Source organism: Methylophaga sp. UBA3603, assembly GCF_002375335.1.
Taxonomy (GTDB): domain Bacteria; phylum Pseudomonadota; class Gammaproteobacteria; order Nitrosococcales; family Methylophagaceae; genus Methylophaga.
Window position 1 is genome coordinate 172,545 of record NZ_DFMC01000006.1, and the last position, 57,671, is coordinate 230,215.

At 44.9% G+C, this 57,671-nt stretch carries 51 protein-coding genes and 1 tRNA gene (1 of these 52 only partly in view); 27 read left to right on the forward strand and 25 right to left on the reverse strand.

The window, feature by feature from the left end; all coding sequences use genetic code 11:
• Positions 1–68 precede the first annotated feature (68 nt).
• Positions 69–335, forward strand: coding sequence for a GNAT family N-acetyltransferase (locus B4F66_RS14380; RefSeq protein WP_366652699.1), 267 nt, complete (start codon positions 69–71; stop codon positions 333–335).
• A 178-nt stretch (positions 336–513) separates the two neighbouring features.
• On the opposite strand, the gene B4F66_RS03265 is transcribed toward B4F66_RS14380, so the two are convergent.
• Positions 514–1,494, reverse strand: coding sequence for an LLM class flavin-dependent oxidoreductase (locus B4F66_RS03265; RefSeq protein ID WP_292356908.1), 981 nt, complete (start codon positions 1,492–1,494; stop codon positions 514–516).
• Positions 1,495–1,987: 493 nt separating this feature from the next.
• On the opposite strand from B4F66_RS03265, the gene B4F66_RS03270 reads away from it, so the two are divergent.
• On the forward strand, positions 1,988–3,727 hold the full coding sequence (locus tag B4F66_RS03270; RefSeq protein ID WP_292356906.1) for a protein adenylyltransferase SelO: 1,740 nt from the start codon (positions 1,988–1,990) through the stop codon (positions 3,725–3,727).
• 1,561 nt (positions 3,728–5,288) lie between these two features.
• Here B4F66_RS03270 and B4F66_RS03275 read toward each other — a convergent pair.
• Positions 5,289–5,379: transfer RNA gene (locus B4F66_RS03275), tRNA-Ser, on the reverse strand.
• A gap of 154 nt (positions 5,380–5,533) precedes the next feature.
• Here B4F66_RS03275 and B4F66_RS03280 point away from each other — a divergent pair.
• The 5 genes from B4F66_RS03280 (at position 5,534) to B4F66_RS03300 (ending at position 8,784) form a co-directional block, all read left to right on the forward strand.
• Positions 5,534–6,205 carry a Bax inhibitor-1/YccA family protein gene (locus B4F66_RS03280; protein WP_292356904.1) on the forward strand — a complete coding sequence of 224 codons (672 nt, stop codon included), beginning with the start codon at positions 5,534–5,536 and terminating at the stop codon, positions 6,203–6,205.
• A 69-nt stretch (positions 6,206–6,274) separates the two neighbouring features.
• The gene (locus B4F66_RS03285; protein WP_292356902.1) at positions 6,275–6,487 is read left to right on the forward strand and encodes a YgaP-like transmembrane domain; all 213 of its coding nucleotides are present in this window, start codon (positions 6,275–6,277) and stop codon (positions 6,485–6,487) included.
• Between the two features lie 15 nt (positions 6,488–6,502).
• Positions 6,503–7,510 carry a GTP 3',8-cyclase MoaA gene (gene moaA / locus B4F66_RS03290; RefSeq protein ID WP_292356900.1) on the forward strand — a complete coding sequence of 336 codons (1,008 nt, stop codon included), beginning with the start codon at positions 6,503–6,505 and terminating at the stop codon, positions 7,508–7,510.
• Positions 7,503–8,333: a formate dehydrogenase accessory sulfurtransferase FdhD gene (locus tag B4F66_RS03295; RefSeq protein WP_292356898.1), complete on the forward strand. Its 831-nt coding sequence runs from the start codon at positions 7,503–7,505 to the stop codon at positions 8,331–8,333. Before moaA ends, B4F66_RS03295 begins: the two co-directional genes overlap by 8 nt.
• 1 nt (position 8,334) lies before the next feature.
• Entirely contained in the window at positions 8,335–8,784 is a 450-nt protein-coding gene (locus B4F66_RS03300) for a GNAT family N-acetyltransferase (protein WP_292356896.1), read from the forward strand.
• Positions 8,785–8,801: 17 nt separating this feature from the next.
• Here B4F66_RS03300 and B4F66_RS03305 read toward each other — a convergent pair whose 3' ends face one another.
• The 4 genes from B4F66_RS03305 to exaC all read right to left on the reverse strand — a co-directional run bounded on the left by B4F66_RS03305 (position 8,802) and on the right by exaC (position 13,234).
• Positions 8,802–9,218, reverse strand: a complete 417-nt coding sequence (locus B4F66_RS03305) for a MazG nucleotide pyrophosphohydrolase domain-containing protein (RefSeq protein ID WP_292356894.1) — start codon at positions 9,216–9,218, stop codon at positions 8,802–8,804.
• Positions 9,218–9,622: an Hsp15 family ribosome-associated heat shock protein gene (gene hslR / locus B4F66_RS03310; RefSeq protein WP_292356892.1), complete on the reverse strand. Its 405-nt coding sequence runs from the start codon at positions 9,620–9,622 to the stop codon at positions 9,218–9,220. Before hslR ends, B4F66_RS03305 begins: the two co-directional genes overlap by 1 nt.
• Positions 9,622–11,583, reverse strand: coding sequence for an acetate--CoA ligase (acs, locus tag B4F66_RS03315; RefSeq protein WP_292356890.1), 1,962 nt, complete (start codon positions 11,581–11,583; stop codon positions 9,622–9,624). Before acs ends, hslR begins: the two co-directional genes overlap by 1 nt.
• 130 nt (positions 11,584–11,713) lie before the next feature.
• The gene (gene exaC, locus B4F66_RS03320; protein WP_292356888.1) at positions 11,714–13,234 is read right to left on the reverse strand and encodes an acetaldehyde dehydrogenase ExaC; all 1,521 of its coding nucleotides are present in this window, start codon (positions 13,232–13,234) and stop codon (positions 11,714–11,716) included.
• A gap of 267 nt (positions 13,235–13,501) precedes the next feature.
• On the opposite strand from exaC, the gene B4F66_RS03325 reads away from it, so the two are divergent.
• From B4F66_RS03325 to B4F66_RS03335, 3 genes are all read left to right on the forward strand, one after another.
• Positions 13,502–14,428, forward strand: a complete 927-nt coding sequence (locus B4F66_RS03325; RefSeq protein WP_292356886.1) for an AraC family transcriptional regulator — start codon at positions 13,502–13,504, stop codon at positions 14,426–14,428.
• A 325-nt stretch (positions 14,429–14,753) separates the two neighbouring features.
• Positions 14,754–16,445, forward strand: coding sequence for an autotransporter assembly complex protein TamA (locus tag B4F66_RS03330; protein WP_292356884.1), 1,692 nt, complete (start codon positions 14,754–14,756; stop codon positions 16,443–16,445).
• A complete protein-coding gene (locus B4F66_RS03335; RefSeq protein ID WP_292356882.1) occupies positions 16,442–20,497 on the forward strand; it encodes a translocation/assembly module TamB domain-containing protein in 4,056 nt (1,351 codons plus the stop codon). The genes B4F66_RS03330 and B4F66_RS03335 overlap by 4 nt, the downstream gene beginning before the upstream one ends.
• An 81-nt stretch (positions 20,498–20,578) precedes the next feature.
• On the opposite strand, the gene dksA is transcribed toward B4F66_RS03335, so the two are convergent.
• Positions 20,579–21,001: an RNA polymerase-binding protein DksA gene (gene dksA / locus B4F66_RS03340; protein WP_292356879.1), complete on the reverse strand. Its 423-nt coding sequence runs from the start codon at positions 20,999–21,001 to the stop codon at positions 20,579–20,581.
• Between the two features lie 111 nt (positions 21,002–21,112).
• Between dksA and B4F66_RS03345 the strand changes: the two genes are divergently transcribed.
• Together B4F66_RS03345 and B4F66_RS03350 are read left to right on the forward strand one after the other, a co-directional pair.
• Positions 21,113–21,880: an HAD family hydrolase gene (locus B4F66_RS03345; protein ID WP_292356877.1), complete on the forward strand. Its 768-nt coding sequence runs from the start codon at positions 21,113–21,115 to the stop codon at positions 21,878–21,880.
• Entirely contained in the window at positions 21,864–23,051 is a 1,188-nt protein-coding gene (locus B4F66_RS03350; protein ID WP_292356875.1) for a pyridoxal phosphate-dependent aminotransferase, read from the forward strand. Before B4F66_RS03345 ends, B4F66_RS03350 begins: the two co-directional genes overlap by 17 nt.
• A gap of 218 nt (positions 23,052–23,269) precedes the next feature.
• Here B4F66_RS03350 and B4F66_RS03355 read toward each other — a convergent pair whose 3' ends face one another.
• The 3 genes from B4F66_RS03355 to B4F66_RS03365 form a co-directional block, all read right to left on the reverse strand.
• The gene (locus tag B4F66_RS03355) at positions 23,270–23,695 is read right to left on the reverse strand and encodes a CBS domain-containing protein (protein ID WP_292356873.1); all 426 of its coding nucleotides are present in this window, start codon (positions 23,693–23,695) and stop codon (positions 23,270–23,272) included.
• 185 nt (positions 23,696–23,880) lie between these two features.
• On the reverse strand, positions 23,881–26,037 hold the full coding sequence (gene mdoH / locus B4F66_RS03360; RefSeq protein WP_292356871.1) for a glucans biosynthesis glucosyltransferase MdoH: 2,157 nt from the start codon (positions 26,035–26,037) through the stop codon (positions 23,881–23,883).
• On the reverse strand, positions 26,034–27,617 hold the full coding sequence (locus tag B4F66_RS03365) for a glucan biosynthesis protein G (RefSeq protein WP_292356869.1): 1,584 nt from the start codon (positions 27,615–27,617) through the stop codon (positions 26,034–26,036). The genes mdoH and B4F66_RS03365 overlap by 4 nt, the downstream gene beginning before the upstream one ends.
• 197 nt (positions 27,618–27,814) lie before the next feature.
• On the opposite strand from B4F66_RS03365, the gene B4F66_RS03370 reads away from it, so the two are divergent.
• Both B4F66_RS03370 and B4F66_RS03375 read left to right on the forward strand, forming a co-directional pair.
• Complete coding sequence (locus B4F66_RS03370; RefSeq protein ID WP_292356867.1) at positions 27,815–28,018, forward strand: (2Fe-2S)-binding protein; 204 nt, start codon at positions 27,815–27,817, stop codon at positions 28,016–28,018.
• A 187-nt stretch (positions 28,019–28,205) separates the two neighbouring features.
• The gene (locus B4F66_RS03375; RefSeq protein WP_292356866.1) at positions 28,206–30,380 is read left to right on the forward strand and encodes a TonB-dependent receptor family protein; all 2,175 of its coding nucleotides are present in this window, start codon (positions 28,206–28,208) and stop codon (positions 30,378–30,380) included.
• An 88-nt stretch (positions 30,381–30,468) separates the two neighbouring features.
• On the opposite strand, the gene cysZ is transcribed toward B4F66_RS03375, so the two are convergent.
• The 3 genes from cysZ to queF are packed head-to-tail and all read right to left on the reverse strand — an operon-like array spanning position 30,469 to position 32,921.
• Positions 30,469–31,239: a sulfate transporter CysZ gene (gene cysZ, locus B4F66_RS03380; RefSeq protein ID WP_292356865.1), complete on the reverse strand. Its 771-nt coding sequence runs from the start codon at positions 31,237–31,239 to the stop codon at positions 30,469–30,471.
• A 12-nt stretch (positions 31,240–31,251) separates the two neighbouring features.
• On the reverse strand, positions 31,252–32,529 hold the full coding sequence (locus tag B4F66_RS03385) for an FGGY-family carbohydrate kinase (protein WP_292356863.1): 1,278 nt from the start codon (positions 32,527–32,529) through the stop codon (positions 31,252–31,254).
• A 2-nt stretch (positions 32,530–32,531) separates the two neighbouring features.
• Positions 32,532–32,921 (reverse strand): preQ(1) synthase, encoded by a 390-nt coding sequence (gene queF, locus B4F66_RS03390; protein ID WP_292356861.1) that lies wholly within the window; start codon positions 32,919–32,921, stop codon positions 32,532–32,534.
• Positions 32,922–32,980: 59 nt separating this feature from the next.
• Between queF and B4F66_RS03395 the strand changes: the two genes are divergently transcribed.
• Genes B4F66_RS03395 through yjgA form a run of 5 tightly spaced genes read left to right on the forward strand, consistent with a single transcriptional unit; the run spans position 32,981 to position 37,723 of the window.
• The gene (locus tag B4F66_RS03395; RefSeq protein WP_292356860.1) at positions 32,981–33,733 is read left to right on the forward strand and encodes a cell division protein ZipA; all 753 of its coding nucleotides are present in this window, start codon (positions 32,981–32,983) and stop codon (positions 33,731–33,733) included.
• Positions 33,717–35,729, forward strand: coding sequence for an NAD-dependent DNA ligase LigA (gene ligA, locus B4F66_RS03400; RefSeq protein WP_292356858.1), 2,013 nt, complete (start codon positions 33,717–33,719; stop codon positions 35,727–35,729). The genes B4F66_RS03395 and ligA overlap by 17 nt, the downstream gene beginning before the upstream one ends.
• A complete protein-coding gene (locus B4F66_RS03405; RefSeq protein ID WP_292356856.1) occupies positions 35,730–36,776 on the forward strand; it encodes an anthranilate phosphoribosyltransferase in 1,047 nt (348 codons plus the stop codon). It abuts the gene before it with no gap.
• Positions 36,773–37,189 carry a secondary thiamine-phosphate synthase enzyme YjbQ gene (locus tag B4F66_RS03410; RefSeq protein WP_292356854.1) on the forward strand — a complete coding sequence of 139 codons (417 nt, stop codon included), beginning with the start codon at positions 36,773–36,775 and terminating at the stop codon, positions 37,187–37,189. Before B4F66_RS03405 ends, B4F66_RS03410 begins: the two co-directional genes overlap by 4 nt.
• 3 nt (positions 37,190–37,192) lie before the next feature.
• Positions 37,193–37,723 (forward strand): ribosome biogenesis factor YjgA, encoded by a 531-nt coding sequence (gene yjgA, locus B4F66_RS03415; protein ID WP_292356852.1) that lies wholly within the window; start codon positions 37,193–37,195, stop codon positions 37,721–37,723.
• Here the strand turns inward: yjgA and B4F66_RS03420 are convergent.
• The 9 genes from B4F66_RS03420 to yhbY form a co-directional block, all read right to left on the reverse strand.
• The gene (locus B4F66_RS03420; RefSeq protein ID WP_292356850.1) at positions 37,717–39,069 is read right to left on the reverse strand and encodes an ATP-binding protein; all 1,353 of its coding nucleotides are present in this window, start codon (positions 39,067–39,069) and stop codon (positions 37,717–37,719) included. The genes yjgA and B4F66_RS03420 overlap by 7 nt on opposite strands.
• The gene (locus B4F66_RS03425; protein ID WP_292356848.1) at positions 39,062–39,739 is read right to left on the reverse strand and encodes a response regulator transcription factor; all 678 of its coding nucleotides are present in this window, start codon (positions 39,737–39,739) and stop codon (positions 39,062–39,064) included. The genes B4F66_RS03420 and B4F66_RS03425 overlap by 8 nt, the downstream gene beginning before the upstream one ends.
• 2 nt (positions 39,740–39,741) lie before the next feature.
• Positions 39,742–40,032, reverse strand: coding sequence for a PepSY domain-containing protein (locus B4F66_RS03430; protein ID WP_292356846.1), 291 nt, complete (start codon positions 40,030–40,032; stop codon positions 39,742–39,744).
• Positions 40,033–40,102: 70 nt separating this feature from the next.
• Positions 40,103–40,498, reverse strand: coding sequence for a c-type cytochrome (locus B4F66_RS03435; RefSeq protein ID WP_292356844.1), 396 nt, complete (start codon positions 40,496–40,498; stop codon positions 40,103–40,105).
• 264 nt (positions 40,499–40,762) lie between these two features.
• Entirely contained in the window at positions 40,763–44,650 is a 3,888-nt protein-coding gene (gene hrpA / locus B4F66_RS03440; RefSeq protein WP_292356842.1) for an ATP-dependent RNA helicase HrpA, read from the reverse strand.
• 145 nt (positions 44,651–44,795) lie between these two features.
• A complete protein-coding gene (locus tag B4F66_RS03445; protein ID WP_292356840.1) occupies positions 44,796–45,755 on the reverse strand; it encodes a DUF481 domain-containing protein in 960 nt (319 codons plus the stop codon).
• 205 nt (positions 45,756–45,960) lie between these two features.
• Positions 45,961–46,425: a pentapeptide repeat-containing protein gene (locus tag B4F66_RS03450; RefSeq protein WP_292356838.1), complete on the reverse strand. Its 465-nt coding sequence runs from the start codon at positions 46,423–46,425 to the stop codon at positions 45,961–45,963.
• A gap of 31 nt (positions 46,426–46,456) precedes the next feature.
• On the reverse strand, positions 46,457–47,050 hold the full coding sequence (locus tag B4F66_RS03455; RefSeq protein WP_292356836.1) for a nitroreductase family protein: 594 nt from the start codon (positions 47,048–47,050) through the stop codon (positions 46,457–46,459).
• An 18-nt stretch (positions 47,051–47,068) separates the two neighbouring features.
• Positions 47,069–47,362 carry a ribosome assembly RNA-binding protein YhbY gene (gene yhbY, locus B4F66_RS03460; protein ID WP_292356834.1) on the reverse strand — a complete coding sequence of 98 codons (294 nt, stop codon included), beginning with the start codon at positions 47,360–47,362 and terminating at the stop codon, positions 47,069–47,071.
• Positions 47,363–47,411: 49 nt separating this feature from the next.
• Between yhbY and rlmKL the strand changes: the two genes are divergently transcribed.
• Complete coding sequence (gene rlmKL / locus B4F66_RS03465) at positions 47,412–49,646, forward strand: bifunctional 23S rRNA (guanine(2069)-N(7))-methyltransferase RlmK/23S rRNA (guanine(2445)-N(2))-methyltransferase RlmL (RefSeq protein ID WP_292356832.1); 2,235 nt, start codon at positions 47,412–47,414, stop codon at positions 49,644–49,646.
• Here the strand turns inward: rlmKL and B4F66_RS03470 are convergent.
• The 3 genes from B4F66_RS03470 to B4F66_RS03480 all read right to left on the reverse strand — a co-directional run bounded on the left by B4F66_RS03470 (position 49,638) and on the right by B4F66_RS03480 (position 53,069).
• On the reverse strand, positions 49,638–50,390 hold the full coding sequence (locus B4F66_RS03470) for a ParA family protein (protein ID WP_292356830.1): 753 nt from the start codon (positions 50,388–50,390) through the stop codon (positions 49,638–49,640). The two genes, rlmKL and B4F66_RS03470, sit on opposite strands and share 9 nt — an antisense overlap.
• Positions 50,391–50,392: 2 nt before the next feature.
• Positions 50,393–52,474, reverse strand: a complete 2,082-nt coding sequence (gene ppk1 / locus B4F66_RS03475; protein WP_292357107.1) for a polyphosphate kinase 1 — start codon at positions 52,472–52,474, stop codon at positions 50,393–50,395.
• Positions 52,475–52,589: 115 nt separating this feature from the next.
• Positions 52,590–53,069 (reverse strand): DUF6231 family protein, encoded by a 480-nt coding sequence (locus B4F66_RS03480; RefSeq protein ID WP_292356828.1) that lies wholly within the window; start codon positions 53,067–53,069, stop codon positions 52,590–52,592.
• On the opposite strand from B4F66_RS03480, the gene B4F66_RS03485 reads away from it, so the two are divergent.
• From B4F66_RS03485 to B4F66_RS03515, 7 genes are all read left to right on the forward strand, one after another.
• The gene (locus tag B4F66_RS03485; RefSeq protein ID WP_292356826.1) at positions 53,068–53,541 is read left to right on the forward strand and encodes a YcgN family cysteine cluster protein; all 474 of its coding nucleotides are present in this window, start codon (positions 53,068–53,070) and stop codon (positions 53,539–53,541) included. The genes B4F66_RS03480 and B4F66_RS03485 overlap by 2 nt on opposite strands.
• Complete coding sequence (locus B4F66_RS03490; protein ID WP_292356824.1) at positions 53,531–53,956, forward strand: hypothetical protein; 426 nt, start codon at positions 53,531–53,533, stop codon at positions 53,954–53,956. The genes B4F66_RS03485 and B4F66_RS03490 overlap by 11 nt, the downstream gene beginning before the upstream one ends.
• Before the next feature lie 322 nt (positions 53,957–54,278).
• On the forward strand, positions 54,279–54,719 hold the full coding sequence (locus B4F66_RS03495; RefSeq protein ID WP_292356823.1) for a hypothetical protein: 441 nt from the start codon (positions 54,279–54,281) through the stop codon (positions 54,717–54,719).
• Positions 54,720–54,796: 77 nt separating this feature from the next.
• Positions 54,797–56,089, forward strand: coding sequence for a M18 family aminopeptidase (locus B4F66_RS03500; RefSeq protein WP_292356820.1), 1,293 nt, complete (start codon positions 54,797–54,799; stop codon positions 56,087–56,089).
• 20 nt (positions 56,090–56,109) lie between these two features.
• Positions 56,110–56,394 (forward strand): hypothetical protein, encoded by a 285-nt coding sequence (locus B4F66_RS03505; protein WP_014707111.1) that lies wholly within the window; start codon positions 56,110–56,112, stop codon positions 56,392–56,394.
• A gap of 16 nt (positions 56,395–56,410) precedes the next feature.
• A complete protein-coding gene (locus tag B4F66_RS03510) occupies positions 56,411–57,133 on the forward strand; it encodes a DUF445 domain-containing protein (RefSeq protein WP_014707112.1) in 723 nt (240 codons plus the stop codon).
• Positions 57,130–57,671, forward strand: the 5' portion of a protein-coding gene (locus B4F66_RS03515; RefSeq protein WP_292356814.1) for a class I SAM-dependent methyltransferase. It continues 103 nt past the right edge of the window; only the first 542 of its 645 coding nucleotides appear in the window; the start codon lies at positions 57,130–57,132; its stop codon lies off the right edge, out of view. The genes B4F66_RS03510 and B4F66_RS03515 overlap by 4 nt, the downstream gene beginning before the upstream one ends.

The window sequence follows — 57,671 nt, forward strand, 5'->3', positions numbered from 1 at the left end:
CTCGCCGTAAGATCGGGAAGAAAGTATGAATATTCGTCCAGCAGGTGGAGGTGAATTAGAAGCTCTATTTGAGATACATCGCACGGTATTTTACTCGCACATTCATCAGATTTTTTTGGGGGGGGGAATGGCAAAAAGCTAATTTCGCGAGTGAGCTCGAATCGTCGACTACATTAGTTGTCTCGATCAATGGCCTAATCGTTGGTTATGTTCAGTTCTGCATAGATGGCGGGAGGATTTATGTGCAAAATATTGCTCTTATAGCGGACTATCAGAATAAAGGGATTGGCACTCATCTACTTAAGAAACTACAGTCAAAGGCTGCTGCCAACTAAGTACCGCTAGAGCTTAAGGTTTTTCGAACGAATTCACCTGCACTGCGATTCTATGAACGTCTTGGCTTTGAGAAAATATGCAACACAGATAAAAATATTCAAATGTCTTGGAAAGCGATCTAACCAATGCTGGAAAGGGACGCTACTAGAGTTAGTTAGTGCAAAATCTAGGGGACGTTCAAGCCATTGCCTGCGCGGTAATTTCGATTGAACGTTGCCGCTTTGAGGTATCAAAGATGTCTGAGACGATCATTAATTCGTCGGCTTGCGTTTTCTCGATAAGATTTTGCAAGCCGCTTTGAACCGTCTCATGGCTGCCAATGACACTGCAATCCAGCATTTGTCCTGCCTGGGCCTTTTCCTGAGGCGACCAGTAGGTTTCTATATCTTCGATAGGTGGCTGCATTAAGCCGCGAGTACCGCGAAAGAGGTTAGTGAAGGACATTAGCTGTGATGTTGCGAGGTAGCGAGCTTCCTCATCTGTTTCAGCCGCGATGACATTGACTCCAACCATAGCGTATGGCTTATCCAATTGTGCTGAAGGTTTGAAATTCATCCGATAGACCTCAAGTGCTTGATAAAGCGCTTGTGGGGCAAAATGCGAGGCAAAGCCGTAAGGCAATCCCAGACTCGCCGCCAGTTGTGCACCAAATAGGCTGGAGCCCAATATCCAGATAGGCACATTACTTCCCGAACCGGGTACTGCCTCTATTTGTTGGGCGGCTCCTTTGGGTGCAAGAAAAGCCTGTAATTCCTGCACATCCTGTGGGAATTTGTCAGCATTGGCTGGATTTCGGCGCAAAGCCCGTAAGGTCATTTGGTCGGTGCCGGGAGCACGGCCCAACCCAAGATCGATACGACCGGGAAATAGCGCTTCCAATGTCCCAAACTGCTCAGCAATTATATATGGCGCATGATTAGGCAGCATGATGCCACCGGATCCCACGCGGATGGTATTTGTCCCAGCAGCGATATGGCCAATGACGATGGAGGTGGCGGCTGTTGTCACCCCAGGCATATTATGATGCTCTGCTACCCATATGCGTTTGTATCCCAGTCGCTCAGCATGCTGCGCATAAGTCCGGGCATCATTAAGAGCCGTTCGGCGATCAGACCCTTCGCGTACACGACCAAGTTCTAAAATAGATAGTGGAATCATATGGAACTACACCTTATTTTGTGTTGTTGTCACTTACTAGGCTAACTTTTGGGGTCAGGTTTGTAAGACAGTGCTTAAAACCTAAACCTAACGATTAAAGATCAATGGCAAGCAGAAATGTTGCACCTATAAACTAAGAAAATATCTGCGTAAAATGTGTTTAAAAATATAGTCTGTTTTTAAATTTGATCTTTCGCTCTAAGCAATCCGTCACCTAACCCATATCTGATTTTGTCTACGGTTCAACGTATAAATTCAAGAAATAGTGGCTCACTAACTTTAGCGAGAGAAATTCTATTGTTGAGAAGTGGCAAGAAAAGCTGAGCACTAACATGAGTGACAGCTGTCAGAGATGCAAACCCTCAAGTGACAATCAGAAAGTGATCCAAAGTTATGCTCAAAGTGTTGATCTGCAATCGGACAAGCTGCCGATGCAAGTGATTAATCAGCGGTCAAGCAGCTTTTTCCCCACCTTAACAGGAGCCCGATGGTAATGCGACCACACCAGCAAACCGACTCTATGGAAACAATCTCCAATCTCGACAATCTTGCAAAGTGTGTAAGTTACTCGTTTATGGACACGCTCAATGCTGATCCTGATGCGACATCAAACGGAGCCGACCACTATCCCCGTCAAGTCTTCTCAGGCCATTATGTTCCTGTCAGTCCAACGCCACTCGAAGATCCCGAGTACGTGGCGCATAGTAAAAACTTGTTTCGCGAACTGGGCTTTGCCGATAGTTTGGCTCAGTCGGCCGATTTCATGCGAGTGTTCTCCGGCAATCTCGCATACGTTCCAGAGCCGATGCGTAAGGTTGGCTGGGCGTGTGGCTACGCATTGTCCATTTACGGTACAGAATACACCCAGCAATGTCCTTTTCAGACCGGTAACGGATACGGCGATGGTCGTGCTATTTCGGTGCTAGAGACCGTCATCAATGGTCATCATTGGGAAATGCAGTTAAAAGGTGGGGGCAGGACGCCATACTGCCGCGGCGCAGATGGACGCGCTGTTTTGCGGTCGAGTGTACGAGAGTTTCTGGCTCAGGAGCACATGCACGCGCTTGGGGTTCCAACCTCGCGGTCTCTGGGTCTTTACGTCTCGAAAACTGAAAAAGTAAAGCGTCCGTGGTATTCAGAAGGTTCACATTCAAGAGATCCGGATACGCTTATATCAGAGCCAGCAGCTATCTCGACAAGGGTCGCACCGTCTTTTATTCGGGTTGGCCAAATTGAGCTATTCGCTCGTCGAGCCCGTAACAATGAACACCCACAAGCAATGGAAGAGCTGGAGCAGATCGTCTTGCACCTCATCGATCGTGAGTATGGAGACGTTATCGACCAAAACCTGAGCACATCAGAAAAAGTATTGATGCTTGCACGCGAGTTCCGAAACCGACTGACGTCACTTGTTGCGAATTGGATCCGTGTCGGCTATTGCCAGGGTAACTTCAACAGCGATAATTGTGCTGCCGGTGGATTCACACTCGACTACGGTCCATTTGGCTTCTGCGAGATGTTTGATCCGTACTACCAGCCATGGACGGGAGGAGGACAGCATTTCGCATTTTTGAATCAACCTGTTGCAGCGGAAAAAAACTTTCACATGTTTTGTACAGCATTGCGTCCGTTGCTGACTTCGCATCAGGACAGTCTGCGACAGCTCGACGAGATACAAAGCAGCTTCGCATCAGTAATGCAGGTGCAAATGGAGAAAATGTGGGCAGCCAAACTTGGGCTGGATACCTTTAACGCGGAGTTATTTAACGAGCTGGTAGCGCTGATGATGCAAACATCGGTTGATTACACCATTTTCTTTCGCGAACTCTCTATGGTGCCCGACGAGATTGGTCCACTCAAAAAAAGCTTTTACAAGAACCCGACCTATAAGCAAGACCCCGAACGGATAAATAAACGCTGGTCAGAGTGGCTCACAAAATGGAAAGCGCTTATCGCTAAGGCCAACACGACAGAGTCTCAGCCATTTTCTCATGAAGAGCTCTCCAACAAGATGAAACAGGTCAATCCAAAATACAGTTTGCGGGAGTGGTTAGTTGTGCCTGCTTATCAGCAAGCGAAGGAGGGGAACTACTCACTCATTCGAGAGCTGCAAGAAGTCATGACAAATCCATACGACGAGCAATCGAAAGACGTAGAGGATAAATTTTACAGGTTGAAGCCACACGCTTTTTTTGAGGTTGGCGGGCTATCGTATTACAGCTGCTCGTCCTGATTTTACGAAAATCCTTCAGGGAATAGCTAATGGCACTATCTGCAAAAGGGGCAATATATAAGGTCGAAAATTCGAGCAAAAAGCGCTTTAGTACTGCTTTGCTTCAGGTTAATGCACTGTTAAAAATGATGTGAGTAATATGATTTTCCTTTAATAACTTGGGTATGGATATGCAAAGATTATTACGGAAAATATTCATCAAAGGTGTAAGAGAACGTTCAGCAGTGAAGGTAGGCTTATCTCAGCACTTTTACAAAATCATCATTATGGTTTCGTGTTTACTCGTATTTCAGCTCGAAATAATTGATCGGTTTTCGTTGAGCTTGTTCTTACCAACATGGGGCGACCTTTTCTTTTTATTTGGCATAACTGCGATTGGAATTATCTTTTATATCGATTTTCAGATGATTAAGTCCAGGATGGAAATGCACATGACTATGAGGCAAGTTCTGCGTTACAGAAGGAGATGCACATAAGTTTAATTGCAACTCGTTCCGACGCTCATGCGTGGGAACGCAAATACAGAACAGCTAAAATTTCAATTACCAAACCCCATATACAAAAAAACGGACCGAAGTCCGTTTTTTTATTTGGCAGAGAAGCAGGGATTCGAAGCCTGGGTAGGCTATAAACCCATGCCGGTTTTAAGATCAGTGAATTCAAACGCTCTTAATCAATGGATTGTGACTACATTGATTTATTTTCGCCTCTCTAGTTGCCACATTAAATGGCTGAAAGCCGTCAAAAAGTAATGGCGATTCAACTCATAATGCAGTTTCACTCGTAACAAAAAATTGTTTCTCCATAGTATCGATATCATCTCGTACGGAAAAACTATGTCCCAACAATTTGGGGGGATCATAAGTTAAATTGAACGAGGTTCTGTTCGAATGCAAAATTCGTTGATAAAAATCTGTGGATAAAAATATGACTAGAGAGGTTTCTGTGTTCCGTGAAATATATGAATCAATTTTAGATATTAATGGTAAAAGAGATTTGTCCATAATTCTTCCTTTTATGTAAGGACTAACGGTAGCCGAGCGGCACGATCTCGCTGTGATTAAGCCTAAGAAGACACAAGGATTTTCGCCGGTCTTGTATGGAGCATGCGGGTAGGGATTAGGTCGCCAATACACTACGCATCTTAAGTAAAAGTAGCTCTCCACCGTGTTCATCGCGCTGAGCTGAGACCTGCCATACCTTGTTCACTGCCGTGCGGATTAATCTGCTAGAGATCTCGTTGCTGATGTTAGCTAGCAATGCGCTGACCGTCTGTGCGTCAACGTACATCGCTATTACTTTATCTCGGCATTTGGCTATTAAGGGAACGTTTTGAGTGCTTGGCACATATCTAAATACATGGGCCGCTGTAAGCAGTTTCTAACAAAGTGGTAGGAATGACATTGTTTAGAACAACGAGATGGCGGAGACAGAATTTGGAGGTGTCAGTATAAAAGGGTTGCATAGACACGCCTGCAACAATTTCTAAATACAGAACAGCTAAAATCGCAATTACCAAGCCTTAGATACAAAAAAACGGACCGAAGTCCGTTAGTTTGTTTGGCGGAGGGACAGGGATTCGAACCCTGGGTAGGCTATAAACCCACGCCGGTTTTCAAGACCGGTGCATTCAACCGCTCTGCCATCCCTCCAAGACGCGGCATATTACTAGGAATGACTTGTTCTGACAACAGTGAAAGCAAAATTTATATAGCTATTGCCATTTAGAACTTATCCGGTAGGATGATGTCCATTGGATGAACTACCTATCATCAATACTTTACTGAGTAATGGAGAAATAAACTGATGAATTACGATACTCAATCAACAGTTGTGCGTTCGCGCGAATCTGCGCTGCAAACCAACAAGTTATTGCGTAACACCTATGTATTGCTGGCGATGACGCTTGGCTTCAGTGCGCTTACCGCTGGGGTGTCAATGGTGTTTAACCTGCCGCATCCAGGCATTATTATTACCTTGATCGGCTACTTCGGTCTGTTGTTCCTGACAGCTAAACTGCGCAACAGCGTTTGGGGTATTGCCTCTGTATTTGCGCTGACCGGTTTTATGGGCCTGACACTGGGACCAATCGTTAACGCTTACCTGGGATTACCCAATGGTCCGCAGATTGTTATGCAGGCTCTGGGCGCAACCGGGATTGTCTTTTTAGGCTTATCTGCTTACGCGATTAAATCTGAAAAAGACTTCAGCTTTATGGGTGGCTTCCTGTTTGTCGGTATCCTGGTAGCTTTCCTGGCGGGACTGGCAGCATTCTTCTTTAACATGCCTGGTCTGTCGCTGGCGGTTTCTGCAATGTTCGTGCTGTTGATGTCTGGTCTGATTCTTTATGAAACCAGCAACATCATTCACGGTGGCGAAACAAACTACATCATGGCGACTGTGACCTTGTATGTCAGTATCTACAACCTGTTTACCAGCCTGTTGCATTTAATCGGTGCCTTCTCTGGCAACGATTGATTCAGCAATCAATAAGATTGATTCATTCAAGCCCCTGCAAAGGGGCTTGTTTGTATCTGGAGCAATGCAATGAAAAAGAATCTCGGCAATATTGATAGAACGTTACGTATCATAATCGGTCTGTTTATAATAGCGATTGCATTGTATTACCAAAGTTGGTGGGCCTTGCTGGGATTGGGACTACTGATTAACGGATTAAGCGGTCGCTGTGGTGGCTATGCCTTGTTTGGCTTTTCCACTGCAAAAAATTCTTGTGACATTTCTCATAAAGAGCGTAGCTAGCGCATAATAGACACTATGACGGATAACCAAACACAATTAATCGATAACTTCGGACGGCGCGTGTCGTATGTACGGATATCGATCACTGATCGTTGTGATTTCCGTTGCGTGTATTGCATGGATGAAGAAATGACTTTCATGCCGCGCGAACAGTTGCTGACGCTGGAAGAGATTGCCTTTCTGGTAAAAGCTTTTTGTGAACTCGGGGTGGAAAAAGTCCGCATCACCGGTGGCGAACCTTTAGTACGTCGCAACGTCGATTGGTTAATAGAGCAAATTGGCGCGTTAAAGCACACCACATCGCTTAAAGAGCTGAACTTAACCACCAACGGCTCCCAGTTACCCAAGTACGCTGAAAAGCTCGCTGCAGCCGGTATGGATCGCATTAACATCAGTCTGGACTCATTGAATGCCGAACGTTTCCGTGAATTAACCCGTACTGGCGAATTAACTCAGGTACTGGACGGGATTGATGCTGCCAAACAAGCGGGCTTTAAACGCATCAAATTGAATGCGGTCATCATGAAAGGCCGTAACGATGATGAGATTGTCGATCTGGCTCAGTTTGCTATCGATAATGATCTGGATATTTCCTATATCGAAGAAATGCCATTGGGTCAGGTAACGCACAGTCGTAATGAAAGCTATTGCAGTAGTGATGAAGTGCTGGCCACATTACAAAAGCATTTTGATTTGCAAAGCAGTATTGCTAATACCGGTGGACCATCGCGTTATTATCAGGTTGCTGGCAGCAACAGCAAAATAGGCTTTATATCGCCTCACAGTCATAATTTCTGTGAAAGCTGTAATCGGGTCAGGGTGACTACGGAAGGTCGTTTACTATTATGTCTGGGGCAGGAACATTCGATGGACTTGCGCGATATTATTCGCCGCCATCCTGGTGATCTCGATAAACTCAAACAGGCCATTATCCAGTCGATGGATATCAAGCCAAAAGGCCATGACTTTAATATCAAAGAACAGCCGATTATCTTCCGTCATATGAGTGTCACCGGTGGCTAAATATCAGCCTGAAATGACCAATCAGGGCATTAACCGCCTGCATACCACTACCGTTTTAGATGAATTTGGCGAAGCCCGTGAAGTGTCATTAACCGGCGAACGGCCACTGACGATTTATCTGGATAATCGCGAGATTGTTACTTTGATGACGCTTGGTGGTCAGCCAGAGCTACTGACACTTGGTTATTTGCGCAATCAGGGATTGGTTGATGAACTCAGCCATATCAAATCCATTCAGGTGGATTGGGACGTTGATGCTGTTGCGGTGACGACCCATCAGCAGAAAAATAATCTTGATTCGCTTATGTCCCGACGAATTGCGACCAGTGGTTGCGGGCAGGGCACTATGTTTGGTCATGTCATGGATTCGTTATCTGAACTGAAACTGCAATGTCCCCAGTTCAGTGCCCAGTCTATTTATGACGTGTTGCATGCCCTGAACGAATACAACGAAATGTATAAACAGGCTGGTGCAGTACATGGTTGTGCGCTTTGCCAGGGAAATGATGTATTGAGCTTTGTTGAGGATGTTGGCCGGCATAATGCTGTCGATGCGATTTCCGGCTGGATGTGGCTCAACGATGTCAAAGGTAATGACAAGGTGTTCTATACCACCGGGCGTCTCACATCTGAGATGGTGATTAAGGTCGCACAGATGCAGGTACCTTTATTATTATCGCGCAGTGGTGTGACAGAAATGGGTCTGAGCATTGCACAGGATATTGGTATTGGCATGGTCGCTCGCGCCAAAGGTAAACATTTTCTGGTGTATACCGGCCAGGATCAGTTTCAAACCGCACAGTCATTAAGCTCTGCCGGATAATATGGAAATACTGACTGCTGTACCTTCTGATATCCCTGAGTTGTGCCGGTTACTCGACACCTTGTTTAGTCAGGAAACCGAATTTAAACCAGACGCAGAGATGCAAGCTTTAGGATTGGGAGCGATTATTGAAGGCGACGGTATCGGTGATATTCTGGTCGCAAAAGATGCCGGGCAGATTGTAGGCATGGTGAATTTGTTGTACACCATTTCGACAGCGCTGGGTAGCCGGGTGGCGATTCTGGAAGATATGGTGGTTGCACCACAAAATCGTGGCCTTGGCGTTGGGTCAGCGTTATTGAAATATGCGATTGATTTTGCCAGAGAGAAAGGCTGTAAACGCATTACCTTGTTGACCGATAACGATAATGAAGCTGCCCATCGTTTTTATGAACAACACGGTTTTATCGAATCATCCATGTTGGCATTTAGATTGTCTTTAGATGTTTAAAATCAATATATTATGAATTAATCTTCATTCTTTTTATCAGATAATTTTGCCTTATCCCATAAAGCGTCAAGCTCATCTAATGAAGCCGTTTGTAATGATTTTCCCTGTTGGATTATCTGCGTTTCAATAAATTGAAAACGGCGGAGAAATTTCTGATTACATTGCTCTATAGCTTGTTCAGGATCGACATCCAAATGCCTGGCAAGATTGGTAATAGCAAATAATAAATCGCCAATTTCTTCCTGTAGTTTCTTTGGATCGGCATCATCCAGTTCAGCAGCAACCTCATCCAGTTCTTCATGAATCTTGGCAATCACGCCATCAATATGCGGCCAGTCAAAGCCAACAGTGGCAGCCGTTTTTTGCAATTCAACAGCATAACGTAATGCGGGAAGCTGTTTGTCAGCAGCATTAAGCAGTGAAGTCTTATCCATTAGTCGCCCCGGGTGAATTTAATAATATGGCGACGATCCCGTTTACTGGGGCGGCCTTTTTGATCACGGAAACCTAACGGCTCATTTTTGATTTGTTCACGTAACAGTTCACGTTTATCCCGACTTTCAGCTGTTTCCTGATAAAGCAATTGGGCTTCACTGGCCGGTCGACGTTGTTTTTGCAGGCCTAAGACATCAATGACGTATTCATACGGTGGTTGCGAAATGGTTAATTGATCGCCTGGACGGATGGTTCGGCTGGGTTTAGCTCGGTGGCCATTTGCATGAACTTTACCGCCATTAATAGCCTCAACGGCCAGGCTACGGGTTTTGTAAAACCGCGCAGCCCAAAGCCATTTGTCCAGCCGTTGATTTTCCTGACTTTCGGTTTCGGCTTTCGCCATCAAGCCTTACCTTGCAATTGTAATAAGATACCTTCGTTTTCCAATGTTGATGTGTCCTGGGTGATTTCTTCGCCCTTGGCAATCGTACGGAGTAAACGACGCATAATTTTACCGCTGCGGGTTTTAGGCAGATTGTCTGAATAACGAATTTCATCCGGCTTGGCGATAGGTCCGATTTGTTCGGCTACCCAGGCACGTAATTCATTGGTTATTGCTTCGTCTTCTCCACCTTCAGGTCGTTCACCTTTTAACACGACATAGGCAAATACGGATTCACCTTTAACATCATGCGGTTTACCGACGACGGCAGCCTCAGCAACCGCCTCATGCGCTACTAAAGCTGATTCAATTTCCATGGTGCCAAGTCGGTGACCTGAAACATTTAACACATCATCAATCCGCCCCATGATCCAGAAGTAACCTTCTTCATCCTGACGAGCGCTGTCACCGGCAAGATAATATTTACCATCGAAATAGGGCCAGTAGGTGTCTTTATAACGTTGGTCATCGCCCCAGATAGTCTGGATCATGGAAGGCCATGGTTTACGGATCACCAGGAAACCACCTTGATTTGGACCAAGCGCTTCACCTTGTTCATTGACCACTGCTGCATCAATGCCGGGCAGTGCACGAGTACATGAACCCGGTTTTGTGACAGTAACGGATGGAACTGGGGCAATCATATGAGCACCGGTTTCGGTTTGCCACCAGGTATCCACGATTGGGCAACGTTCCTGACCAATAACGCGGTGATACCACATCCATGCTTCCGGATTGATCGGTTCGCCAACGGTACCTAATAACCGTAAATGGGAAAGATCATAACGCTGTGGAATTTCATCACCCGCTTTCATCAAAGCGCGAATCGCTGTTGGGGCAGTATAGAAAATAGTGACATGGTGACGGGCGCAAACATCCCAGAAACGTCCAGCATCCGGAACGGTAGGTACACCCTCATAAATGATCATTGTGGCACCCACGGCCAGCGGTCCGTAAGCAACATAGGTATGGCCGGTGATCCAGCCAACATCTGCAGTACACCAGAAGACGTCTTTTTCCTGAATATCAAACACCCAACGCATGGTGGTAATGGCATTCAGCAAGTAACCAGCTGACGAGTGTTGAATCCCTTTTGGTTTACCGGTTGAGCCTGAGGTATAAAGTAAAAATAATGGATCCGCGGCATTCATCGGTTCGGGTTCACATTCTGCTGTTTGATCCTGTTCAGCATCATGCCACCAGATATCACGACCCTCCTGCATCGAGATATCATTCTTGCAACGTTGAAAAACAATGACTGTTTCAACACTTTCGCAGCCTTTGCTTAATGCCTGATCTGCTGTGTTTTTCAGCGGGATGATTTTGCCACCGCGATGCCCGCCGTCAGCGGTAATCACCAGTTTTGCCTGGGTATCTTCAATACGGTCTTTTAATGCTTCAGCGGAGAAACCACCAAATACCACTGAATGAATGGCGCCAATTCGGGCACAAGCCTGCATGGCGACAACTGCTTCAGTGATCATCGGCATATAAATAATGACCCGATCGCCTTTTTTAATGCCTTGTTTTTTCAGCGCGTTGGCAAATACGCAGACTTTCTCATGCAGCATGCGATAAGTGATGTGTTGTACATCACCGGGTTCACCTTCAAAGATGATGGCGGTTTTTTCAGCGTTATCTTTTAGCTGTCTATCAAGACAGTTATAGGAAACATTCAATTGACCATCGGCAAACCATTTATAAAAAGGAGCGTTGCTGTCATCCAGCGTTTTAGTAAAGGGTTTGATCCAGTCGAGTTCCTGTTTCGCCAAATCACCCCAGAAAGACTCATGATCCTCAGCTGCTTTGGCATAAAGCGCATCAAGCTTTTTAGGGTTTAAAGCGGAGTCTTTGTAAAAACTTTCGCACGGTGGAAAGTGCCGGTTTTCATGAAGAGTTGATTCAATATTATTCTGAGCCATAAATACCTTACCTTATTATTCTCTCTTTTTGAGTATAGTACGCTGTCAACGTTAAATGTAGTGAACATCCAATAAAAAACTCTCCCGAAAGCACTGCTTAGGGGAGAGTTAGTTTGATTACTGGTGAGCTTTAGAAGAAACCGAGAGGGCTAGTGCTGTAACTGACCAACAGGTTTTTAGTTTGTTGGTAATGTTCCAGAGCAATTTTATGAGTTTCGCGACCCACACCTGATTTCTTGTAACCACCAAACGCAGCATGAGCTGGATAATGATGGTAGCAGTTGGTCCATACACGACCGGCCTGAATGGCACGTCCCATACGGTAAGCCAGGTTCATATCACGGGTCCATAAACCAGCACCCAGACCAAATTCGGTGTCGTTGGCAATTTCCAGTGCTTCAGCTTCATCTTTAAAGGTGGTCACTGAGACCACAGGGCCAAAGATTTCTTCCTGGAAAATACGCATTTTGTTAGTGCCTTTCATCAACGTTGGTTCGATATAGAAACCTTTATTGAATTCATCACCAAGTTGGGCGATACCACCACCCATTAATAATTGAGCACCTTCCTGTTTACCAATTTCAACATAGCTGAGGATTTTATCGAACTGTTCCTGCGATGCCTGGGCGCCTACCTGAGTTTCAGTATCCAGTGGATTACCACGTTTGATCATTTTGGCGCGTTCCATGACCACAGCAATGAATTCGTCGTAGATGCTTTCCTGAATAACCGCACGGGAAGGGCAGGTACAGACTTCACCCTGGTTGAAGAACGCCAGCACCAGACCTTCAGCGCATTTATTAATGTAATCCTGCTCTTGCTGCATGATGTCTTCAAAGAAAACGTTTGGTGATTTACCACCCAGTTCAACTGTTGAAGGAATAATGTTTTCAGCAGCGTATTTCATGATCAATGAGCCAACTGGCGTTGAACCTGTGAATGCGATTTTGGCGATACGTTTGCTGGTACCGAGTGCCTGACCTGCTTCACGACCAAACCCATTGACGATATTTAACGTTCCGGCTGGCAGTAAATCGGCGATTAATTCTGCAAGAATCAAAATAGAGACAGGTGTTTGTTCCGCGGGTTTCATGACTACGCAGTTACCGGCTGCCAGTGCTGGAGCCAGTTTCCAAGCTGCCATTAACAGTGGGAAGTTCCACGGAATAATTTGACCGACAACACCGAGAGGTTCATGGAAATGATAGGCCACTGTGTTTTCATCAATCTCACCCATGGTGCCTTCCTGAGCACGCAGACAACCAGCAAAATAGCGGAAGTGGTCAGCCGCTAAAGGAATATCGGCATTCAGGGTTTCACGAACCGCTTTACCGTTATCCCAGGTTTCGGCCACAGCCAGTTTTTCAAGGTTTGCTTCAATACGATCAGCAATTTTCAACAGGATATTGCTGCGATCTTGAACTGAGGTTTTACCCCACGCTTCGCGTGCTTTATGGGCCGCATCTAGCGCTAATTCAATGTCTGCTTCACCCGAGCGAGGTATTTCACAAATAACTTCGCCGGTGACGGGAGTAATATTATTAAAGTATTCGCCTTTAACAGGGGCTACCCATTCGCCGCCGATAAAATTTTCATAGCGTGATTTAAATGAAATCACCGACTCTGGTGTACCTGGTTTTGCGTAAATCATAATTCTCTCTCTCTTGTTGTTTTGATATTTGCAAATGTTCAGCATAAGACCTGTAGTGGATAAACTACTTGACTCATATTCCCAATTACTTGACTGTCAGTCCACAAGTGACAAAAAAATTACCACAATGTTCAATAAGCTTGCTATTTTTATTTATGAAAAATTCCCAAAAGAGTTCGGCATCAATTTCATCGCTATACTTTCCAATCACTTGACTAATCCTAAACATCAGACACACAATCCAACATTATTCATGAAGGTCAAACTATGAGCCTGAATACATTCCCAACAAGTGGTCGGCACGAAAATCGTCAGTTGCTTATAGAAAATAAAGTAACGTTTAACGGACCGGAGACCGAGCTGAGCATTTACGATACTTATCGGAGCTCAACGGGCGTAGCGCTTAATGCTGATCACTTATTGTATTGCGGGATGGTGAGTGGTCGTAAAGTCATGCATGATCACTACAATGCTTCAGGTGAATTGTTTGTTCCCCACGAATCTTACGTTATGCCGCCTGGTGAGCATGTTGAGATTGATTTTCCTGATGCCAATGAGCAGCAACCGACCACTTGTCTTACTATCGAGATTTCCCGTGAACGCATTGAAGCGATTTCCAGCCGAATGCGTGATTTAGTCAAAACGGATGTGCCGGAATATAACTGGGAATATCAACCACGTATCATTCATAAACATCACACCCAGGATACGCAGCATTTACTGGAAAAAATGGTGTCTTTTTATATCCGAAATGATCCGGATAAAGAAATGATGGTTGATCTTGGTGTTTCAGAGCTGGTGATCAGATTGCTTCGCGAGCAGGGACGTGAAGTATTACTGAGTTATTGTAAACAAGCTCCCGATACCAGCGGGATCACGGCTGTACTGCATACCCTTGAACAAAACCTCACTCAGCCACTTGATATTGATCAACTCTGCCGTCAGGCCTGCATGAGTCGAAGTCGTTTGTATGTAGAGTTCAAGAAACAACTGGGATGTACGCCAGGTGAGTTTCATCAGCAGGTACGATTGAAATCAGCCGCTGATGCGATACGAGGTGGTCAAAGTATCACTGAGGCTTGTTATAACTACGGTTTTAATGATCTGAGTCACTTCAGTCGACGCTTCAGTCATTTTTTTGGTTGTTCGCCGAGTGCTTTTCGAAAAGAAAATCTGCCAGACCCAACTGATTAGGGATTGTTGATCTTTCATATCCACCTCTGCGGGGGCAAAAATAGTCCCAGCCCCTTACATGGATGTATTTCACAAAAGGCGCTCCTCGTGCCTTGATTGACGCTTATTCAGCTCACAACTGAGGCAGAGATAAAAGATCAGCAAGTCCTAATAACCTGAGTTAAGAACGCTGTCGCGTTGAAAGTGTCATAATAAATGTCAGTAATTAGATGCATTCATTTCTACACTCTTCGTAAATCATGACAGAGACTCTATGCCGTTATGCCCGAAACTTTTCTATAGCAGAATCATCCTTGTGTTTTTTGTGTGTTTATTTCAATCCTTTATGGTTTGGGCTGACACCGAAAAAAATATCGAGATCGAGCTTGAGGGTATAGAAAAGGACTGGAGTGAAACCTTGATAAATGGTTTAAGTATTTATCGGCAAAAAAACAGCCCAAGATTGGATTCCCGCAGTGTTCAACGCTTACATGAACAGGCTGTTGATGAATTGAAGCACATGCTTACCGTTTATGGTTATTATTCACCCGAAATTACAGCCGAGTTAACTGAAACTGATGAAAATAATTGGTTAGCCAAATATAAAATTGACCTGGGTCAGCCAATTATCATTCACCAAATTGATGCCGCTGTGGAGGGAGATGCCAAGAATGATCCAGCATTTACCAAAATGCTCAACAAACTGCCGCTGAAGGTTGGGGACCATTTTGATCATCAAAGTTATGAAAATACCAAAAAAGCTTTTTTGAGACTTGCAGCTGAGCATGGTTACTTTGACGGTGCGTTTACCTGTAGCGAAGTCCGTGTCGATATAGAAGCCGAATCCGCCGATATTTGTCTGAAATATGACTCAAAGCAACGCTATCGATTCGGTGACATTGAATTTCCCGATACCGTTGTCAATGCAGATCTACTTGAGGCTATGTCACCCATTGACCCCGGTGAACCTTTCGATGCCAATAAATTACTCACACTTCGAAATAATTTACAAAACAGCGGTTACTTCGCCACTGTCTCAGCTCAGGCGATGACATCAGCTCGGGAAAATGCAGAAGTGCCGATAGACGTTTCGCTGAATGAAAATCTCAAGCATCGCTATAGTGCAGGTATCGGATATGGTACAGATACAGGCGCCAGAATGAGTCTGGGCTGGCAGAACCGGTACGTGAATGATCGTGGACACAGACTCTCGGTTGAAAGTCGTCTATCGCAGATTGCCACTCAGGTCGGTGCGGATTACAAGATGCCATTCTGGAGTGAAAATATTGATACGGTAGGTTTTAATACGGCATATAAACAAGAAGATACCGATACCAGTGAAAGTCGCTCAGTTGCTGTTGGGAGTTATTACAACCGAATGCGTTGGGGCTGGGAAGAAACAGGTAGCATCAAGTTTTTAAATGAAAGTTTTGATGTGTCTGACGAATCTGCTTCCACATCATTACTGATTCCCGGTATTGCGTATGCAAGAACCTGGGCAGATAACACACTTTATACCCGACAGGGTGGACGGGTCAGTTTGGAACTAAGTGGTGCGGCTGAAGGTATTTTATCTGACATCAGTTTTAGTCAGATAGTCATCCGTGGTAAATATATCCAGGGTTTTGGTGAGTCAAACCGAATTATCACTCGCGCGACAGTTGGTGCAACAGAAGTCAGTGACTTTTCAAAATTACCCAGCTCTCTGCGTTTCTTTGCCGGTGGTGATAACAGTATTCGTGGTTTTGATTATGAATCATTGGGACCGGAGAATGATCTGGAGGAAGTCATTGGGGGCCGTTATCTGGCGGTAGGGAGTGTCGAATATGAACATATGTTTGTTAAAAACTGGGGTGCGGCAATATTTACTGATTTTGGTAACGCATTCAATAGTTGGTCTGACCCAATAGAGTATAGTGTGGGGGTGGGCATTCGCTGGCGTTCACCGGTTGGCTTGATTCGGGTTGATATAGCCAATGGAATTTCAGATGAAGACAAGCCTTTCGGTTTGCATATCGTGATAGGGCCTGATTTGTGATAAAACGCGCATTATGGATAATCGCAATTGTATTGTTACTGGTTGTTCCAGCAGCAATGTATTGGTTATTGATGACAAAGTCAGGTTTTAACACCGCACTCAATTTTACTCAGCAATCTCTTCCAGCACTGTCAATTGATGAAGCAAGTGGCCGACTTTATGACGGCATTTATCTGCAAGGTGTTTCGTATGAACCTGAAGAGGGCGATGCATTTTATATAAAAAGTATTGATGCACGCTGGCAGTTATGGTCGCTACTTTCCACCCGTTTGATTATTAATCAGTTGCATATCGACCAGCTGCAAATTAAGCAGAAAGATGGGCTGGATAAAGACGTTACCGTGGATGAAGACTTTACTGTGCCGGATATCAGCCTTCCATTGGCAATTCATTTGCGTTCTTTGCGAATAACGCATGCAGAAATGGTCAGTCCTCAAGGTGATATAACACCATTGTTCGATCGTTTTGATACGTCATTACGGGTGAACTACGATCGGCTAATCATTTCTTCATTGCGACTGAATCGGGATGTTCTGGCTTTTACACTGCTTGGCGACGTCAACCTGAGCTCGCCACATGCTACCAATTTGAACTATGGCGCCCGTCTTAATGATCCAGAATTGGGGCTTATTTCTGCTACCGGGACGATTACCGGTGATTTGCAGCAAATGACGTTACGCCAGCAGCTAGGCGAACCTTTCGCTTCCGAGCAAACCTTGATGGTGCGTAATATTCTTGATGATTTGGATTGGCGATTTACGGCTGAGAGTGGAACGCTGCCATTATCACGGATCCTGAAGAATGAAATTGGTGATCTGACAGCATTAAATCTGAATGCCCAAGGTACATTAGATAGTGCCAAGGCAGAACTCGACTTTCAGTTGCAGGAATCTGAGACATTAAATCCACCGGTTGCAGCCAGTTTAAGTGTCAATTCCAATGATTTACAAAGTTGGCGAGTGGATTTAATGAGCGCCATCAGTCAGAACAGTTTTGCCGAATTGCATGGAAACATCTTCATTACAGAAGATCCCACGGAAAGTGTTTTTTCCATTGATGGTAGCTGGTCAGAATTACAATGGCCCTGGCAGACAGATGCTGAACTGCTGGTTGGTCAGGCTTCAGGTGAATTTTCCGTTGATGGCACTTTGCAGGACTATCGTTTGATTCTCAGCAGTTCTTTGCAGGCCATTGAGCAGGAATGGAATATAACTTCTTACCTGCGTGGGGATATGCAAAAGGCCTCGATTAATTCTCTTGAAATCAAGTCAGCGTTAGGTCAACTAGACGTCAGTGGCGATGTGAGCTGGCAGCCGAAGTTAACCTATCAACTGGATGGCGAATGGAAAAATCTGCAGCTTCCTGCCAGTTTAACCGGCGTGCCGGTAGAAAGTTATACCGGGCAATTTAAGCTGGATGGAGAGAAACAGCTTTTCAATTTAATAGTCGATTCAGATTTCATTGTGAATGAGATTCCCCTCATTCTTAATTTGGTGGCGAATAGTCCGGAAGCAGGCATAACCGATGTACGGGTCGATACCAAAATAGCTGATGGCGGGGCAGGATTCAGTGGTCGCATTAATTGGAAAGAAAAGCTTGCAGTTGATGGCAAACTGACATTGAGACAGATCGATCCTGCTGCCTTAGTTGCAGAGTGGCCCGGGCTGATTAGTGGTCAGGCGCAGGTAACGTTTCAGGATAAAGGTGAAAACGAGTTTCATGCCAGTGTGCAGGAATTACATTTAAATGGTGTGTTACGTGATCGTAATTTCTCACTGGACAGTAACCTGCAAGCGGTAAATACCGATATTGATATCGAAAATCTGCAGTTAAATCTCGGGGATTCGCAATTGTCATTAAACGGCAAAGTAGAAAAACAACTGGACCTGAGTTGGAGTTTGTCATCCCCGAATCTGCAGGATTTTCATCCCGAATTATTTGGCACTCTGAGTGGAGAAGGGCAACTTTACGGTGAGCTGGCCAAATTAAAATTAAATGCCAATCTGGAAGGTTCAGCTATCCGTTGGGCAGATGAGCTGACTGTAGGGTCGATTTCAGCAGATGCCCAGGTGGATCTGACGGATAATCAGCAAAGTAAACTGAACATTCAATCCACCGCAATTACGATTGCACAGCAGAATATCGACTCCATTGATTTGAGCCTGAATGGCAAGCGTGACCAGCATCAATTGGCGCTGGAGATACAATCTGAAATCGGGACATTATCCAGTCTGTTGCAAGGCAGCCTGGATGAAGATGACCAATGGTCTGGACAGTTGCAGTCAATGACCGTTACCAATGATATAGCTGGCAACTGGCAGTTACGTGAGCCGGGTGCGATTCAATTATCAGCCGATAAACAGATTATTTCCCAACACTGCTGGCAATCTTCTGAGCAGGCACAGCTTTGTTTACAGGGTGAAAATACCGCAGAAGGTGCACAAACATTAATTGAAATAAATCAATTGTCGGTGGCGACTTTCAAGCCTTTGATAGAGGACTACGCTACATTATCAGGTGAAATTTCCGGTAAAGTCCAATTAGCAATGCAAACCGAGGGAGATATTACCGGGACGGGTAATTTATCGCTGCATGATGGCATCTTAAAACTGCAGTCTGAAGGGATAAGCCAGCAGCAACCGATTGCATTTAATGCGGTTGATCTTCGCTATCAGCTGACAGCAGAAGAAAGTATGGTTGCCATCACTATTGAGCCGGACATTGCTGGGGTAGAGCCTATTGAAGCCAGATTGCAAACCGCACCAATCAAAACGGTAATGGCGGCACCCATGGATACGCCAGTCACTTTGCAATTGCAGAACTCTATCGAAGACCTTGCCTCATTAAATCTGGAAACGCTGGCCTTTGATGAACTTGCAGGCAAACTGGAACTTAATGTTGATATGGAGGGCACTTTCAATCAGCCTGAATTAACGACTGCTATCAGTTTGCGTGATGGCCAGATATTTCTGGTCGATATGGGGATTACCCTGACCGAAATTAATGCCGACATCAATGGTGATCCCTTATCCGGCTTGAAAATATTATTACAGGCTCAGTCAGCAGAAGGTCAGTTGGAAGTGGCCGGTGACTTCACAATGACCGATTCTGATTGGTTGCTGGATGCGACGATTAAGGGGGACAAGTTAGAATTAATGAACTTGCCTGAGGCCTATGTGATTGCCTCCCCGGATTTAACGCTGAGAATTACTCCTGAAACAGCCAAAATCGGCGGTAAAGTAACAATACCTACTGCTGATCTTGCACCCATGGATTTTAATACCACTGTTTCAGCCAGCCCGGATGTTGTCGTGGTTGGGCAGGATACGACAGACGAGAAAATGCGTTTAGCAACTGATGTTGATGTAACGGTTGAACTGGGTGAAAACGTCTTGATTCGTGCCCTGGGTTTTAATGGTCGTCTCGCAGGTGATTTACGCATTTATGGCGAAGCCGGAGAGCTGTTATTAGGCGATGGCGAAATTGCTGTCCATGATGGTACTTATGCTGCCTATGGTCGCGAATTAAAAATCAATAACGGCAAGGTACGGTTTGCTGGAACGGCCATTGATAATCCTGATCTGGATATTAAAGCCGTTCGCACAGGCACAGATTATGAAGCTGGGATTCATATCACCGGGCCAGCGAATAATCCACAAGCCACATTATTTTCAAACCCAACTATGAGCCAGGAAGATGTACTGTCGTATATTGTGCTGGGACGACCATTAGGGCAGGCTAGTGCTGCTGATGCAGCGATGCTGGCCTCAGCGGCCACTAATCTGGGGATTGCCAATGGCAATGCGGTCAGTGAAAAAATTGCCAGCACATTTGGGCTGGATACTGTTGAGTTCACTGGAGAAAGTCCGGATAACGCCGCCGTGCAAATCGGCAAATATCTGTCGCCTAAACTTTATTTAGGCTATGGCATTGGTATTTTTGAGCCGGTTAGCACCGTTCAATTACGTTATACATTAAGTAAAATCTGGACCTTGCAAGCCGAGTCCGGCACACAGAGTGGCGTGGATCTACTGTATATCTACGAACGCTAAAAAAAGCCCTGTGATGATGACCATCACAGGGCTTTCAGGACCTACCTTTTCGTCACGTATGAGGTGAGTCTTCAGATAAAATCAGGCACGGTTCTTTTCGCGGATTTCATCCAGTGTTTTGCAATCAATACAAAGTGTCGCTGTTGGACGAGCTTCCAAACGACGAATGCCGATATCTACGCCACATGATTCACAGAAGCCGTAATCACCTTTCTCAAGGTCGATCAATGATTCTTCAATCTTTTTGATCAGTTTACGTTCACGATCTCTGGTACGCAGTTCAAGTGTGAATTCTTCTTCCTGAGTGGCACGATCATTAGGGTCAGGGAAGTTTGCTGCTTCATCCTGCATATGGTGAACAGTACGATCAACTTCTTCCATCAGTTGTGAGCGCCATTTTTCGAGAATACCCCGAAAATGTTTTACCATATCCTTGCTCATATATTCTTCATCATCACCCGGTTGATACGGAGTGAATTTGACATCATTTTGTGTCGGGTCCATGTTGGCAAACCTCATACTTTCTAAAAATCAAGGGCGCATCTATACCAGATGCTTCCGGCATGTGCAAAATAATTAGATTATTTTACCCCATTTTCAAGACTAAAGAGACTAATGAATCATTTAAAAGCCGTTATATTCGACGTGGATGGAACCCTCGCTGAAACCGAGCGGGATGGGCACCGTCAGGCGTTCAATCGCGCATTTGCCGAAGCGGGCCTGGACTGGCATTGGGATGAACAGCTTTACGGACAATTATTAGCTGTAACCGGTGGCAAAGAGCGTATTCAATATTACCTGGAAAACTTCCATTTACAATGTGGTTTTGCTGGTGATCATAGTGAAATAATTGCCAGCCTGCATGCTGATAAAACACGACATTATGCTCAGATAATGGAAGCAAAGACGATCGAGTTACGCCCTGGTATCAAAAGATTAATTGGCGAATTAAGGGAGCAAGAAATTCGCCTGGCGATCGCCACAACCACTACTGCAGAAAATGTCACAGCATTAATCAACGCCACGTTGGGCGAGGCTGCCCTCAGTTGGTTTGATTGTATTGCAGCGGGTGATGTCGTGCCTGCCAAAAAACCTGCTCCGGATATTTATCACTACTGCTTACAACAATTGCAACTGGATGCAGGAGACTGTCTTGCCATTGAGGATTCCGCCAATGGCTTGCTGGCATCAACTGGTGCAGGAATAACTACATTGGTAACCCTGAATGCCTATACTGTTGATGATGACTTCACGCAGGCAATTTGTGTTGTAGACCAACTGGGCGAACCGGATGCCCCATGCCAAGTCATCGATGGTTCGCCGATTAATACAAGCTATATAACAGCTCAATCTCTTCAGGATTTACATGCCCAAGCCAATTAACGTTACACAGCGCGCTCAGGAAATTAAACCGTTTCACGTGATGGATATATTATCGCAAGGGAAGATATTGCAGGCGCAGGGCAGGGATATTATCCATCTGGAAATTGGTGAGCCGGATTTTCTGACGCCTCAACCGATTATTAATGCTGCAATTGCTTCATTAAATAAAGGCGATACCTTTTATACCCCCTCATTGGGGTTAATGGCGTTACGGGAGAAAATTGCCGGATGGTATCAGCAGCAATACGGGCTGGATATCTCACCCCGGCGGATTGTGGTTACACCTGGCGCCTCAGGGGCATTGCTTTTAGTGATGGGGGCATTGTTAGAGGCTGGCAAGCATTTATTGATGACCGATCCGGGATATCCCTGTAATCGTCATTTTGCCCGTTTCGTGGAAGCCTCAGCAGTTTCCGTTCCAGTGGGTGCCGATACGGCCTACCAATTATCTCCAGAACATATCGAAAAATACTGGAATCAGGATACCCAAATGGCCCTGGTTGCCACTCCTTCTAACCCTACCGGAACCATTATTGATAAAGACGGCTTAAAAGCCCTCTCAGAGGCTGTTAAGGCTAAACAAGGTCTGTTAGTTGTCGATGAGATTTACCATGGGTTAAATTACGATGGTGTTCATTTACCCTCCATTCTGGAAGTAGACGACGAAGCGATAGTGATTAACAGCTTTTCCAAATTCTTTGGTATGACCGGTTGGCGATTAGGCTGGGTAGTTGTACCTGAAAGTCTTGAACCCGTGATGGATCGTCTGGCTCAGAATCTGTTTTTAGCTGCGCCGACCAATGCTCAGCATGCTGCTCTGGTGGCATTTGATCGAGAAAGTCTGGATATACTTGAACAACGCAGAGAGGTGTTTGAGAAACGTCGGGATGTTCTGTTACCCGCGCTGCAGGAAATTGGATTTTCCATTCCGGTGAAACCTCAGGGTGCGTTTTATTTATATGCTGACTGCAGCAAATTCCTAACCGACACCATTAACAACAGTATGGATTTATCCCGTTATCTTTTACAGGAAGCCGGAGTTGCTATTACCCCGGGAAATGATTTTGGGCAGCATCTGGCCGATCAGCATGTGCGATTTGCTTATACCACCAATGAAACGCGTTTAATGCAGGCTGTTGAACGGATTCATGCCGCTTTGACTAAATTATAGAGCGATGTAACCCTGATGAAACCACTACAAGTTGCTAAAAGTTATGATCAGATAGCTGACGTCTGAAATGACACTCAAATTAATTGATAAAACAGGGGCAGTATGCCGGCATCTGGAAAACGATCAATATCCTGAATTACATCTTTATCTGATAGTGCAGAAAAAGGTTCGACCCAGTTAAATCTGAGTCGAACCTGGTTTATCAGCTGCGGTGAAAGTTAGTGATAATGCCGTGCCGCATTAATCACTTTTTTTGCCATCGCTTCGTCATTGCATTTATCAGCAATGTCACCCAGCGTGATAACACCCACCAACTCTTCGTTGTTCGGGTTGTTAAGCACTAACAGGCGTTGCACCTGTTGATCAGCCATATTGTTTACAACTTCATCAATAGGTTTGTCTTCATAAGTATATAAAACCCGTTCGGTCGCAATGTTTCGTGCTTTCTGATGCGGGTCTTTCGAATCTGCAACTACTCTGAGTGCAATATCCCGGTCAGTGATCACGCCAATCACTCGGTTGTTTTTACTGAGTGGTACAAAGCCTAGATTCTTATCTCGCATAGTTTGGGAAACTTCCTGAATGCTGACATCTGCATCAAGGTAAAAAGGTTGTTTTGTCATCACATCTTTCACGCGCATCATCGAATTTCTCCTTTGATTTTCTCGTTTCAGAAGAGTGGGAATGACAGCCAGTATTTTTGCTGTCTGTAAAATCATATCGAGGTGATAAAAGTTTGTTCAACCCTGGCTAAGATTCAAGTTTAGCAATCTATAGCTGTGCTTTTCCAGCCAGCAAAATTAGCTGGCTGAGCAAGTTTTTCTTAAATTTATACCGCTTGTTTGGTTAAGTTGTTTTCCAGACTTTTTAATTGTTGCAGACAATCTCTTTGACTTAAAAATGCCAGCTCTTCCTGCGGTTCAAGCCATGACTCAAGTTGTTGCATATTGTCGGCATGTCGTACTTTCCATTCCGCTAATATTCTGGGTGGATGAAATACAGGTTTTTGATTTGCATTGTCAGGCAATTGAGCGATATGCCAGTTGCAAAGTTGTGGATTGTTTAGCAACCGAATAAAGGCATGCTGTTTGGGCTGTGGAGAAAGGGCTGAAAGCTGATGCTCCAAATCCACCAGAATGGGAGCGGGATTTTTTTCTTCTGGAGCCCGCAGTATGCCAAGCCATTTAAGCAGTTTGCTGCGTCGGGTTCCACCACTCAGCCATGACAAAGGGATCGACAACATCAACCCACCTGTGATCGGCAGTAGCCAGTAAAACAGTTCTATACTAAGTAACAAAGCAATAATGGCGAGAATGATGCCGAATAATGTATGTCCAGCATGCGCTCGTGCTACAGCAGCCCAACTTAACGCGCCATCATCACGTGACTGAGGCATCCAGCCACTGTCCTTGCCACGGAAAATTCCCACCACCACACCAAACTGATGCACCATTAATATCGGTGCATACAGCGCCGACATAAGCATTTCCACAACGACACTTACTGTTAGCAGAATAGGGCCGCCGAATTTCATGCAACGTGGAATATTTATCAGCGCCGCAAACCAGCCAAACACCTTAGGTGCAATAACAATGGCCATAGATACGATAAAAAGCGTTAAGGCTCGCTCAGAATCAAATACTGGCCAGGTAGGGAACAGTGAAGGATTGGCGAAATATTCCGGACGCACATATCTTGCCTGTACGGCAATGGCCAAACCGACCACAATTAAAGACAGCCAGAAAACAGCACTAAGATATGACATCAATCCGGAAAATATATGTAAACGAGTGGGTAACACAAAACCCTGGGCAAACATAAAAGGGGTATGTTGCAGGTTACCCTGACACCAGCGACGATCCCGGATCATTACGTCAATCAGCGAAGGAGGAGACTCTTCATAGGTCGACTGAATATCGGTATCAAATCGGACCCCCCAGCCTGCACGACGCAGCAGCGCTGCTTCAATAAAATCATGACTTAATACATGGCCACCAAACGGAGGTTTACCGGGCAAAATTGGCAGATGCGATGATTCGGCAAACGCACGGGTTCGGATAATCGCATTGTGGCCCCAAAAGTTGGATGACAGGCCATGCCAGGCAGATAAACCTTCGGCATAAATAGGGCCGAAACAATGGTTGGCAAATTGTTGTAAGCGTCCATAAAGCGTATTGGCCCGGACTATCGTTGGTAAGGTCTGGATTAATCCGACCCCAGGCGAGGCAGCCATTCGACGGGATAGGGTGAGCATGCACTCGGCACTCATCACACTATCAGCATCCAGTACGATCATGGCTTCATAGGCACCGCCCCAGCGTTGTACCCAATCACCTATATTGCCAGCTTTACGTTCAGTATTCTGTTGACGGCGACGGTAGTAAACCGGACAGCCTGATTCGTCTTTGTTAATCAAATCCAAAAAAGCCTGTTCTTCTGCAATCCATGCATCTGCCTTATTGGTATCACTGAGAATAAAAAACGCATATTTTCCTGGCGCCTTGACTAATAAATCCTCACGCATTACTTTGAGCGCCGCCTTGATACGGATGGGGTCTTCGTTGTATATGGGCAGCAGAATGGCCGTTGTATAGTCAGGTTCCTGCTCGGACTGTTTAATAAGTCGAGGCTTTAGATGCAATAAAAAGCCCAGCAGTGCCTGAGCAAATGCAAACGAAACCCAGAGAAAGTTGATACTGAAAAGAATTAAAAATAACCACTGCAGGTTGGTGACAACGTTAGTAGTGCTTAATACCCCGTAAATCTCCGTAATACCGTAATAGGACAATCCAAGCATTACACCGAGTACGAATAACCGCGATATAAGCGTTCGCAAAATATAGAAGAAGGTGCGCTGGCTATGACGCATGGAAAGTCCTTGTTCGTAGACTCCATGTCGGGGCATTTCCAGGGGCGATTCGGCAGGCAGGGCACGTTCATATTGCATGCCTTTTTCGGTATTATCGATCCGTAAATCAACACTCATAAAGAATTATTCCAATCCCTGCTCAACCATCTGTAAAGCCATGTGGGTGCAGCATATTTATCATCTTTATTTAACTGTACCCGAAATTCCGCTACATCGGCATCTTCAGGATCGAAAGTAATAAATACCCTTGCACCCTTGATATGCGGGTTTTCCTGAATCCGGCTTTCAAGAATTTTGCCATTGCTAATACTGGCAACAACATCAATCTGTTCAATATCCTGACTATCGATATTGCTGTAATCAATCACTATTTCTTTACTATCATCAAAGAGCTTGAGACCACTGCTACTGTTCACAATGCGCGGTTTATTAGTGTCTTCTGGAACATCATCAGGCGAGGTTAAGGTATAGGCATATTCAAACGCTTCACCTTTTTTCAAGCCATCGGCTGGTCTCCAATACGCCACAACGTTATCGTTTTCCTCAGAAGCTGATGGAATTTCAACAAGTTCTACCTGACCTTTTCCCCAGTCACCTATAGGTTTGACCCAGGCAGAAGGACGTCTGTGGTAATTAGCTTCCAGATCCTGATAATAATCAAACTCACGGTGGCGTTGAATCAAACCAAATCCTTTGGGGTTCTCATCTATAAACGCACTGATTTGGAGTGTTTGCGGGTTGTTCAATGGACGCCATAAACGCTCACCCTTGCCATTACGCATTTGCAAACCTTCAGAGTCATGTACAGCAGGTCGAAAATCTAATTGATCAGCGCGATCCATTCCGCCATGCATAAACATGGAAGTTAGTGGTGCTAGCCCGACATGCTTAATATCAACACGTGGGAAGAGGATGGCATCGACATCAATTTTACTGGGCGATCCTGGATGAATCCCGAAACGATAGGCACCGGTAACACTTTTACTATCGAGTAAGGCATGCACCACAATGGCATTCTGACTTGAAGAGGGCCTTTCAATCCAGAAACGTTTGAAAAGAGGAAACTCTTCACCTTTGGGTTGTGCGACGTCAATGGCCAGACCGCGAGCAGAAATACCATAGAGCTGTCCTTTGGAAACTACCCGAAAATAACTGGCTCCCTGAAATACAATAAACTCATCCTGATAGTCGTCATTGTTTATTGGATAGTGCAGCCGTAAACCTGCATATTTACCAACTTCTACAAGTTTTTTACCAATTGCCTCATTCGGAACCTTGAAGGATGTTTCAGATAATTCGAGTGGAAAAGCCTTGCCACTTTCGACTACATCAATATCAATCAAATCTTTATACAAAAAGCCAGGTGCGAATAATTGAACCGAAAATTTGGTTGGGGTCTTGCCCCAGATCGCTGCATTTTCCTGAAAATTTATTTGTCGATAAGTTGAATAATCAAGTTTTGCTAATTCGTCGGGCGCGTTTGGCGGAGCTTTAAAGGGCTTTTCGGCAAGTTGGCGGGCTATCTCAACCACTGTGTTACGTGAAAATTCTGTTCCTGCATCGCCATTTTCAACAGATGTTTCTGCCTGCGCTGTTTGGATAAACAGAATGAGAAAAAAAGCCGTAATAAGCCCGGAAAGGGTCTTTGTGTAGAGTGAAGAGTCAGTTTTTTGATGAAGAGATAAATAACTCAACATTGGGCTAAATCCTTATTGCGGGATAAATGAAACGGGATAGAATTCGGGAAGGCTCGGTCGTATATGGTTTAGATCTGGTTAATTCAATATTTCAGATCTAGTAAACAGGCACCATAACTTGAGTTAAGCCTATCTAATATGCTAAACCAAACTGAAAAATTGTTCTGAAAATTATTATTGTCAGGTAGCTAACTTGCATGAGTAACAACAATAACGCCCCAGATAGAGCTGATGAAGTGATCTGTGATTGCAGTGGAACCACTCGTGGGAAGATCATCAGTCTTTTCGAGCAGGGTATCGTCGATACCGATACTATCTCACGAAAAACTGGCGCAATTTCAGGATGTGGTTCCTGTGATTATGATATTGAGAACCTGCTTGATGAGCTTGTTGTTAAATAGCAACAATATTCATAATTGTTGTTAAATACCTATTTTTCATAGCTTTGTAATATTTGTTATTACATCTTCTCACTGATTGTTCCGAAAATTCCTGGTTTAGATGTGAAAAATTCTTGACTGGTTAATAAGAACCATTACCATTCGCCTTTACATTTCTTTACGTATGGCAATTTTGAAGGTAAATAATATGGCAAATGGTATTCGCAAGCCGCGAAATTTCAAGTTCAAACCTATCGTTTCAGTGGTGACATTGGCACTTGGAACACTATATGGTTCACAGGTAGCAGCAGAGGAAGATGTCAAATCATTAGATTCCGTAACTGTTATTGGTAGTGAACAAGCTGCTCGTGAGTTACCGGGATCGGCTTATTATATTGATAATGATCAGCTTACAACTGAGGCCACCACAGATATTCATCAGGTTCTGAAAACTGTTCCTGGTATTTATATATTGGAAGAAGATGGTTTAGGTTTGCGTCCCAATATTGGTATTCGCGCTGCAGCACCAGAACGCAGCCAAAATATCACGCTGATGGAAGATGGTGTGTTGATCGCTCCAGCTCCTTATTCCAATCCAGCAGCCTACTATTTTCCAACAGCCATGCGTTTGCATTCGATTGAAGTGTTAAAAGGCGCACCATTATTACGTTATGGACCTCAAACTATTGGTGGTGTCGTTAACCTGGTTTCTACGCCGATCCCGGAGAGTAATCGTGGCCGTGCCATGTTTATGCTTAGTGATGAAGGTTCGTTTGATACCCATGCCTATTACGGTGGTAAAGAAGGTGGCTTTGGTTATTTATTGGAGACTGTTCAACGTAATAATGAAGGTTTCAAAGATATTGACCGTAGTGGACAGGACAGTGGGTTTGAAATTCAGGATTATGTCGGCAAATTGTCATGGGAAGATGAACGCAATAAAGTTTTATTTAAATTCCAACGTTCCTTCGAAGATTCTAATGAAACCTATGCAGGTTTAACTGATGATGATTTCCGAAATGATGAAAACCGTCGTTACGGACTGACAGAAATAGACAATATGGATAACGACCATACTGGCCTGAACCTTACCCATAATTTCAAATGGAGCGACACGTTTAATTCAACAGTGACCCTGTACCATAATGAATTCAAGCGTAACTGGTTTAAATATAACAACAACATCAAATTAATTGATCAAGCTAATGCTGGAGACGCTAACGCCCAGGCAATACTTGATGGTTCACAAGATGTTGCTGGTCTTCAGTACAAGAATAATAATCGTGAGTATGATTCTTATGGCGCACAGCTGAATTTCAACTGGCTGGTTGGTGCACACGATCTGAATTTTGGTGTTCGTCAGCACTTCGATGAAACGGATCGTTTCCAACCAGTCGATACCTATGATCAGATTAATGGACAACTGGTTTTTCAAAGTAGCGATGCAGATACTGTGAGTGGCGGCGATAATCGTTTAGAGGAAGCGCAAGCACTAAGCATGTGGATCACCGATAATTTCCAGGTTACCGACAAGTTATTAGTGAACTTGTCTCTGCGTATGGAAGATGTTGAAAGCAAAGCTCGGCGATATACAGACCCAAGCCGATCAACCGTAACGACTAACAGCAAAGTTGAAAATGATTATCAGGAATTTTTACCGGGTATTTCAGCAACATATGATTTGACGGAAAACTGGCAAGTATTAGCGGGTTACCATGAAGGTATGGTTCCGATTAGTGCCGGAGCTGAAGATGGTACTGATCCGGGTTTGAGCGATAACTATGAATTCGGTGTGCGTTTTAATCAAGGCACATTCTACAGTGAGGCAATCGCTTTCTACTCTGACTTTAGTAACTTTGTCGAGCAGTGTTCGATCGCTTCCAAATGCAGTAATGATGCTGTTTCTGGTTCATTTAGCCTTGGTGGAGCAGAGGTTAAAGGTCTTGAGTTTCAAGCAGGTAAATTATTTGCGGCTGGTAACTTTATGATCCCCGTGGATATTACCTACACCTATACTGACGGCGAAACCACATCTGGTGATCAACTTGATAGTGGATTAGAACTGCAAAATATTCCTGAAAATATGTTCAGTGCGAGAGTTGGTTTAGAACATAGCAGTGGCTGGAATAATTACGCAGTGGCTAAATACATAGATGAAACTTGTGTGGATGTCGGCTGTAATAAATCAGACAGTCGTTTTGATCGCACAGACGGTTTATTCACGATGGATTTGATCAGTCGTTATCAATTCGTGGATGGGCCAGAAGTATTTTTGAAAGTTGAAAATGTCTTTGACCGTCAAGAAATTGTGGCTCGCCAACCTTTTGGTGCACGCCCGAATATTGATCGTACGGTTTATGCTGGTGTAATTATCGACTTTTAAATAAGCGAAAAAAGTAAGTCTGATTTAAGACTGAATAATTGTTGAAAAAAAACGCCTGAAGAATGACTTCAGGCGTTTTTTTTTAAGCTTATTTAGTTGGAAAGCTATTGTTAAGATCAATTTTATTGTTCTTTTGTAATTTCCCAACATATAAGGCCGTTGCACCAGCCACTGCGACTGGAATAATCAGAAAATTTATTACCGGGATCATTGTTGCCCCCAAAGTTGTCATGCCAAAGCCTAACGCCAACGATCGCTTGGTTCTGAGCAGTTCTCGTTGCTGCTTAAATCCCATTAAATGATTTCCCATTGGATAGTCATGATAATCAAGTGCCAGAGTCCAGCTGGAAAAAAATAACCATAACAATGGAGCAATGAGATTCAGTCCGGGTATCCACGACAGAATAAACAGTGGAATCATCCATTTCAGTAAATAGGCCAATTTGCGTAATTCATTAAAAATCATTCTTGGTGTGTCAGCAATTAATTGCCAGACAGTTTGTTCAGGTGGAGCCTGATTGGATAAACGTTTTTCCACAGCTTCTGCCAACAGTCCATTAAATGGTGCAGCAACGATATTGGCGAGAATGGAAAAAGTGAAAAACACAATTAATACAATCAGTACCGCAAACAACGGCCAAAGAATCCACATCAATGCATTGGATAACCATTCCGGTAACCAGGTTGGTGTCAATTGTGTCATCCAATAATCAAACTGGTTAATACCTAGCCAGATCGCTCCAGCAAACAACAAGGTATTTATCAGAATTGGAATATAGGCAAAGCGACGTACGCCGGGTTGATTGATAAGTTTGAAACCGCTTAATAAATAGCGCGAACCATGGATAAAATCGCCCATTTTTTCAATACCTTATTGGAATAATGTAAGACCATCTCTTGCAAGCAATGCACTGCCATATGCTGCTTCAGTATGTTCCACTGTTTCAAATGGAACCTGCAATAAAGACTCACGCAGCTTCGTCCAGACAGGATTGTTAGCGCCACCGCCAACACTTCGAATCGACGTTAACGGTGTAGCACTTAATTGTTGCAGATATTGGTAACCTGTTTTTTCTATGCTGGCAATGCCAGCCAGCAACCCATGCAGAAATAGATGATCTTCCGCTGGTCGGGGTAACAATTTTGCTGGATAGTTTGGATCAGCAACTGGAAAACGCTCTCCCGGCGTTAGCAATGGATAATAGTCCGGTGCAGACTGGTTTAAATCAATTTTCTGGCTTAACGTGATTAATTGCTCGTCAGTAAAGAAATGTCTCAATACTGCTCCACCGCTGTTAGACGCGCCACCACATAACCAGCGATTTCCTAATTTGTGGCTGTAAATACCTGTTTCAGCATCAAATACCGGATTTTTACAGATAAGTTTCAAGACCAGCGTTGAACCCAGGGATGTTACGCCTTCTCCAACCCGGCGAGCCCCAGTAGCGATAAATGCAGCCAGGCTATCAGTGGTTCCGGCTTTAATCAGGGGCGGTGCTGACTGGTTTATCCCAAGTTTTAGCATAACGGCTTCTGAGAGTTTGCCAATCACCGTACCTGGTGCAACAACGTTTGGTAAAACGCTCATTGGCGTTATTAATTCCAGCCAGCTGGGCCAGTGATTTTCCACTACATCAAAACCAGACTTCAAGGCATTATTGTAATCCGTTATACCGGGTGTCGCGCCGAGCTGAATAGCCAGCCAATCGGCCTGGTGCAACAGATAATATTTTTCAGGTAACGCCAGGGTTAATTGAAAATACAGCAATTTTGCCAAACCGCTGCTGGGACCACTTGCTGCTGAATTGATAGGTGCTTTTTCCGCTATTTTTTCACTCGCCATGGAAGCACGTTGATCGTTATACATCAACATCTCGGTCAGAGGATTTCCTTGGTGGTCAGATAACATTACCGAGCCGGAAGTCGCATCAATGCTAATGGATTCAATGACAACTGCGGGAAGTTGCTTTACCAGCCTTTTTAGCGCCTCAAAAAGATAAAGAGACTGCTGTTTGGGTGAGAGGTAAGGGTGTGGAGCTGCGGGAAGGTTTTGTTCAATCTGGGCAATAATATTGCCGTTTTGGTCTACGGCGCAGACCCGGCACCCGGAGGTGCCGAAATCAATGCCAATCCATGCGCTCTCGCGCATATTTATGGAAGCTGGACAGGCGTTGGTGCGACCCAACCTTCTTTGCGATATTCGGCAACAACATTGGTATAAACGCCACCACGGACATTGAAAATGCCGGTAACACGCATAAAACGGGGTTCAGTTGCAGCCACTAAATCAGTCAGAATCTGGTTGGTCAGTTTTTCATGAAAACCACCTTCTTCACGGTAAGACCAGAAGTAAAGCTTCAGAGATTTCAGTTCAACGCATTTTAAATCCGGTACATAATCGATCTTAATCGTGGCAAAATCCGGCTGACCAGTTTTCGGACACAGACAAGTAAATTCAGGTGTTTCGATGTGGATGGTATAATCCCGCTCCGGTACTGCGTTATCGAAGGTTTCCAGTTGTTTGCTTGGTAGCGTAGACATAGGTAATCTCTAAGTGTGAACAAAACCGTTATTATCCCTGAGTTGGCAGATTTAATTAAGTGTTAGAAATCATTCTCCTGTCTGTAGTTGTTTTAGTGGCGCTGATTATTGGCGGCTGGTATAGCCATTCCCGGCAGCAACAGCGTGCCCAGGAATTCGAGCGTGAACTGGATCGTTTTGATAACGACGAGAATAGTGATTTTCACGCGCGATTTGACTCAGTTTTTGCGCAAGATACTGTGGATTTATCCGACGGACCCAAAGTTCGTATGGATTCAGATGTGGCTGATGTTAACGACGAATTCGACGATTCGGAAATGGATGACGAATTTGCCGATGTTGACGAAGAGGACGATACGCCCGATTGGGAAATGGTGGTGGCATTGACCATTATGGCCCCCGAATCACAAATGTTTACCGGACGGGCAATCAAATCTGCACTTGAACAGCAGGAAATGCATTTCGGTGATATGCAGATATATCATCGTTATACCGTTAATAATCGCCGACAGACATTGTTCAGTGTGGCGAATATTCTGGATCCCGGTACTTTGCTTCCTGATCAATTGATTTCAATGAAGACTCCTGGCTTATTAATGTTTGCCAGACTTCCTGGCCCGGTAAATGGTCTGACAGTATTTGATTCAATGCTGGATACCGCGCAGCAACTGACCGCCTATCTCGGTGGCATCCTTTGTGACGAAAAACGTGAACCGATTACCGATAAACATTTGGAAGCCGCGCGTAACCGAATCTTTGAATTAAATTTATCTTTGCAGGCAGGCAATAAATCTGATGACGATTTCACCTGAAATCAGCGAGCGAGCCGCACAGCTTCGAGACTTAATTAATCGTTATAACTTCCTGTATTACAGCGCGGATGATCCGGAGGTAACGGATGCCGAATATGATCGGTTATTTGCTGAATTAAAAAAACTCGAAGCCGATTATCCTGAACTGATCACTGCGGATTCACCGACACAACGGGTGGGATCGGCTCCGTTGGATAAATTTACCCAAGTGACTCATGCGATGCCCATGTTGTCGTTGGATAACGTGTTTGATGAAGCCGAGTTAACAGCGTTTAATCAGCGTGTTCTTGATCGTCTTAATACTGATGATGTGATTACTTATGCTGCTGAACCCAAGCTGGATGGTCTGGCCATCAGTATTCGATATGAAAATGGTTTACTGTTGCAGGCTGCCACTCGTGGAGATGGTGCGGTGGGTGAAGATGTCACCGAAAATGTTCGGACCATCCGCAATGTTCCATTGAAACTTCACGGTAAGAATATTCCACAAGTAGTTGAAATCCGTGGTGAAATCTATATGCCAAAAGCGGGTTTTGAAAAGCTTAATCAACAGCGCCTGGCCAACAATGAAAAACTTTTCGTAAACCCACGTAATGCTGCTGCAGGATCATTAAGACAACTCGATTCCTCAGTAACGGCGAGTCGACCGTTAGCATTGTTCTGTTATGGTCTTGGAGAACTTCAAGGCATGGAACGTCCATCCAGCCATACAGAAGCCATGCAGATCATCAGCGAATGGGGAGGAGCCGTTTCTCCTGATACCCAGCAATTGAAAGGTGTTGATGAATGCCTTGAGTATCTGCATCGGCTTGGGGAGCGTCGGGCCAGTTTGTCCTATGAAATTGATGGCGTAGTGTTCAAAGTCGATGACAGCCGTTTGCAGGAACGTTTGGGGTTTGTCTCACGAGCACCGCGTTGGGCAATTGCCTATAAATTTCCGGCACAGGAAGAAAGCACTCAGGTTGTCGATATTGAAGTTCAGGTTGGCCGCACCGGTGCATTAACCCCGGTTGCACGTTTACAACCGGTTTTTGTCGGTGGTGTTACGGTAAGTAATGCCACGCTGCATAATGAGGATGAAGTCCGACGTAAGGATGTACGAATTGGCGATACGGTGATTATTCGCCGGGCAGGGGACGTGATTCCGGAAATCGTTCAGGTTGTTAAAGACAAGCGTCCTGCCAATGCCACCGAGTTTGTAATGCCAAAGCATTGTCCAGTTTGCGGGGCAGAGGTTGAACGGGTAGAAGGTGAAGCCGTAGCGCGTTGCAGTGGTGGTCTATTCTGTGCTGCACAACGCAAAGAAGCTATAAAACATTTTGCTTCTCGCAAAGCATTGGACATTGATGGGCTGGGCGATAAGCTGGTTGAGCAACTGGTTGATGCTGAGCTGATTAAAGATCCAGCGGATTTGTTTTATCTGAACAAAGAACAGTTTTCAGCGTTGGAACGTATGGGAGAAAAATCTGCCGAAAATCTGGTGAATGCATTGGAACAGGCTAAAAATACCCGTTTTGCACGATTTTTATATGCATTAGGTATTCGAGAAGTCGGTGAAGCAACCGCCCGGTCACTCGCTTTACACTTTGTTGATCTGGATAAACTAACGGCAGCTAAAGAAGACGAGCTAATTGAAATTGAAGATGTGGGTCCAGTAGTTGCGCATCATATTTATACTTTCTTCCGACAAACCCACAATCTGGATGTGATTCAGCGGCTTTTAGAAGCCGGGGTCAATTGGCCGGAAGAAAAACCGGTGTATGCCAATTCAGAGTTGGCCGGTAAAACTATTGTACTGACGGGCACTTTAGAAAATTTGTCTCGTAGTGAAGCCAAAGAAAAATTATTGGCGTTAGGTGCCAAAGTAGCAGGCAGCGTTTCTGCCAAAACCGATTATGTGGTGGCGGGCAGAGATGCCGGTTCCAAATTGAATAAAGCCCAATCTCTCGGGATTGACGTGGTCGATGAAGCGACCCTAATACAGTGGATTAATTAAATGAGTGCAGTTGCTGATGCCATCAAAAAAGTCGCCACCGGCCCCCATCTGAGTAAAGATCTCAGTCTTGAGGAAAGCCGTGAAGCGATGCTGGAAATCCTCTCAGGTGAAGTGGATCCGGTGCGAATGGCGGTAATGCTGATTGCATTGCGAATGAAACGGGAAACCGATGAAGAAAATCTGGGGCTGTTGTTAGCTATCCAGGAAAAGACCGGACAACATCCACTTGATGTGGATAATGTGATGCTACTTTCCGATCCGTTTAATGGCTTTAGCCGCCATTGTCCAATAGCGGCATTTTTACCTGCCGTAATGGCAGCTTGTGGTTTGCCAGCGTTATCGCAAGGTGTTTACCAAATGGCACCGAAATTTGGTGTCACCCATGCACAGGTGTTAGAAGCAGCGGGTGTGAATATTCAGTTGACGGTCGCTGAAGCGGCCGAACAACTAAACCATGCTGATACCGGCTGGGCCTATCTTGATCAGGCAATTACCACACCCAGTTTGTTTGCGTTACAGGATTTACGCCGTTTGATGATTAAACGCCCTAGTCTGGCGACATTGGAAAAGCTGGTGATGCCGGTTAAGGCTAAGAAAACGCATCTACAAATAGGCTTTGTACATAAAGCCTATCCGCCAGTGTTGGCTTATCTTGCCAAACAGAGCGGCTTTGACAGCGCATTGATCGTACGTGGTCTGGAAGGCGGGATTGTGCCAACCTTACGTGAAACCTCGGATAACTTTTTATTGATCGATGGTGCATTAAAACCCTGTTCATTGGATCCTCAGGCATTTGGTGTTGATCAGCAGACTCGAGGCGTTATGCCTGATTTGGATCAACTGACAGCAGCAGAGTCAGCCCAACGTGGAATTGCGGCATTGCAGGGTGAAAAAGGGGTGGCTTATGATTTGCTGGTTTATGGAGCAGCAATGGCTTTATGGCACTGTGGATTGGTTTCAGATCAGAATAGAGCAGGGGATTTAGTAAGGAAGAGCCTCGATTCGGGTAATACCTTTGCTGCTTTTGAAAAAGGTAGAACAAAATGATTTTGCAACAACAATTACAATTTGAATTGAAAGGCCGCAGCACCATCAATATCACTGATGATGTGGCTAAAATTGTATCTGCTTCGGGAATCACTACCGGAACCTGTCATGTGTTTGTCCAACACACCAGTGCTTCTTTGATGATTTGTGAAAATGCTGACCCTGATGTCAGACGTGATCTGGAAACCTACATGCAACATATCGTCCCCGATGGAGATCCCATGTTTTTACATCAGGATGAAGGTCCGGATGATATGAGCGCGCATATCCGTACCGTGTTGACTAATCCCGATCTGGTGGTACCGGTCAGTAATGGAAAATGTGCTTTGGGGATCTGGCAGGGAATCTATTTATGGGAACACAGAACGCATCGGCAGCAGCGTCGTGTGATCGTTACAGTACAAGGTGAATAAAAAATGAATGAAGAATTTGAACAGGATCACCTTGATGAGGAATTTGATTGGTCTTCGATTCCCAAGAGTAAATCGCGTATTAAACGAGAACTCGATGCGTTAAGAAAGTTAGGTCAGGATTTAATAGAGCTGCCAAAAAAAGACTTATTAAAACTGGAGCTGGACGAAGATTTAACTGAAGCGGTTCTTAAAGCCCAAACCATGAGTAAAGGGGCCTTAAAACGGCAGACCGGTTATATCGGTGGCATTATTGCCCGACTGGATCATGAAGAAATACAGCAGAAACTGGAACAGCTGAAGCAGCCTAAACAGGCTCAAACTGACCAGTTTCATCAACTGGAAAACTGGCGGGATCGCTTATTAGCAGAAGACGATACTGTTGTGACAGATCTACGCGGTTATTTTGAAGATTTTGATAATCAACACGTAAGACAGTTGGTCCGGAATGCCAAGCAGGAAGCCGCCAAACAACAGCCGCCAAAATCTGCCCGACTATTGTTTAAATATCTGCAGCAATTACAGCAAAATCAGTGATCGATAAGTTCGATTAAAAAGCATGCACCACCCAGATAGCTTTGCTGCACACTGATTTTGCCCTGATAAGCTTCGACGATATCGCTGGCAATTGCCAAGCCCAGTCCCTGACCTTCAATCTGGGTATCCATACGTCTGCCACGTTTGATGATATCTGCACTGGCATGTGCTGGAACGCCAGGACCATCATCTTCAATACGCACGACAATTCTGCGATTTTGCTGGCGTAAAACGATATTGACCTGTTGGTCGCAGTATTTGAATGCGTTTTCCAATAGATTGCCGAGTAACTCGTACATATCGCCTTCGTCAGCATGCAGCATGGCATCTCGTTCAATTTCGCATTGCGTATGGATATTTTTACTTTGGTAGACTTTTTTTAGTGAATTCATCAATTTAGTGATGATTTCTCCAATCGAAACCGGCGCCAGTAAGTTACTTTTGCCTTCAGTGGCAGCACGTTGCAATTGATAATCGACGAGAGCATTAATGCGATCCAACTGTTCCTCACCGGTCAATTTACAGGCGGTTACATCATCACAGCTTTCCAGTTCAGAACGTAATAAAGCCAAGGGGGTTTTCAGGCTATGCGCCAGATCCGCGAGTGAATTTTTATAGCGTTGTCGACGAGATTGTTCGTGATCCAACAGGTTATTAATATTTCGGGTGAGCTGTTGTAACTCGCTGGGATAGTCATCACCCAGACGTTGTTGTTTTCCCGCTTCAATAGCGTGTAAATCAGCTGCTGCTTTATGTAGCGGTTGTAAACTCCAACGCAAGATTAACCATTGGGCAATTAACAACATCAATCCGGTTCCACCGAGCCAGTACCAGAGGTTTAACTGAAACTCATCTATCTGTGCTTCCAGCATATGCTGATCTTCAGAAACATTAATGGTGTAATCAAAATGTTCACCATCGTCATTTTCCCAAACAATCCCAAATGCGAGATTCTGTAACTTCATGCCATTATCAAGATTAATCTGACTATATAACTGTTCTGAAGGGCCAGGATGATAGGGAAGAGCCAAAAATAAACCAATAGCCGAAGGGGATTGCCAGACAATTTTATTACCACTGGTAATTTGTGCGTAAAGACCTGAATTGGGAATAGAAAATTTTGGTTCAGCCAGACTTTCCTGCATATGTAACTTACCGTCATGGCTGATTTCAGCAGCAGTCAGCAGGGTATAAACATAATTTAATAAACGTTGTTTCTGGGCTGTTTCGGCGCTTCCAGCAAAGGCATTAAATAAACTGAAAGCCGAGATACCCAGAAACGCACTTAATACCAGCGTAACGGCAATCAGCTGTCGATTGGTCAGTGATAAGTTGAGTTTATTCACGAGGCAGCGTCAGCCGATAACCCCGGCCTCGTAATGTTTCTATCGGATTTATTGATTTATCCGGATCCAGTTTATTTCTCAGCCTTTTGACAAATACTTCTATGACATTGCTGTCGCGATCCTGATCCTGTTCATATATGTGATCCGTCAGTTCAGTTTTGGAAATAACTTCTCCAGCGTGCAGCATCAGATAATGTAATAGACGGTATTCAAATGCAGTTAATTCAATTGCCGACTGATTAACCGTTACTTGCTGAGAAGCTGGATTGAGTTCTACCGGTCCACAACGCATAGTGGAATTTGACCAGCCTGCAGCACGACGCGCCAGCGCATTTAAACGCGCCAGTAATTCTTCAAAATGAAAGGGTTTGACCAGATAATCATCGGCACCGGCTTCAAGCCCTTCGACTTTATCTTGCCAGCGACCGCGAGCAGTCAGGATCAAAATGGGAAAAGTGATGTTTTGTTCGCGAAGCTGTTTGATGACCTCGATTCCGGAAAGTTTAGGTAGCCCCAAATCAATAACAGCAACGTCATACGGATATTCAGAGCCGAGGAATAAGCCTTCTTCACCGTCTGCACTCATATCTACAGTAAGTTGATGTTGACGTAAATGCTGACCGATCTGTTCGCGCAGGTGAGGTTCATCTTCAATTAATAAAACACGCATAGCTATTGCATTTGATATCCGGTTTGCCGATCCAGGCGGTAGGTTTTCACCTTACCATCAACATGCAGGACTTTGACGCGGAAAATTGTATGGTTTTGATATTGTTCCTGATCTACCGATAAAACCCGTCCACCGGTTTCAACCTGAGCTAATTCTGCGGCAGTTTTTTTGGTCAGCGGTAGGGCGATATCGTTAATACTGGTTCCCGCCTCTGCTTCAGGCGGCAAATGGTCGGTGTAACCAGATAAAGGTAACGTTAGCATCAGAAGTAACAGATACCAGGAAAATTTCATGTAATAACCTTAATTTTAGTGTGCTTGTTATAAGTGGATAATAGCAAACTGCAGGTTTGGGGTGAATGTATCATTTTGATCCCTGCTCAGGTTGCACCGGGCCAATAGCATTGTCTGCCCGGGCGCGTAAATAATTATAAAGTTGCTCTCTGCCATTGATGACCTGGGGATTATCATTAAATCCAGGCATGATGCCGATACGACCATTTTTACCTTTGACCAATACCTGCATGAATTCGTCTTTTGAGGTCTGTTTAAGACTTTTCGCTAAATTGGGGCCAGCCAGTCCCTGGGCGAAAGTGCCATGACAACGGGCACACCAGTTTCGATAAAGCAAATAGCCTTGATAGGTTTGTGAATCCAGTTTATTGCCTTCAGTAACGGTGTAGGGAACCTGAGCCTGAACGCCCCCCAACCAGAAATTGTTACTGCAAAGAAAGATAAATCCTGCCAAACGTAAATTCATAGCTGATTATCGACCGATCGAAAGGACATGATTTTTTGAGCTTAACATGTCATCGGTTTTCATCAGCTGAGTTCCAGAAAGCATTATCCATCTGAACTGTTGCCCGTGTAGAGTGTGTGAAGATATGTCAGAAGAATAGGTATCGTTGATACCAACGAGATGAACAATATATTTGTGCATGACTTACTCCACATACTGAAGTTTAAGTCAGAGTAACAATACTTAACTGAACTGCGACTGAATGGGTGATGAAAGGTTAAAGATTTAACATTCTGCCCATTGCTTATCGAGACGTTTGGCTGATATGGCATAGGCAGTGCCAATTTCCTGGGCAAATACCGAGATACGAAATTCTTCAATCATCCAGCGATATTGTTGCATTGCTTCATTATCAGCACGTTTGATATTGGTCAGATAACGTTGCCAGTAGGGCTGGACTTCCATTTGCCGTTGACGATCTTTGGCTGGATCGGTTTTCAGTTTATCCAGACGCGCACCGATGGCCCGAAAATAGGCGGGTAACCGTTGTAAAGCCTCATCCGGCGTGTGATGCACAAATCCCTGATACAGCAGATAGTTTAATTGTTCACGGATGTCTTTAACTGCATGCATTGCAGCCAGAGGAATATTTCCAGACAACCGTTTGGCAATCGCATGATATTCACTTAATGGTTCGGCAATCAGTCTGGCAAGCTGATTAGCAATATTAATGAGTTCACTTCTACGTTGTTGTAAGCGTTGTTCAAACTGTTGTTTGTCTCGTGGCCAGTCCTGATCTTTCAGAAAGCACCGATCAAAGGCAACGGCTATCAAATCCTGTTTCAGCTGCTCGCATGGTGAAATCTGCTGGGTTTTGTTCTCTTCAAATGGCGCAGCTGGTACATTGGCATAATGCAGGCACATCTTCTGTATATCCGGCAGGTTTTTCTGCAGATATTTAACGTTATCTTTTTCAGCCAGCATAAATAGTCTTCTCAATCCTATAGCTGAGAATGATTTAGCTTGCTGCAAGGTATCCATCAGGGTCAGATCCACATGATCACCACGATCTACCAGGGCAGGATAGGCCGTCATTTCCAGGCCATTTTGCTGCATCACAATATGCTCCGGAAAAGCATCAAAGTCCCAGCCGGTCATCCCGGATTTTTCATATTCAGAATCGGGTAACTGACGGAAACTGGCAGCAGCCTCTTTTGACCAGTCCTGCTTTAACTGATTTAAATCACGATTTTCTGCCAGCAGTTCGCCTTGTTCATCAACCAGCTTAAAATTCATTTTCAGATACAGTGGCAGGTCTTCCTGCCGCCAATCATCTGCTTTGATTTCAACTCCTGTCATTTTACGTAATTGCTCAGTTAAAGCAGGTAACAATGCTCCTTCATAAGGCGTTAATGCTTTCAGGCATCGATCGGCGTAATCCGGCACAGGAATAAAATGACGGCGCAAGGATTTAGGCAGGCTTTTTAGCAGAAAAATCACCTTGTCACGTAATAAGCCTGGCACTAACCACTCATAACGTTCCGGATCACTTTGATTGAGCAGTGACAGCGGAATCGTCTGGGTAATACCATCATGTTGCTTGCCTGGCTCAAAATGATATTCAAGTGGCAACGGAACACGATTCACCAGCAACTGATCCGGATAACTATCGACCGTAACCTGATCAGCATTGTGCTGCATCAGAATTTCACGGCTCATAAACAAACACTGAGGGTCTTTCTTTTCTGCCTGTTTACGCCATTTTTCAAAGCCGTGGCCATTGATAATATCGTCAGGAATACGTTCATGATAAAAAGCAAACAGAGTGTCTTCATCTGCCAGCACATCACGTCGCCGTGATTTTTGCTCCAACAGTTCAATTTCATCAATCAGCTGGCGATTATGTTGGAAAAATTTGGCCTGACAGTTGAAATCACCATTGACCAGAGCTTCACGGATAAATATCTCGTTGGAAGTAGGGCGATCCAATGGTCCATAGTGAATTTTTCGACGGTTGACTATGGGTAATCCATAGAGACTGACACTTTCAAAAGCGACTACTTGAGCCGGTTTTTTCTCCCAGTGCGGATCGCTATATTGGCGTTTAACCAGATCTCCTGCAATGGGTTCAATCCATTCGGGTTCAATTTTGGCGACAATCCGGGCATAGAGTTGTCCAGTTTCCACCAGCTCGGCCGCCATGATCCATTTAGGACCTTTTTTATGTAATGCTGAGCCAGGAAAAATTTTCAGTTTCAGATTACGTGTGCCGGCATAACTATGCTGGTCAGCTTTCATGGCCACATTGCTTAACAGACCGCTGAGCAAGGCTTGATGAATGGATTGATACTCAGCGGGTTGCTGATTAGGTTTGAAGCCCATTTGTGTGGTTTGCACATGCAGTTGCTGATAAATATCATGCCATTCACGCAGACGCAGAAAAGACAGAAAGTTTTCTTTGCAGTATTTGCGAAATTTGTTCTGACTTAAGTGTTTCTGACGGTCATGATACAAATCCCATAGCTTAAGAAACGCTAAAAAATCTGATCGGTCGTCTTTGTATTTGCTATGTGCTTCATCTGCAGCCTGTTGTTTATCCATCGGACGTTCTCGTGGATCCTGAATACTCAGGGCACTGGCTATCACCAGCACTTCATTCAGACTGTTTTGATCATTTGCCGCCAGAATCATTCTGGCAATACGCGGATCAATTGGTAATTTGGCAAGCTGACGACCTGTTTCGGTTATTTGGCGTTTGCCATTTACAGCATTGAGTTCTTCCAACAACCGATAACCATCGTTGATCATCTTCGGTGGCGGGGGATTGATAAATGGAAATTTAGCCGGGTCGCCCAGTTTTAATGCGGTCATCTGCAAAATAACTGAGGCCAGATTGGTACGCAGAATTTCCGGATCGGTAAATGCCGGTCTGGCAGCAAAATCTTCTTCATCGTATAAACGAATACAAACCCCGGCGGCAACACGACCACAACGACCGGAACGCTGATTCGCACTCGATTGCGATATTTTCTCAATCGGTAAACGTTGCACTTTATTTCGTACACTGTAGCGACTGATACGCGCCAGACCGGGATCAACGACATAACGAATACCCGGTACGGTCAACGACGTTTCCGCTACATTGGTCGCCAGAATAATACGTCGCGGGCCACCGGTTTTAAACACACGGTTCTGCTCGCTGGCTGATTGTCGGGCAAATAATGGCAGAATTTCGGTATTGGGCGGATGATGTTTGCGAAGTGCTTCAGAGACATCACGGATATCGCGTTCACCCGAGAGGAATATCAGTACATCACCTGGCCCGACTCGACATAATTCATCTACTGCCTGAACGATACCGTCAACAAAATCCAGATCTTCACTGTCATCATCACGACTTAATAATGGACGATAGCGGATTTCAACAGGATAAGTGCGGCCACTGACTTCGATCACCGGTGCATTGTCAAAATGCTCAGAGAATCGTTGAGTATCAATAGTTGCCGAGGTGATGATCAGTTTCAGATCCGGGCGTTTCGGCAGCAGTTGTTTGAGATAACCCAATAGAAAATCAATATTCAGACTGCGTTCATGCGCTTCATCAATAATCAGCGTGTCATATTGATTCAGGTAGGGGTCGTTTTGCGTTTCAGCCAGCAAAATACCGTCTGTCATCAGTTTGATATAGCTTTTATCGGCTTTTACCTGATCATGAAACCGGACTTTATAACCAACCGCTTCACCGATTTGGGACTTTAGTTCTTCAGCAATACGTGTTGCAACAGTCCGGGCGGCAATACGTCGCGGCTGAGTATGACCAATCAGACCACCAACACCGCGACCCAGCTCAAGACATATTTGAGGTAACTGCGTGGTTTTACCGGAACCGGTTTCACCACAAAGAATAATGACCTGATGCTGCTGAATGGCTTTTGCGATATCTTCCTTTCTTTCAATAACGGGAAGATCAGCATTAAGGGAGGGCTTTGGAAGGTTGTTCAAACGAAACTGAAAGCGCTCATTTGAACGTTCAATCTGTTGCTGCAGATTCAGCCATTCGCTCTCATTGGCGGATTTATTCTGTAACTGCACTAATCGCCGACGCAGTTTGTGCTGGTCGGCGAGCATGGTATTTTTTACTTGAGTTTTAAGTTGTTGCTGTTGATTGTTCACTAATTTTCAATTTACTTGGAAGCTTCGAGCTTAATAATTTTCAGCGTCAGTATACAGAGTAGCATCTGAAAACGCGTAATCAGAACGGTTGAACTGTGTTCATTGCTTCCATTACTGGAGACGTATTAGGCTAAACAACGTAGCCTTAGAGACTCCATGACAGCGACAAAGTATATTTGAAATCGTTTTTACTAATTTCATCTTCGGTTTCAGAGTCATACTCATTGGTCATGCCGACTTTTAACGCTACGCCAGCACGTTCATCCAAGTCAAGAATCCAATCAAATGTGGTGACATTCCGGTAGGCATCGAAAGAATCGAAACTAGGATAAAACGTATTGGCTAAAGCTAAACGTTGCGCAGTATTAATGCGCCAGCGTGTTTCGAGACCTAACAAGCCTTCAGGGGTAAATTCTTCACGTTCACCACCAAACGTTCTGTTAAAACCCGCACCGGAACGTCCAACGAATAACCAATCATCAGTATTGGCAAATTCATAACCATAACCGGCGTTGGCATTGAGCCGATAATCATAATCCTTGAATTTATCGACATCCAATCGCCCACCAGCAAACATGAACCATGGTGTCTCAGGTTTCAACCAGTCGCGGTTAATTGAGGTAAAAAAGCTGTTGTCGGAAGTTTCCTCTTCAGACTTAGCATAATAATATGCCGTTCGGCTGTTAATCCGGGTTTTTTCGGTTGCCAGGTCAGCATTAAATGCAACATTAACCTGACTGTTATCAGATTTTCCACGGCTGCCCGCCAGCCCCAAATCAAAACGTCTTTCCCAGTTTGTTAACCAGCCGGTCCCCAGCAGGCCATTATCTTCCGGTTCAGCCTCAGCAAGGTCAGCCGGTTCAATAATGGGGGTGTCATCCGTTGGGGTCTGCTGAGCCAGAGCTTCATAATCTGTTTTGATTTCGGAAACTGTATTGGTGTTAATGATCATTTCACCAAGCAGCTGATGTTTAATAGTAAGGGATTCCTGATTACGTTCTAATAAATCACCTTGCAAACGATCACCGTTGGTCAGAATCAACGTAACGGGCGCAGCGTGAGATAAAACAGGTACCAACAAACAAACGAAGACGATTTTTTTCAAAAACAAAATAGGTTCCTATGGCTGAATTGTCCGCCATATACTAGCGATTACTGCGACGAATGTCAGGAGTAATTTACCGGGAATTTTTCTCTAAATATCGGGACTATTAACCTGGGCTCGATTTATCTTTTATCAGCAACATTAATTGAGGCTTATTACGACATCCTGAAAGAGATAATGCAGTAACTATGCTTTTCTTTCTAACCTAACAACCATCATTATTTACGCTACCATCAGGCATCGTGGTGTTGCAGAATTTAATCCCTCGATCATGAACGCCTTTCATTGATGCCCCGGTTAGGTCTGCGCCACTCATGTCTGAAAAAATCAAATGCGCACCATCAAGTTTGGCGTTTTTCAGATTGGCATCCATCAACTGGGCGTAATCCATTAGGGAATTACGCAGATCTGCCCCTTCAAGCTGTGCCCCCTGCATACGTGAATGAGTGAACCATGCCCCTTTTACATTGGCATTGGTAAGAATAATTCCTTTAAGATTGGCTTCACTCATATCAGCACCTTCCAGATCATGATCTTCAAGTGGTGCTTCACTTAAATTGCAATGGTGACATTGGTTTTGTTCCAGCAGTCTTTTCAAATAAATTTTATCGTATGCATAAGCGGCGCTACTGAATAAACTCAGGACTGTGATAATCACCATTGATTTCATTTTACTTACCTCAATTTCATTGTTATAAGTTTTAATCGGTCCAACGATTTTCAAAAAAATGTTCGTTTAAAGGACGTCGCTGTCTGGCTTTTAGTTCCCGTTCTAACACTTCAGCACTCAGCGTATCCAACGCAGCAGGATAACCAATAGCAATTACCGACCAAAGATTTACCGTGGTTGGTATGGCTAAAGCCTCTCGTAATTTATCAGCATCAAATCCACCCATCTGATGAGACATCAGACCGAATGCGGTTGATTGTAAACATAAATTAAGACTGGCGGCGCCAGTATCATATCCATTCCAACGGTTTTCGCTGCCGTTACGAGTGAAGTGGGGCAGTGATGCCGTCACGATCAATAACGGTGAATTTACCGCCCATTCCTGATTGCCCGGAGCAAGACAATCCAATGTTTTTTGCCAGCTTATTTCGTCTTTGAATTTGTTACAGATAATGTAACGCCATGGTGCTTCGCCATAGCAGGAGGGCGCCCATAAAGCTGCTTCACAAAGAGCCATGATGATGTCATCACTGACGGCCTGCGATGCATCATAAGCCTTGCCACTCCATCGCTCGGCAATAATCGAGGCAAGTTTCTGTTCAGTTTCAGCGGGTTTTTGTATCAAGATGAATTGTCCTTGTAATTAACCCGGCAACTGGATGACAGGCTTATCAGCCGGGCGATATAAACCACCAATATGACCGATTACCATGATTAAATCTGCACCGGTTTTTTTCGCAATCTCATCGAGCATTTGCTTTCGATCAGCTTTTTCCTGGCCGCTAACTCGGACTTTAATCAGCTCGTGATAGGCCAAAGCATTTTCAATTTCAGCCAGTACGTTTTCAGTAAGACCCGCGTTACCAATCATTACTACTGGCTTTAGCGGGTGAGCCAATCCTTTCAGATATCGGCGTTGTTTATCATTGACTGCCATGTGAAGAGCTACCTGTATTAAAATGCTGTGATTATATCAGGATAGTTTCATGACTAAACACAAGTTCACCGTCACCGCAGCACGGGGCATGTTGCCGTTGCTGGAAACCGAACTCAAACAAATCGGTATCAAACAGTACAAAACAGAGGCAGGTAGCATTCGTTTCACCGGAAGTCTAAAGGAAGCCTATCAGGTCTGTTTATGGTCACGCGTCGCGGTCAGAGTGCTAATGCCAATCGCTCACTTCACCGCCGAAACGACTGATCAGCTTTATAACGGGATTAAAGAGTTCGCCTGGGAAGAGCATATCGATGCTGAAGACACCACTCTGGCAATTGATTTCAATAGTTTTCGTTCGAAAATTCATCATACCCAGTTTGGTGCGCAGAAAGTTAAAGATGCCATCGTTGATCGACTGCGTGATTTATCGGGTAAAAGACCTTCCGTTGATTTGCATCAGCCGGATCTGCGGGTAAATGTCTACCTTAAACATAACCAGGCAATTGTCAGTATTGATTTATCCGGCGAAAGTTTGCATAAACGCGGCTATCGCGTCAGTCAGACGAATGCTCCGATAAAGGAACACCTGGCGGCAGCCATCTTATTGTCTGCTGAATGGCCAAAACTTGCCCGTGAAGGTTGGGCATTGCTGGATCCGATGTGTGGTAGTGGTACCTTTTTGATCGAAGCAGCATTGATGGCGGCCGATATTGCGCCAGGTTTACAGCGAGATTATTTTGGTTTTCTCTACTGGAAGCAGCATGACAAGGCTGCCTGGCAGCAATTAAAGGCGGATGCTGAAAGAAGACGCCTTAGTGGGCTGGCACGTTTGCCGATGATAATGGGCGGGGATCAGGATAAATCTGCCGTTGCGGCGGCCCAGGCCAATATAGAAGCCGCCGGACTGAGTGATCGTATTCAGGTTATCCATCGTGATCTGCAGAACTGGGCAACGGTCGCTCAAACCCTACCTGACGTTGGGCTAGTCGTTTCAAACCCGCCATATGGGCAACGTATTGGTGATGCCGCTTCGTTACATAATGTTTACGAAGCGCTTGGTGATTTAGTAAATCATCATCTACCGGCATGGCGAACGACCATTATTACTGACAACGCTCAGCTGGGTAAATTGACTGGCCTCAATCTATTTGACAGCAAGCCTTTTGACAATGGCCCGATTGCCTGTGAAGTCTTGTCATATCGCGCCCCCAAACCATTACGGCGTGATGCCAAACCGGTGCAGCAGGAAATGGCGGCATCCCCCTCACCGTGGGATAAAACACCGAAAACCAAAGCAAAGCCTGCTGTTAGTTCATCGGTGGTGGAAAATGTTTCTCCACAAGCCGAGATGTTCGCTAATCGGTTGAAAAAGAATGTTCGGCATTTAGCCAAATGGGCACGCAAAAACCAGCTGGATTGTTACCGGGTTTATGATGCTGATTTACCAGATTACGCTGTGGCTATTGATGTTTATGGAGACTACGTTCATGTGCAGGAATATGCACCGCCAGCAGATATCGATCCGTTAAAAGCCAGCGAACGTCTCGATGAAGTCATGCAAATCATTCCGGCTGTGTTAGGTGTAAAGGACGATAAAGTTGCGCTAAAGTTACGCCAGAAACAACGTGGTTCTAACCAGTATGAGTCACAGGCGGCTTTACGCCAGCGTTTTGAAGTCCGGGAAAATGATCTTCGCTTCTGGATTAATCTGACGGATTATTTGGATACCGGATTATTTCTGGATCACCGAATCACCCGGCAGATGCTAGCTGAAAACAGCAGAGGAAAAGCATTTCTGAATCTGTTTGCCTATACCGGCAGTGCGACGGTTTATGCTGCTGCAGGTGGAGCCAAATCCACTACCACCGTAGATATGTCAAATACCTACCTTGGCTGGGCCAGAGATAATATGCAATTGAATAACTTTGTTGGTGAGCAGCATCAGTTTATTCGAGCAGATGTATTGGCCTGGTTAAATGAACCCGAAACACAGAATTTACGTTTTGATTTGATTTTTGTTGATCCACCGACCTTTTCCAACTCCAACAAAATGGAAGGGGTGTTTGATATACAGCGTGACTATATCGATATGCTGCATAAAGTCGCCGGCATGTTAAATCCGGGAGGTGAAATTTTCTTTTCCACCAACCGACGTGACTTCAAACTGGATGCGTCAGCGTTGCAAGGGCTAAATATAAAAGACATTAGTAAGGCAACCTTGCCAACTGATTTTGAAAGAAATTCAAAAATCCATTATTGCTGGCGTATACAAAAATCAGCTTGAACTATCGAGCGTGGCTTTAATTTCCTGCCACAATGCTTCGTAGGCTTTATTCACAGTCGAGTTGGCTGCAAAAGCCGCTAAAGGCGCTCTGACATCGCCCATTTTTTCCACTACGGCGGCATAGGGAATGGCTGTTTGCAAACCATGTTTCAGCATCTTGGGTGGATGGGCCAGCATGACGCGATGCAGACTCCGACGGCGATCTGCCATGGTGAAAAAGGGGTGAAGACGTTTGGGCTTAAGATTATTTTCTTTGAAAAAGTCTCGTGTCTGTTCAAAGGTACGCATCGACAAATGGCTGGGAATAATCGGTACATAGATCACATCAGCCGCAGCGAACATCTGTTCAGTCAGTTCAGAAAAACTGGGCGGACAATCGAGCACAATTAGCGAGTAGCTTTCGCCAAACGGGGCTAAAAGCTTGGCCAGTTGATTTTTTTTATCACCGGCTTTTGCCAGATCCAAATCCATTTGCCGGAATGAAAAATCGGCAGGAATAATATCCAGAGAAGGATAATCGGTACTTTTAACTAATTCACCGATAGGCGTTTTACCAGATAACAGTTTTTTGGCTTCCGCTTTGGACTTGCTTTTGCGTTGTAACAACCAGCTGGCAGCCCCCTGCGGATCCAAATCCCACAAAAGAGTAGGAATACCCTCATTAGCGGCCTGCCAGGCAATATTAACTGCAGACGTGGTTTTACCCACGCCACCTTTCAAATTAAAGAATGCGATGATTTGCATGATTAATTGATTTTCGCCAATTCTTCCAGAAGCGTGTTCTGTGCACTGATCATTTCATCTCCTTCGTTGCGGGCTGCCCGATGGTAACGACCATCAGCGGAGAGGATCCACGCCTGGGTATTATCAGCAAGATATAAATTCAGATCGGCAATAATGCGTTTTTGCAGTCGTTTGGATTCAATCGGAAAACAGGTTTCCACACGACGCAGCAGGTTACGTTTCATCAAATCGGCACTGCCGGCCCAGATCTCAACCTGTCCATCGTTTTCGAAATAAAATACCCTGGTATGCTCGAGAAACCGTCCAATTATGCCGCGCACCTGGATGTTTTCTGAGACGCCTTGAACACCTGGTTTTAAAGTACAGATGCCGCGGACAATCAAATCAATTTTAACGCCAGCAATAGAAGCTCGGTAGAAGGCATTAATCATTTCCGGCTCAACCAATGCATTGACCTTGACGATAATGCGAGCATTTTTGCCTGCTTCGGCATGCGCAATCTCGCGGTCAATTTTATCCAGTAATCCTTGATGCAGATTGAAAGGTGCATGTAGTAATTTATGCATTTTGGGAATTTTGCCAAGGCTGGTCAGCTGAATAAACAGGTTATTAACGTCTTCACCAATCTGTTTATCTGAGGTCAGCAACCCATAATCGGTATAAATACGTGAAGTACTACGATGGTAGTTGCCGGTGCCTAGATGGACGTAACGACGTAATTTATTATTTTCACGACGCAGAATGAGCAGCATTTTGGCATGGGTTTTATAGCCAACAATGCCATATACGACATGAGCTCCCGCCTGTTGTAACTTGGAAGCCAATGCAACGTTAGCTTCTTCATCAAAACGTGCCCGCAATTCAATAACCACGGTAACTTCTTTTCCACCGTGAGCGGCGGCGACCAATGCATCGACGATCGGTGAAACAGCACCTGTACGGTACAAGGTTTGTTTGATGGCCAGCACGCTGGAATCCGAAGCTGCCTGTTTGATCAGATCAATGACGGGGGTAAAGGATTGATAGGGATGATGTAAAAGGACATCCTTCTGTTTTAATAGCCCAAAGATTTCCACCTCTGATGTCAGACCATTGGGTCTTCCCTGAGTAAAGGGTTTAAATTTCAAATCCGAACGTTCAACCATTGAATGCAAAGCCTGCAAACGGCTTAGATTCACCGGGCCATTGACCAGATAGACGTTATCCTGATGCATTGCACACTGGTCACGCAGGAAATTAACCATTTCTTCAGGGCAGTTATGGGCAATCTCAAGTCGAACTTCGTCACCGTAATTACGATGTGTCAATTCATCCGCTATGGTTGCCAGCAAATCACTGGTTTCTTCAGTATCAATGGCCAAATCACTGTTTCGGGTAACACGAAATTGATAACAGCCCTTGATCTTCATCCCAAAAAACAGATCATCGGCAAACGCATGAATAATCGATGATAAAAATACAAAGTGATATTGCCCAGGTTCACATAATTCCGGAGGTAGCTGAATCACTCGTGGTAGCGCTCTGGGGGCCTGTAAAATGGCAAAACCGATATTGCGACCAAAAGCATCTTTGCCATCCATCGATACAATAAAATTTAAACTTTTATTGAGTAATCGGGGAAATGGATGGGAGGAGTCGAGCCCAATAGGACTAAGGATAGGCTGAATTTCATCGCGAAAATACTGTTCCAGCCAGGCACTGTGTTCACTTGTCCACATTGGTCTTGGCAAGACCTTAATGCCTTCCTGCTCCAATAACGGTAATAACTCATCATTAAGTACCGAATATTGCTCATCAACCAATTCATGGGCACGTATGCTGATCAACCTTAATGCTTCCTGAGCGCTGATTTGATCAGCTTCCAGGTAGGGATCACCAATTTCGATTTGTTGGATCAGACCGGCAACGCGTACTTCAAAAAATTCATCCAGATTGGTACTGGAAATACACAGATAATTTAGTCTTTCCAGCAATGGCACAGTGGGGTCAAGGGCCTGTTGTAATACGCGCCAATTGAACTCCAGCAGACTCAACTCACGATTCAGGTAAAGGTCGGAGCTGTTCAGATCAATTTGTGTTTCCATGTTTTCCATTTTGATGGCTTGTTTGAAGGTTAATTAACGATAAGCTTGTTTAGTGTTTCTGTAACCCGACACCCCCAAGCAAACTAGAGGGATTTGATGACAATCTGATGACAGCCTACCAACGATATTTGTCATAGTTTTCCGGATTTGCCCAGAAACGACTGTTCAGCCAGTCACGTTTGGGCTGGTAATTTTCAATAGCATAACTGAACACCTGTAATCCATCACTGGTTCCGGCAATATGATGCAGGCCCATGGCCAGATAATCGCGAAATTGCCATCCCTGTTTTTGCGCCAGCGCAGGATTGGTAATCAGAATAATATGCGGTGCATGTAAATTGCGTAAATAGCCCAGCCATTGTTGCCCGGCCTGTAACGGTAAAGTTTCCGTCAAGTCGCTGATGACCGCCAGATCGATACTGTGAATTTGCTTCAGTTGTGCTTGTTCAAATGGTGTCGCCAGCGTCTCTGATCTGGTATCTTGACAGTCGTTCAGGCATAGCTTGGCCGACTCTCCCGCAACCAATACAGATTGCGGATCAAATTGCTGTATCAGCGTACTGAGCAGCGAAGACAATAAGACTGATTGATTCATGACTGACCAGCATAAAACATCTACCGAGTTCTGGAAACACAAACGTCTTGGACAGATGACACATACCGAATGGGAAAGCCTTTGCGATGGCTGTGGGCGCTGCTGTCTGCATAAGCTTGAAGATGATTCAGATGACCGGATGTATTACACACGTGTGGCATGTGAATTACTGGATATTTCAACGTGTCGCTGTAAGGATTATGCTAATCGGCAAAAGACTGTGCCAGATTGTATTCAACTTAGCGTCGAGCAGGCACACTTTTTTGACTGGTTGCCCGATACCTGCGCCTACCGTTTACTTGCTGAAGGCGAAACGTTACCAGAATGGCATCCATTGATTACCGGTGATCCGCAAAGTGTGATTGATGCAGGAGTTTCTGTTCGCAATGTGGCTATTAGCGAATCAGAAGATATAGATCTAACCGAAGAGGTTATTGCGTTGCAGCCACCTGTTTACCCGCATGACACCTGAAGAAAGTCGCGAATTTACTGCCCGTCTGGAACAAGCTGCATTGACGCTGCTTGAGATGGAAATTTACCGAAAACCAGATGATTTGGCTCGTCGTTTTGGACTGCCATTGCCAGTGGTGCGTTACTGGTGGCGACACACTGATGAAAAAACACGTCCAGTCGACCAAAACAGCCTGTCACCCCGGGAAGTAAAAGTCATTCGTAAAGCCACCCAAACCCTGGAAGGATGGGAAAAGATCAAACGTTATCGTCCACCATGTGGTGCACGATTACCAGGCGGTAAGAAGTGCAAACGATCAGTGGCGATCCGTCAGCCTGAAGCATGGTCGCTGGGCGCTTTAGCTGATCGTTGTCGTTTACATGGCGGTAATGCCCGGCGCATTATCCGAGCTAAAAAACAGGACGATACAGAATGAGGGATTTATGCTTGAGACAACGGAAATTCTGAAGCTGCTTCTGACGTTATGTAACGAGCAAAAAAGCGGCACCCAGGGTCTGTTTTTCTTTCAAGGTCGCCTCTGTTGTGACTGAAAACTTACCAATCAAGGCGCGAGGAGAGCAGTTTAGTGAGTCTAAATCAACGACGAGCAACGCGGAGTGGTGAGTTTTCAGCCACAACCCATGGGGCTGGGACTATTTTTCCGCCTCACGGCGTTGGAAATGACTTATGTAGAAATAACTACACCTCATCATTTCCGCCTTGCGAGATGAAAAAATATTCTCCAGCAGAGGGGGACCTTGAAAGATAAACAGACCCTAGTTTTAACGACTGCCGATAACAAAGCCTGCCATATTATTTTCGAACAGGGTCAAATTGAAGCGATGGCATTTGGTTCAGTAAAAGGTATTGAGGTTGCCAGATTACTGCCAAGACTACTCATTGAACGAACCAGTTTTAACAGTACGCTGAAAATGCCATTAAGTGGACGTGCCAGCATTGAAGATCAAGCAGATATTTTCGCCGCGCTGGGATTACGACGCCAGGCGAGATCTGAAAATGTTGACTCTTCCAGTCACTCTAAAACCCCACGTATGTATCGTGGTCATCTGGTTGTTGAAAAAGGGCAGACAGACTCAACATCAGATAGGGTTAAGAGTCCCTCCCAACCGGTTGACAAACAACCTTCTGCAAAGCCTAAAAGTAAACGGATTTATCGTGGCCAAATCATAGAAGATTGAAACAATCGGCTGAATTTGTCACATTGATGCGACAAAATCGTTAACATATCGTCCAGTTTCATACTCCGGAATTCATCATGAGCAGCATGTCCCCCCAGAACCTCAATCGTGGTTTACTTGATTTTATTGATGCCTCACCCACACCGTTTCATGCGGTAGCCAATATGAAAGCGGCTTTGGAGGCTGCTGGATACAAACAGCTCAATGAAAAAGAAAGTTGGGGAACATTATCGACCGGTGGATATTATGTAACCCGCAATGACTCCTCCATAATTGCGTTTAACCTGCCCGATATCAATCTGGCAGAAGCCGGTTTTCAAATGGTGGGAGCGCATACCGATAGTCCCTGTTTAAAAGTCAAACCACAACCGGGCACGGTAAAAAATTCATTCTGGCAGCTGGGTGTTGAAGTATATGGTGGAGCCCTGTTAAACCCCTGGTTTGATCGGGATTTATCGATGGCCGGACGCGTAAGCTTTGTTGATGCCGATGGTCAATTAAGCCATGCGTTGGTTAATTTCAAAAAGCCTGTGGCAACTATTCCCAGTCTGGCCATCCACCTAGATCGGGACGTCAATCAGAATCGCAGTATTAATCCGCAGCTGCATCTACCACCGATAGTGCTGCAGACCGAAGAGGGCGATAAACCGGATTTCCGTGCCTTACTCGAGCAACAGCTCAGATCCGAGCAGGGTGAACTGAATGTAGGTAAAGTGCTGGATTACGAAATCTGTTTTTACGATACGCAACCATCGGCACTGGTTGGTATTAATGAAGACTTTATCAGTGCGGCGCGACTGGACAATCTGCTGAGCTGTTATATTGGTTTGCAGGCGTTATTGGCTGGATCGAAAAATAAGGCCAATTTACTGGTATGCACAGATCATGAAGAGGTCGGCAGTGTGTCGACCAGTGGCGCACAAGGAACCTTTTTGCCCGCCGTTCTGCAGCGTCTGGCCCAGGATAATGAAAGCTATCAACGAATTATCCAGCACTCCTTATTAATTTCTGCTGATAATGCGCATGGCATTCACCCCAACTATGCTGATCGGCATGATGAACAACATGGCCCCATCCTGAATAAAGGACCGGTGATTAAAAGTAATGCCAATCAGCGTTATGCCACTAACAGTCAAAGCAGTGCACGTTTCCGGCAGCTTTGTGAACTGGCTGATGTGCCGGTGCAGGATTTTGTGGTGCGAACGGATATGGGCTGTGGCAGTACAATCGGGCCGTTAACTGCCAGTAACCTTGGCGTTCACACATTGGATATCGGTGTACCAACTTTTGCCATGCATTCGATTCGTGAGCTTGCCGGCAGCCAGGATACTTCGCATTTATACAATGCGCTTAAACAGTTTTTTAATTAAATCAAAGGAATATAAACACTATGTCAGAAACAGTTGATGAGTTAACGGTGACCTATCAGGAAGGCGATGTGACCACCGTCAAGGAACTCGATAAGGTTGTTCTTACCAAAGGTGCCTGGGCAACAGTGATGTTCCGTTATCAGGATCTGGATCGCAAAACTGGCGAGTTTGGTCCTGATAAATATACGATCCGCCGCTATCAAAAACGTAATGGTGAGTATGGCCAACGTTCAAAATTCAATATCTCCAGCCGCGATCAGGCGCAACAGATCATTGAAGCATTAACTCGCTGGACTAAAGACTGAATAGAATTAACTGACGATGAATAAGAGTTTATTAACCAATCTCTGCGCGGCCGCAGTGATTGGCGTAGGTTTATTGTTGGACACTCCCTGGCGTGAACCGGTTTTATCAATGGGAATGTTTGCCTTGGCCGGAGGGATAACGAACTGGCTGGCCATTCATATGCTGTTTGAGAAAGTACCTGGATTGTATGGATCCGGTGTCATTACAGCACGCTTCAGTGAGTTTCGCACAGCGATTGAAAAACTGGTAATGGAACAGTTTTTTAATCAGCAAAGTCTGGATCGCTTTGTCAGCGAGATGCTCGATGATAAGCGCGATCATCAACTCGATTTTTCCGAAATCATCGATCAAACTGACCTGAATCCGGTGTTTGATAATCTGGTGGCAACCATTATGGAGTCATCATTTGGCAGCATGTTATCAATGGTCGGCGGAGCCAAGGCGCTTAATCCACTGAAAGAACCTTTTGTTCGTAAAATGCAGCATTCGTTGAATGACATTGCCCATAGCGAACACTTTCAGCAGCACCTGCGGGAAAAGCTTAGCAGTGGGCCGGTCAGCGATGATTTATATCGGCAGATTTACGCTATCGTTCACAGTCGACTGGAAGAACTGACACCATTAATGGTCAAGCAGATGATTCAGGACCTGATTCGTCAGCATTTGGGCTGGCTGGTCGTCTGGGGCGGGGTATTTGGTGGCTTGATAGGACTGCTGACCAGCTTTTTACCGTTGTGAACCCGTGGATCGAGAATAGTTGTCGCTTATGCGCCGCGCCCGTAGCCTTTTATCATCATTGGCGTGGTCGCGATTACTGGCAGTGTGATGAATGTCATGCGTTGCAGATGGGCAAACAGCATCTGCCAGATCGGGAAAGCGAAACAGCGTTATATCTGACCCATGAAAATGATGTTGATGATCCACGATATCAGCAGTTTGTCTCACCAATTACCGAGGCTATTCTAAGCCAGATTACCTCTGACAAAATCGGTCTGGATTTTGGGGCGGGGCCTGGACCTGTTATCAGTAAAATCATTACTGAAAAAGGCTATCAGACAAAGTTGTATGATCCGGTTTTTTATCCGGATAACAGCGTGTTAATACAGCAATATGATTTTATTATCTGTTGCGAAGTTATTGAACATTTTCATCAGCCAGCAATTGAATTTGCCCGCCTCAAATCATTGCTTAAGGCGGATGGGAAACTGTTTTGTATGACCCAGCTGTTTGATGAGGGTATTGATTTTGCCAAGTGGCACTACAAAAACGATATTAC

Excerpts from the sequence above, each read along its gene's own strand:
- B4F66_RS03265 (WP_292356908.1), bottom strand. The coding sequence starts at position 1,494 with ATGATTCCACTATCTATTTTAGAACTTGGTCGTGTACGCGAAGGGTCT.
- B4F66_RS03270 (WP_292356906.1), top strand. The coding sequence starts at position 1,988 with ATGCGACCACACCAGCAAACCGACTCTATGGAAACAATCTCCAATCTC.
- B4F66_RS03280 (WP_292356904.1), top strand. The coding sequence starts at position 5,534 with ATGAATTACGATACTCAATCAACAGTTGTGCGTTCGCGCGAATCTGCG.
- B4F66_RS03285 (WP_292356902.1), top strand. The coding sequence starts at position 6,275 with ATGAAAAAGAATCTCGGCAATATTGATAGAACGTTACGTATCATAATC.
- moaA (WP_292356900.1), top strand. The coding sequence starts at position 6,503 with ATGACGGATAACCAAACACAATTAATCGATAACTTCGGACGGCGCGTG.
- B4F66_RS03300 (WP_292356896.1), top strand. The coding sequence starts at position 8,335 with ATGGAAATACTGACTGCTGTACCTTCTGATATCCCTGAGTTGTGCCGG.
- B4F66_RS03305 (WP_292356894.1), bottom strand. The coding sequence starts at position 9,218 with ATGGATAAGACTTCACTGCTTAATGCTGCTGACAAACAGCTTCCCGCA.
- hslR (WP_292356892.1), bottom strand. The coding sequence starts at position 9,622 with ATGGCGAAAGCCGAAACCGAAAGTCAGGAAAATCAACGGCTGGACAAA.
- acs (WP_292356890.1), bottom strand. The coding sequence starts at position 11,583 with ATGGCTCAGAATAATATTGAATCAACTCTTCATGAAAACCGGCACTTT.
- exaC (WP_292356888.1), bottom strand. The coding sequence starts at position 13,234 with ATGATTTACGCAAAACCAGGTACACCAGAGTCGGTGATTTCATTTAAA.
- B4F66_RS03325 (WP_292356886.1), top strand. The coding sequence starts at position 13,502 with ATGAGCCTGAATACATTCCCAACAAGTGGTCGGCACGAAAATCGTCAG.
- B4F66_RS03330 (WP_292356884.1), top strand. The coding sequence starts at position 14,754 with ATGGTTTGGGCTGACACCGAAAAAAATATCGAGATCGAGCTTGAGGGT.
- dksA (WP_292356879.1), bottom strand. The coding sequence starts at position 21,001 with ATGGACCCGACACAAAATGATGTCAAATTCACTCCGTATCAACCGGGT.
- B4F66_RS03345 (WP_292356877.1), top strand. The coding sequence starts at position 21,113 with ATGAATCATTTAAAAGCCGTTATATTCGACGTGGATGGAACCCTCGCT.
- B4F66_RS03350 (WP_292356875.1), top strand. The coding sequence starts at position 21,864 with ATGCCCAAGCCAATTAACGTTACACAGCGCGCTCAGGAAATTAAACCG.
- B4F66_RS03355 (WP_292356873.1), bottom strand. The coding sequence starts at position 23,695 with ATGATGCGCGTGAAAGATGTGATGACAAAACAACCTTTTTACCTTGAT.
- mdoH (WP_292356871.1), bottom strand. The coding sequence starts at position 26,037 with ATGAGTGTTGATTTACGGATCGATAATACCGAAAAAGGCATGCAATAT.
- B4F66_RS03365 (WP_292356869.1), bottom strand. The coding sequence starts at position 27,617 with ATGTTGAGTTATTTATCTCTTCATCAAAAAACTGACTCTTCACTCTAC.
- B4F66_RS03370 (WP_292356867.1), top strand. The coding sequence starts at position 27,815 with ATGAGTAACAACAATAACGCCCCAGATAGAGCTGATGAAGTGATCTGT.
- B4F66_RS03375 (WP_292356866.1), top strand. The coding sequence starts at position 28,206 with ATGGCAAATGGTATTCGCAAGCCGCGAAATTTCAAGTTCAAACCTATC.
- cysZ (WP_292356865.1), bottom strand. The coding sequence starts at position 31,239 with ATGGGCGATTTTATCCATGGTTCGCGCTATTTATTAAGCGGTTTCAAA.
- B4F66_RS03385 (WP_292356863.1), bottom strand. The coding sequence starts at position 32,529 with ATGCGCGAGAGCGCATGGATTGGCATTGATTTCGGCACCTCCGGGTGC.
- queF (WP_292356861.1), bottom strand. The coding sequence starts at position 32,921 with ATGTCTACGCTACCAAGCAAACAACTGGAAACCTTCGATAACGCAGTA.
- ligA (WP_292356858.1), top strand. The coding sequence starts at position 33,717 with ATGACGATTTCACCTGAAATCAGCGAGCGAGCCGCACAGCTTCGAGAC.
- B4F66_RS03405 (WP_292356856.1), top strand. The coding sequence starts at position 35,730 with ATGAGTGCAGTTGCTGATGCCATCAAAAAAGTCGCCACCGGCCCCCAT.
- B4F66_RS03410 (WP_292356854.1), top strand. The coding sequence starts at position 36,773 with ATGATTTTGCAACAACAATTACAATTTGAATTGAAAGGCCGCAGCACC.
- yjgA (WP_292356852.1), top strand. The coding sequence starts at position 37,193 with ATGAATGAAGAATTTGAACAGGATCACCTTGATGAGGAATTTGATTGG.
- B4F66_RS03425 (WP_292356848.1), bottom strand. The coding sequence starts at position 39,739 with ATGCGTGTTTTATTAATTGAAGATGAACCTCACCTGCGCGAACAGATC.
- B4F66_RS03430 (WP_292356846.1), bottom strand. The coding sequence starts at position 40,032 with ATGAAATTTTCCTGGTATCTGTTACTTCTGATGCTAACGTTACCTTTA.
- B4F66_RS03435 (WP_292356844.1), bottom strand. The coding sequence starts at position 40,498 with ATGAATTTACGTTTGGCAGGATTTATCTTTCTTTGCAGTAACAATTTC.
- B4F66_RS03450 (WP_292356838.1), bottom strand. The coding sequence starts at position 46,425 with ATGAAATCAATGGTGATTATCACAGTCCTGAGTTTATTCAGTAGCGCC.
- yhbY (WP_292356834.1), bottom strand. The coding sequence starts at position 47,362 with ATGGCAGTCAATGATAAACAACGCCGATATCTGAAAGGATTGGCTCAC.
- rlmKL (WP_292356832.1), top strand. The coding sequence starts at position 47,412 with ATGACTAAACACAAGTTCACCGTCACCGCAGCACGGGGCATGTTGCCG.
- B4F66_RS03470 (WP_292356830.1), bottom strand. The coding sequence starts at position 50,390 with ATGCAAATCATCGCATTCTTTAATTTGAAAGGTGGCGTGGGTAAAACC.
- ppk1 (WP_292357107.1), bottom strand. The coding sequence starts at position 52,474 with ATGGAAACACAAATTGATCTGAACAGCTCCGACCTTTACCTGAATCGT.
- B4F66_RS03485 (WP_292356826.1), top strand. The coding sequence starts at position 53,068 with ATGACTGACCAGCATAAAACATCTACCGAGTTCTGGAAACACAAACGT.
- B4F66_RS03480 (WP_292356828.1), bottom strand. The coding sequence starts at position 53,069 with ATGAATCAATCAGTCTTATTGTCTTCGCTGCTCAGTACGCTGATACAG.
- B4F66_RS03490 (WP_292356824.1), top strand. The coding sequence starts at position 53,531 with ATGACACCTGAAGAAAGTCGCGAATTTACTGCCCGTCTGGAACAAGCT.
- B4F66_RS03500 (WP_292356820.1), top strand. The coding sequence starts at position 54,797 with ATGAGCAGCATGTCCCCCCAGAACCTCAATCGTGGTTTACTTGATTTT.
- B4F66_RS03505 (WP_014707111.1), top strand. The coding sequence starts at position 56,110 with ATGTCAGAAACAGTTGATGAGTTAACGGTGACCTATCAGGAAGGCGAT.
- B4F66_RS03510 (WP_014707112.1), top strand. The coding sequence starts at position 56,411 with ATGAATAAGAGTTTATTAACCAATCTCTGCGCGGCCGCAGTGATTGGC.